The organism is Isoptericola sp. NPDC019482, assembly GCF_040632295.1.
In the GTDB taxonomy this organism is placed as follows: Bacteria; Actinomycetota; Actinomycetes; order Actinomycetales; family Cellulomonadaceae; genus Isoptericola.
This window is the reverse complement of sequence record NZ_JBEYBQ010000018.1, coordinates 1-57,671: the sequence shown is the minus strand read 5'-3', so window position 1 is coordinate 57,671 and position 57,671 is coordinate 1. Positions and strand designations below refer to the sequence as shown.

Annotated in this window: 49 protein-coding genes and 1 riboswitch; of the genes, 32 read left to right on the top strand and 17 right to left on the bottom strand. The window is 71.2% G+C overall.

Translation table 11 applies throughout. The features are described 5' to 3' along the window. Positions 1-187 precede the first annotated feature (187 nt). The 13 genes from atpB to ABZ493_RS13205 all read left to right on the top strand — a co-directional run bounded on the left by atpB (position 188) and on the right by ABZ493_RS13205 (position 13,039). A complete protein-coding gene (gene atpB / locus ABZ493_RS13265; protein WP_430582615.1) occupies positions 188-871 on the top strand; it encodes a F0F1 ATP synthase subunit A in 684 nt (227 codons plus the stop codon). 104 nt (positions 872-975) lie between these two features. After that, on the top strand, positions 976-1,206 hold the full coding sequence (locus ABZ493_RS13260; RefSeq protein ID WP_430582614.1) for an ATP synthase F0 subunit C: 231 nt from the start codon (positions 976-978) through the stop codon (positions 1,204-1,206). Beyond that, positions 1,206-1,811, top strand: coding sequence for a F0F1 ATP synthase subunit B (locus ABZ493_RS13255; RefSeq protein WP_430582613.1), 606 nt, complete (start codon positions 1,206-1,208; stop codon positions 1,809-1,811). The genes ABZ493_RS13260 and ABZ493_RS13255 overlap by 1 nt, the downstream gene beginning before the upstream one ends. After that, on the top strand, positions 1,811-2,626 hold the full coding sequence (locus tag ABZ493_RS13250) for a F0F1 ATP synthase subunit delta (protein WP_430582612.1): 816 nt from the start codon (positions 1,811-1,813) through the stop codon (positions 2,624-2,626). Before ABZ493_RS13255 ends, ABZ493_RS13250 begins: the two co-directional genes overlap by 1 nt. A gap of 80 nt (positions 2,627-2,706) precedes the next feature. Continuing rightward, positions 2,707-4,335, top strand: a complete 1,629-nt coding sequence (atpA, locus tag ABZ493_RS13245) for a F0F1 ATP synthase subunit alpha (RefSeq protein ID WP_430582611.1) — start codon at positions 2,707-2,709, stop codon at positions 4,333-4,335. 2 nt (positions 4,336-4,337) lie between these two features. Beyond that, a complete protein-coding gene (locus tag ABZ493_RS13240) occupies positions 4,338-5,237 on the top strand; it encodes a F0F1 ATP synthase subunit gamma (RefSeq protein ID WP_430582610.1) in 900 nt (299 codons plus the stop codon). 103 nt (positions 5,238-5,340) lie between these two features. Then, a complete protein-coding gene (gene atpD, locus ABZ493_RS13235) occupies positions 5,341-6,822 on the top strand; it encodes a F0F1 ATP synthase subunit beta (RefSeq protein WP_430582609.1) in 1,482 nt (493 codons plus the stop codon). A 101-nt stretch (positions 6,823-6,923) separates the two neighbouring features. Continuing rightward, positions 6,924-7,208, top strand: coding sequence for a F0F1 ATP synthase subunit epsilon (locus ABZ493_RS13230; RefSeq protein ID WP_429735122.1), 285 nt, complete (start codon positions 6,924-6,926; stop codon positions 7,206-7,208). Between the two features lie 11 nt (positions 7,209-7,219). Further along, positions 7,220-7,639 (top strand): DUF2550 domain-containing protein, encoded by a 420-nt coding sequence (locus ABZ493_RS13225; protein WP_430582608.1) that lies wholly within the window; start codon positions 7,220-7,222, stop codon positions 7,637-7,639. 62 nt (positions 7,640-7,701) lie between these two features. Then, positions 7,702-8,397, top strand: a complete 696-nt coding sequence (gene nucS, locus ABZ493_RS13220) for an endonuclease NucS (protein WP_430582607.1) — start codon at positions 7,702-7,704, stop codon at positions 8,395-8,397. A gap of 61 nt (positions 8,398-8,458) precedes the next feature. After that, positions 8,459-9,742 (top strand): amidohydrolase family protein, encoded by a 1,284-nt coding sequence (locus ABZ493_RS13215; RefSeq protein WP_430582606.1) that lies wholly within the window; start codon positions 8,459-8,461, stop codon positions 9,740-9,742. A gap of 139 nt (positions 9,743-9,881) precedes the next feature. Then, positions 9,882-12,395: a glycoside hydrolase family 3 C-terminal domain-containing protein gene (locus ABZ493_RS13210; RefSeq protein ID WP_430582605.1), complete on the top strand. Its 2,514-nt coding sequence runs from the start codon at positions 9,882-9,884 to the stop codon at positions 12,393-12,395. Beyond that, on the top strand, positions 12,392-13,039 hold the full coding sequence (locus tag ABZ493_RS13205) for a YesL family protein (RefSeq protein ID WP_430582604.1): 648 nt from the start codon (positions 12,392-12,394) through the stop codon (positions 13,037-13,039). The genes ABZ493_RS13210 and ABZ493_RS13205 overlap by 4 nt, the downstream gene beginning before the upstream one ends. 97 nt (positions 13,040-13,136) lie before the next feature. On the opposite strand, the gene ABZ493_RS13200 is transcribed toward ABZ493_RS13205, so the two are convergent. The 5 genes from ABZ493_RS13200 to ABZ493_RS13180 form a co-directional block, all read right to left on the bottom strand. Continuing rightward, a complete protein-coding gene (locus tag ABZ493_RS13200) occupies positions 13,137-14,894 on the bottom strand; it encodes an ABC transporter substrate-binding protein (protein WP_430582603.1) in 1,758 nt (585 codons plus the stop codon). Positions 14,895-14,925: 31 nt separating this feature from the next. Continuing rightward, positions 14,926-15,843 carry a carbohydrate ABC transporter permease gene (locus ABZ493_RS13195; RefSeq protein ID WP_430582602.1) on the bottom strand — a complete coding sequence of 306 codons (918 nt, stop codon included), beginning with the start codon at positions 15,841-15,843 and terminating at the stop codon, positions 14,926-14,928. Between the two features lie 14 nt (positions 15,844-15,857). Further along, positions 15,858-16,880, bottom strand: a complete 1,023-nt coding sequence (locus ABZ493_RS13190) for an ABC transporter permease subunit (RefSeq protein WP_430582601.1) — start codon at positions 16,878-16,880, stop codon at positions 15,858-15,860. Positions 16,881-17,044: 164 nt separating this feature from the next. Beyond that, positions 17,045-18,043 carry a LacI family DNA-binding transcriptional regulator gene (locus ABZ493_RS13185; RefSeq protein WP_430582600.1) on the bottom strand — a complete coding sequence of 333 codons (999 nt, stop codon included), beginning with the start codon at positions 18,041-18,043 and terminating at the stop codon, positions 17,045-17,047. 2 nt (positions 18,044-18,045) lie between these two features. Further along, entirely contained in the window at positions 18,046-20,562 is a 2,517-nt protein-coding gene (locus ABZ493_RS13180; protein ID WP_430582599.1) for a glycoside hydrolase N-terminal domain-containing protein, read from the bottom strand. Between the two features lie 205 nt (positions 20,563-20,767). Between ABZ493_RS13180 and ABZ493_RS13175 the strand changes: the two genes are divergently transcribed. The 12 genes from ABZ493_RS13175 (at position 20,768) to ABZ493_RS13120 (ending at position 36,030) form a co-directional block, all read left to right on the top strand. After that, complete coding sequence (locus ABZ493_RS13175; protein ID WP_430582598.1) at positions 20,768-22,093, top strand: extracellular solute-binding protein; 1,326 nt, start codon at positions 20,768-20,770, stop codon at positions 22,091-22,093. Positions 22,094-22,175: 82 nt separating this feature from the next. Next, positions 22,176-23,063, top strand: coding sequence for a sugar ABC transporter permease (locus ABZ493_RS13170; RefSeq protein ID WP_430582646.1), 888 nt, complete (start codon positions 22,176-22,178; stop codon positions 23,061-23,063). Next, positions 23,063-23,932 carry a carbohydrate ABC transporter permease gene (locus tag ABZ493_RS13165; RefSeq protein ID WP_430582597.1) on the top strand — a complete coding sequence of 290 codons (870 nt, stop codon included), beginning with the start codon at positions 23,063-23,065 and terminating at the stop codon, positions 23,930-23,932. The genes ABZ493_RS13170 and ABZ493_RS13165 overlap by 1 nt, the downstream gene beginning before the upstream one ends. A gap of 79 nt (positions 23,933-24,011) precedes the next feature. Further along, complete coding sequence (gene yicI, locus ABZ493_RS13160; protein WP_430582596.1) at positions 24,012-26,318, top strand: alpha-xylosidase; 2,307 nt, start codon at positions 24,012-24,014, stop codon at positions 26,316-26,318. Between the two features lie 188 nt (positions 26,319-26,506). Beyond that, positions 26,507-27,985, top strand: coding sequence for a GH1 family beta-glucosidase (locus ABZ493_RS13155; RefSeq protein ID WP_430582595.1), 1,479 nt, complete (start codon positions 26,507-26,509; stop codon positions 27,983-27,985). A 40-nt stretch (positions 27,986-28,025) separates the two neighbouring features. Further along, positions 28,026-29,423: a serine hydrolase domain-containing protein gene (locus ABZ493_RS13150; protein WP_430582594.1), complete on the top strand. Its 1,398-nt coding sequence runs from the start codon at positions 28,026-28,028 to the stop codon at positions 29,421-29,423. A gap of 584 nt (positions 29,424-30,007) precedes the next feature. Continuing rightward, positions 30,008-30,250, top strand: a complete 243-nt coding sequence (nrdH, locus tag ABZ493_RS13145; protein ID WP_380243423.1) for a glutaredoxin-like protein NrdH — start codon at positions 30,008-30,010, stop codon at positions 30,248-30,250. 163 nt (positions 30,251-30,413) lie between these two features. Next, positions 30,414-30,845, top strand: coding sequence for a class Ib ribonucleoside-diphosphate reductase assembly flavoprotein NrdI (nrdI, locus tag ABZ493_RS13140; RefSeq protein WP_430582593.1), 432 nt, complete (start codon positions 30,414-30,416; stop codon positions 30,843-30,845). Positions 30,846-30,883: 38 nt separating this feature from the next. Next, positions 30,884-33,010 carry a class 1b ribonucleoside-diphosphate reductase subunit alpha gene (nrdE, locus tag ABZ493_RS13135; protein ID WP_430582645.1) on the top strand — a complete coding sequence of 709 codons (2,127 nt, stop codon included), beginning with the start codon at positions 30,884-30,886 and terminating at the stop codon, positions 33,008-33,010. Between the two features lie 41 nt (positions 33,011-33,051). Then, positions 33,052-34,032 carry a class 1b ribonucleoside-diphosphate reductase subunit beta gene (gene nrdF, locus ABZ493_RS13130; protein ID WP_430582592.1) on the top strand — a complete coding sequence of 327 codons (981 nt, stop codon included), beginning with the start codon at positions 33,052-33,054 and terminating at the stop codon, positions 34,030-34,032. Between the two features lie 365 nt (positions 34,033-34,397). Further along, positions 34,398-35,651: a tyrosine-type recombinase/integrase gene (locus tag ABZ493_RS13125; RefSeq protein WP_344244759.1), complete on the top strand. Its 1,254-nt coding sequence runs from the start codon at positions 34,398-34,400 to the stop codon at positions 35,649-35,651. Between the two features lie 163 nt (positions 35,652-35,814). Next, the gene (locus tag ABZ493_RS13120; RefSeq protein ID WP_344244757.1) at positions 35,815-36,030 is read left to right on the top strand and encodes a helix-turn-helix domain-containing protein; all 216 of its coding nucleotides are present in this window, start codon (positions 35,815-35,817) and stop codon (positions 36,028-36,030) included. A gap of 439 nt (positions 36,031-36,469) precedes the next feature. On the opposite strand, the gene ABZ493_RS13115 is transcribed toward ABZ493_RS13120, so the two are convergent. Next, complete coding sequence (locus tag ABZ493_RS13115) at positions 36,470-36,850, bottom strand: ArsR/SmtB family transcription factor (RefSeq protein WP_344244755.1); 381 nt, start codon at positions 36,848-36,850, stop codon at positions 36,470-36,472. Between the two features lie 83 nt (positions 36,851-36,933). On the opposite strand from ABZ493_RS13115, the gene ABZ493_RS13110 reads away from it, so the two are divergent. The 4 genes from ABZ493_RS13110 (at position 36,934) to ABZ493_RS13095 (ending at position 40,013) form a co-directional block, all read left to right on the top strand. Further along, complete coding sequence (locus ABZ493_RS13110) at positions 36,934-38,352, top strand: FAD-dependent oxidoreductase (protein WP_344244753.1); 1,419 nt, start codon at positions 36,934-36,936, stop codon at positions 38,350-38,352. After that, complete coding sequence (locus ABZ493_RS13105; protein WP_344244751.1) at positions 38,349-38,849, top strand: GNAT family N-acetyltransferase; 501 nt, start codon at positions 38,349-38,351, stop codon at positions 38,847-38,849. The genes ABZ493_RS13110 and ABZ493_RS13105 overlap by 4 nt, the downstream gene beginning before the upstream one ends. Positions 38,850-39,003: 154 nt before the next feature. Next, positions 39,004-39,360, top strand: a complete 357-nt coding sequence (locus tag ABZ493_RS13100) for a Cd(II)/Pb(II)-sensing metalloregulatory transcriptional regulator CmtR (protein ID WP_111251531.1) — start codon at positions 39,004-39,006, stop codon at positions 39,358-39,360. Continuing rightward, positions 39,357-40,013 (top strand): cation transporter, encoded by a 657-nt coding sequence (locus tag ABZ493_RS13095; protein WP_344244747.1) that lies wholly within the window; start codon positions 39,357-39,359, stop codon positions 40,011-40,013. The genes ABZ493_RS13100 and ABZ493_RS13095 overlap by 4 nt, the downstream gene beginning before the upstream one ends. Positions 40,014-40,120: 107 nt before the next feature. Here the strand turns inward: ABZ493_RS13095 and ABZ493_RS13090 are convergent, their stop codons facing one another. From ABZ493_RS13090 to trxB, 4 genes are read right to left on the bottom strand one after another with little or no spacing between them, the layout of a single operon-like run. Further along, complete coding sequence (locus ABZ493_RS13090; protein ID WP_430582591.1) at positions 40,121-40,561, bottom strand: arsenate reductase ArsC; 441 nt, start codon at positions 40,559-40,561, stop codon at positions 40,121-40,123. Positions 40,562-40,584: 23 nt separating this feature from the next. After that, positions 40,585-41,634 carry a metalloregulator ArsR/SmtB family transcription factor gene (locus ABZ493_RS13085; protein WP_430582590.1) on the bottom strand — a complete coding sequence of 350 codons (1,050 nt, stop codon included), beginning with the start codon at positions 41,632-41,634 and terminating at the stop codon, positions 40,585-40,587. Further along, a complete protein-coding gene (gene arsB / locus ABZ493_RS13080; protein WP_344244741.1) occupies positions 41,631-42,749 on the bottom strand; it encodes an ACR3 family arsenite efflux transporter in 1,119 nt (372 codons plus the stop codon). The genes ABZ493_RS13085 and arsB overlap by 4 nt, the downstream gene beginning before the upstream one ends. After that, entirely contained in the window at positions 42,746-43,774 is a 1,029-nt protein-coding gene (gene trxB / locus ABZ493_RS13075) for a thioredoxin-disulfide reductase (protein WP_344244739.1), read from the bottom strand. The genes arsB and trxB overlap by 4 nt, the downstream gene beginning before the upstream one ends. Positions 43,775-44,109: 335 nt before the next feature. Here trxB and ABZ493_RS13070 point away from each other — a divergent pair, with 335 nt between their 5' ends. Beyond that, positions 44,110-46,251, top strand: coding sequence for a heavy metal translocating P-type ATPase (locus tag ABZ493_RS13070; RefSeq protein ID WP_430582644.1), 2,142 nt, complete (start codon positions 44,110-44,112; stop codon positions 46,249-46,251). A 59-nt stretch (positions 46,252-46,310) separates the two neighbouring features. On the opposite strand, the gene ABZ493_RS13065 is transcribed toward ABZ493_RS13070, so the two are convergent. From ABZ493_RS13065 to ABZ493_RS13040, 6 genes are all read right to left on the bottom strand, one after another. Then, complete coding sequence (locus ABZ493_RS13065) at positions 46,311-47,204, bottom strand: M15 family metallopeptidase (RefSeq protein WP_344244737.1); 894 nt, start codon at positions 47,202-47,204, stop codon at positions 46,311-46,313. Between the two features lie 111 nt (positions 47,205-47,315). After that, positions 47,316-48,137 (bottom strand): C40 family peptidase, encoded by an 822-nt coding sequence (locus tag ABZ493_RS13060; protein ID WP_430582589.1) that lies wholly within the window; start codon positions 48,135-48,137, stop codon positions 47,316-47,318. After that, positions 48,137-48,290: riboswitch (cyclic di-AMP (ydaO/yuaA leader) on the bottom strand. (Overlaps the previous gene by 1 nt.) A gap of 148 nt (positions 48,291-48,438) precedes the next feature. Then, positions 48,439-49,395 (bottom strand): F510_1955 family glycosylhydrolase, encoded by a 957-nt coding sequence (locus tag ABZ493_RS13055; protein ID WP_344244733.1) that lies wholly within the window; start codon positions 49,393-49,395, stop codon positions 48,439-48,441. 88 nt (positions 49,396-49,483) lie between these two features. Then, positions 49,484-50,101: a DUF305 domain-containing protein gene (locus ABZ493_RS13050; RefSeq protein ID WP_344244731.1), complete on the bottom strand. Its 618-nt coding sequence runs from the start codon at positions 50,099-50,101 to the stop codon at positions 49,484-49,486. Between the two features lie 101 nt (positions 50,102-50,202). Beyond that, positions 50,203-50,652 carry a DUF6153 family protein gene (locus tag ABZ493_RS13045; RefSeq protein ID WP_344244729.1) on the bottom strand — a complete coding sequence of 150 codons (450 nt, stop codon included), beginning with the start codon at positions 50,650-50,652 and terminating at the stop codon, positions 50,203-50,205. Positions 50,653-50,915: 263 nt separating this feature from the next. Then, entirely contained in the window at positions 50,916-52,382 is a 1,467-nt protein-coding gene (locus tag ABZ493_RS13040; RefSeq protein ID WP_344244727.1) for an MFS transporter, read from the bottom strand. Between the two features lie 121 nt (positions 52,383-52,503). Here ABZ493_RS13040 and ABZ493_RS13035 point away from each other — a divergent pair, with 121 nt between their 5' ends. After that, entirely contained in the window at positions 52,504-52,815 is a 312-nt protein-coding gene (locus ABZ493_RS13035; RefSeq protein ID WP_344244725.1) for a hypothetical protein, read from the top strand. Between the two features lie 34 nt (positions 52,816-52,849). On the opposite strand, the gene ABZ493_RS13030 is transcribed toward ABZ493_RS13035, so the two are convergent. Beyond that, positions 52,850-53,359 carry a hypothetical protein gene (locus tag ABZ493_RS13030; protein ID WP_344244723.1) on the bottom strand — a complete coding sequence of 170 codons (510 nt, stop codon included), beginning with the start codon at positions 53,357-53,359 and terminating at the stop codon, positions 52,850-52,852. Between the two features lie 280 nt (positions 53,360-53,639). On the opposite strand from ABZ493_RS13030, the gene mobF reads away from it, so the two are divergent. Next, positions 53,640-57,182 (top strand): MobF family relaxase, encoded by a 3,543-nt coding sequence (gene mobF / locus ABZ493_RS13025; RefSeq protein WP_430582588.1) that lies wholly within the window; start codon positions 53,640-53,642, stop codon positions 57,180-57,182. Positions 57,183-57,671: the final 489 nt, after the last annotated feature.

Genomic DNA, 57,671 nt, shown 5'->3' with positions numbered 1-57,671 from the left:
CCGATGGCGTGCCCTCTCCAGGAGTGGAGCGCCCGGACCGTACGACCTCCGGGAGAATCCCCTGTCTACGCCAGCGATCCCCCTGCTGCTCGCCGCCGAAGGCGGCGGCTTCGAAGCGCCGACGATCGCGGACTTCTTCCCGCCGGCCATCTTCTTCGAAGGCACGCCCTTCGAGTTCAACCGGATCATGCTGGTCCGCGTCATCATGGCCACCGTCCTGCTGCTGGTGTTCTGCCTCGCGGCGCGGCGAGCCCGCCTGGTGCCCGGCCGGTTCCAGAACGGCGTCGAGATGGTCCTCGACTTCGTGCGGAACTCGATCGCGATCGAGGTGCTGGGCCAGGAGAACGGCCGCAAGTACTTCAAGCTGCTCGCGACGATCTTCTGCACGGTCCTGGTGATGAACATCGCGGCCGTCATCCCGTTCCTCAACATCGCCGGCACCTCGGTGATCGGCCTGCCGATCGTGCTCGCGCTGTGGACCTACGTGATGTACCTCGGCGCGGGCGTCAAGGCGCACGGCGTCGGCGGGTTCCTCAAGAACTCGCTGCTCCCGTCCGGCGTGCCGAAGCCGCTGTACCTGCTGCTCGCGCCGATCGAGTTCCTCCAGGTCTTCATCCTGCGCCCGGCGACGCTCGCCATCCGACTCATGGCCAACATGGTCGCGGGGCACCTCATGCTCGCGATCTGCTTCGCGGCGACGTCGTTCTTCCTCTTCGACGCGGCGGGCGGCATGAAGCTGTTCGGCGCGGGCACGTTCGTCGCAGGCGCGGCGTTCTTCTTCTTCGAGGTCTTCGTGGCGGCCCTGCAGGCCTACGTCTTCGCGATCCTCACCGCGGTCTACCTCAACCTGTCCGTCGAGGCGGAGCACTGACCGTCTCGCGGTATCCGGCCTGAGCCGGACACCCGTTCCACCACCTGCAACCACAAAGAGACGACGGGCCACCCGAGGCCCGTCGCCCAACGGAAGGAAACCCAGTGGACGTCACCACCCTCGCCGAGGTCTCCGGAAACATCGGCACGATCGGTTACGGCCTCGCGGCGGTCGGCCCCGGCATCGGCCTCGGCATCCTCATCGGCAAGACGATCGAGGGCATGGCCCGCCAGCCCGAGGTGTCCGGCCAGCTCCGTACCACGATGTTCATCGGTGTCGCCTTCGTCGAGGTGCTCGCGCTCCTCGGCCTGGTGGCCGGCTTCATCGTTCCGTGATGAGCGCCCCCTTGAGCACCCCCGCCGCGGACGTCGTGGCCGCGGAGGAGGGGACCCAGAACATCCTGCTGCCGCACACGCCGGACATCGTGTGGTCGCTGGTCATCGTGATCATCGTCGGGATCGTGTTCTACAAGTACGTCCTGCCGAAGTTCCAGGCCGTGCTGGACGAGCGCACCGCGAAGATCGAGGGCGGCATCGCCAAGGCCGAGAAGGCCCAGGAGGAGGCTGCGGAGGCGCTGAAGGAGTACCACCAGCAGCTCGCCGAGGCCCGTGCCGACGCCGCGAAGACCCGCGAGGAGGCGCGTGCCGAGGGCACCGCGATCGTCGCGGAGCTCCGCACCAAGGCGCACGAGGAGGCCTCGCGCATCGTCGAGACCGCCCACCGCCAGATCGAGGCGGAGCGCCAGACGGCGGCCGTCTCGCTGCGCGCCGAGGTCGGCGAGCTGGCCACCGAGCTGGCGTCGAAGATCGTCGGCGAGTCGCTGCAGGACTCGGCGCGCCAGTCGCGTGTCGTCGACCGCTTCCTCGACGAGCTCGAGGCCGCGGGCGACGAGTCCCGCACGGCGGCGCCGGTCGGCAACTCGGTCGGCAAGGAGGGCTGATGCGGGGCACCAGCGGAGCATCCCTCGCGGCGGCGCAGGAGCGGTTCGAGCCGGTCCTGCGCTCGGCCGGGGCCGACGCGAAGGCGCTCGGCGAGCAGCTGTTCGCCGTCGTCGCCGCCCTGGACTCCTCCGGGCCGCTGCGCCGGTCGCTCGCCGACCCGTCGCGGGACGCGGAGGACCGGGCGGCCCTGGCGGGTCGTGTGCTGGCCGGTGGCTTCGACGAGCGCGTCGTGGACCTCGTCACGGGCCTGGCGCGGTCGCGCTGGTCCGGCGACCGGGACCTCGCGGACGCCGTCGAGCGTCTCGGGCTCGACGCCGTGCTGGCGTCCGCCGAGGCGCGCGGCACCCTCGAGACCGTCGAGGACGAGCTGTTCCGGCTGACGCGGGCGCTCGTCGGGCAGCGCGAGGCGCGCCAGGTGCTCTCGGACGGGACGACCGACCCCGAGCGCCGGGCGCAGCTCGTCGACTCGCTGCTCACGGGCAAGGTGGACGACGTGACGCTCGTGCTCGCGCGCCGGGCCACGACCGCCCTGCGAGGTCGCCGCTTCGTGGCGACGCTGCTGTGGTACGGGGAGATCGCCGCCGAGCGCCGTCGCCGCCTCGTGGCCACGGTCACGAGCGGCAGCGTGCTCAGCCAGTCCCAGCAGGACCGCCTCGCGGGGCTGCTCGAGCGTGCCTACGGGCGCGCCGTGCAGCTCAACGTCACGGTCGACGCCGCCGTCATCGGCGGCCTGCGCATCCAGGTCGGCGCCGACGTCGTCGACTCCACCGTGCTGTCCCGCCTGGCCGACGCCCGTCGCCGGCTGGCCGGCTGAACCCCTAGGCCCAGCGCCGGCCCCGGTCGGCTACGCAGAACGTGAGGCCGCGCGATACGCGGCCACGACAGGAGAGAGCAATGGCTGAGCTGACGATCCGGCCGGAGGAGATCCGCGCCGCTCTGGACAGCTTCGTGAAGTCGTACGAGCCCGAGGGCGCGGTCAGCGAGGAGGTCGGCCGCGTCACCGTCGCCGCCGACGGCATCGCCTACGTCGAGGGTCTCCCCGGCGCGATGGCGAACGAGCTGCTGCGGTTCGAGGACGGCACGCTCGGCCTCGCCCTGAACCTGGACGTCCGGGAGATCGGCGTCGTCGTCCTCGGCGAGTTCACGGGCATCGAGGAGGGGCAGGAGGTCCGCCGCACCGGCGAGGTCCTGTCCGTCCCCGTGGGCGAGGGCTACCTCGGCCGTGTGGTCGACCCGCTGGGCAACCCGATCGACGGTCTGGGCGACATCGAGAGCGAGGGCCGCCGCGCCCTCGAGCTCCAGGCGCCCGGCGTCATGCAGCGCAAGTCGGTGCACGAGCCGCTGCAGACCGGCATGAAGGCGATCGACTCGATGATCCCGATCGGCCGCGGTCAGCGCCAGCTGATCATCGGCGACCGGCAGACCGGCAAGACGGCGATCGCGATCGACACGATCATCAACCAGAAGGCCAACTGGGAGTCGGGCGACCCGAGCAAGCAGGTCCGCTGCATCTACGTCGCCGTCGGCCAGAAGGGCTCGACGATCGCCTCCGTGCGCGGCGCCCTCGAGGAGGCCGGCGCGCTCGAGTACACGACGATCGTCGCCGCCCCGGCGTCCGACCCGGCGGGCTTCAAGTACATCGCCCCGTACACCGGCTCGGCCATCGGCCAGCACTGGATGTACCAGGGCAAGCACGTGCTGGTCATCTTCGACGACCTGTCGAAGCAGGCCGAGGCCTACCGTGCCGTGTCGCTGCTGCTGCGCCGCCCGCCGGGCCGCGAGGCGTACCCCGGCGACGTCTTCTACCTGCACTCCCGCCTGCTCGAGCGCTGTGCCAAGCTCTCGGACGACCTGGGCGCGGGCTCGATGACCGGTCTGCCGATCATCGAGACCAAGGCGAACGACGTGTCGGCGTACATCCCGACCAACGTCATCTCCATCACCGACGGCCAGATCTTCCTGCAGTCGGACCTCTTCAACGCCGACCAGCGCCCGGCGGTCGACGTCGGTATCTCCGTCTCCCGAGTCGGTGGCGACGCGCAGATCAAGGCGATGAAGAAGGTGTCCGGCACGCTGAAGCTGGAGCTGGCGCAGTACCGCTCGCTCGAGGCCTTCGCGATGTTCGCGTCCGACCTCGACGCGGCGTCGCGCGGCCAGCTGGCCCGCGGTGCGGTGCTGATGGAGCTGCTCAAGCAGCCGCAGTACACGCCGTACCCGGTCGAGGACCAGGTCGCGTCCGTGTGGGCCGGCACCAAGGGCAAGCTCGACGACGTCCCCGTCGAGGACGTCAAGCGGTTCGAGTCCGAGATGCTCGACCACCTGCGTCGCCACACCTCGGTGCTCTCCACGATCGCCGAGACCGGCAAGCTCGAGCAGGACACCGAGGACGCGCTGGCCGCGGCCGTCGAGGACGTCCGCAACGGCTTCCTCAAGGCCGACGGCACCCCGCTCGTCGGCGGTGACGACGAGGGCGACTCCGCGGACGTCGAGCAGGAGCAGCTCGTCGTGCAGAAGAAGGCCTGAGCATGGCCGGTGGAGCCCAGCGCATCTACAAGCAGCGGATCAAGTCGACGCAGTCGCTGAAGAAGATGTTCCGCGCGCAGGAGCTGATCGCGGCCTCCCGCATCGGCAAGGCGCGGGCGCGCACCGCGGCGGCGGCACCGTACGAGCGGGCGATCACCCGCGCGGTGTCCGCCGTGGCGACGCACACGTCGACCAAGCACCCGCTGACGAGCGAGCGGCACGACACCGACCGCGTCGCGGTCCTGGTGATCGCGTCCGACCGCGGCATGGCCGGCGCCTACTCGGCGTCGATCATCCGGGAGGCTGAGCGCCTGATCGCCCAGCTGCAGGGCGAGGGCAAGCAGGTCGAGCTCTACGCGACCGGCCGGCGCGCCGTCTCGTACTACGGCTACCGCGGGCGCCAGCTCGCGGGGCAGTGGTCGTACGGCTCGGACAGCCCGGACTCGGACGTCGCCGGCGAGATCGCCGACACGATGCTCGGGGCGTTCCTCGCCCCGGCGGACGAGGGCGGCGTCTCGGAGCTGCATGTCGTGTACACGCAGTTCGTCAACATGGTCACGCAGCGCCCGCGCGTCGTGCGGATGCTGCCCCTCGAGGTCGTCGAGGGCGTGGCCGTGCCCGGCGAGCACGACGCGTTCCCGCTGTACGACTTCGAGCCGTCGCCGGAGAGCGTCCTCGACGCCCTCCTGCCGCGGTACGTGCGCAGCCGCATCTTCAGCTTCATGCTCGACGCCGCGGCGTCCGAGCTGGCCGCGCGCCAGCGGGCGATGCACACGGCGACGGACAACGCCGAGGACCTGATCCGCACCTACACGCGCCTGGCGAACCAGGCCCGCCAGGCGGACATCACCCAGGAGATCAGCGAGATCGTCTCGGGTGCCGACGCCCTCGCGGCGTCATGACGCCGGCCATGCCAGCCGACATGCCAGCCGACATGGCAGCAGCCCAGCCGGCTCTGACGACCGTACTGACATCCGCAACGTTCCTTTCGAAGCGAGGCAAGCAATGACCGCCACCACCGTGGAAGCCCCGGTCGAGCACCAGAGCGGACCCGGCGTGGGCCGTGTCGCGCGCGTGATCGGCCCCGTCGTCGACATCGAGTTCCCCGAGGACGCGATCCCCGACATCTACAACGCCCTGACGGTCGACATCGACCTGTCGTCGCAGGGCGAGGGGGAGAAGTCCTTCGCCCTCATGCTCGAGGTCGCCCAGCACCTCGGCGACGGCCTGGTCCGCGCCATCGCGCTGAAGCCGACCGACGGCCTCGTGCGCGGCTCCGTCGTCACCGACACGGGCGCGCCCATCAGCGTGCCGGTCGGCGACATCACCAAGGGCAAGGTCTTCAACGTGACCGGCGACGTCCTCAACCTCGCCGAGGGCGAGAAGTTCGAGGTCACCGAGCGCTGGCCCATCCACCGCAAGCCCCCGGCCTTCGACCAGCTCGAGTCGAAGACCGAGATGTTCGAGACCGGCATCAAGTCGATCGACCTCCTCACCCCGTACGTGCAGGGTGGCAAGATCGGCCTCTTCGGTGGTGCGGGCGTCGGCAAGACCGTCCTCATCCAGGAGATGATCCAGCGCGTCGCGCAGGACCACGGCGGCGTGTCCGTGTTCGCCGGCGTCGGCGAGCGCACCCGTGAGGGCAACGACCTCATCGCCGAGATGGAGGAGGCCGGCGTCTTCGACAAGACGGCCCTGGTCTTCGGCCAGATGGACGAGCCGCCGGGCACGCGTCTGCGCGTCGCCCTGTCCGCGCTGACGATGGCGGAGTACTTCCGCGACGTGCGCAAGCAGGACGTGCTGCTCTTCATCGACAACATCTTCCGGTTCACGCAGGCCGGCTCCGAGGTGTCGACCCTGCTCGGCCGCATGCCGTCCGCCGTGGGCTACCAGCCCAACCTGGCCGACGAGATGGGTCTCCTGCAGGAGCGCATCACCTCGACGCGCGGTCACTCGATCACCTCGCTGCAGGCGATCTACGTGCCGGCGGACGACTACACCGACCCGGCGCCGGCGACGACGTTCGCCCACCTGGACGCGACGACCGAGCTCTCCCGTGAGATCGCGTCGAAGGGTCTGTACCCGGCGATCGACCCGCTGACCTCGACGTCCCGCATCCTCGACCCGCGCTACGTGGGCCAGGAGCACTACGACGTCGCCACCCAGGTGAAGTCGATCCTGCAGCGCAACAAGGAGCTGCAGGACATCATCGCGATCCTCGGTGTGGACGAGCTCTCGGAGGAGGACAAGACGGTCGTCGCGCGTGCGCGCCGCATCCAGCAGTTCCTCTCGCAGAACACCTACATGGCGAAGAAGTTCACCGGCGTGGAGGGTTCCACCGTGCCGCTGAGCGAGACCATCGAGGCGTTCAAGAAGATCGCCGAGGGCGAGTTCGACCACATCGCCGAGCAGGCGTTCTACAACATCGGCGGCCTCGAGATGCTCGAGGAGAACTGGGCCCGGATCCAGAAGGAGTACGGGGCCTGACGGTCTCGTCCCGCCGCGTCGCCCCGCCGGGAGGCACCGCCTCCCGGCGGGGCGACGCGACCGCCTGACGAACCCCGCACGATCGGAAAGAGGACATGGAGATGGCAGAGCTGAACGTGGACCTCGTCGCGGCCGACCGCAAGGTCTGGTCCGGCGCGGCGCGCGAGGTCAGCGCCCCGTCCGTCGACGGCCAGGTCGGCATCCTCGCCGGCCACGCGCCGCTCCTCGCGGTGCTGCGCCCGGGCACGGTCAAGGTGTCGACGGCCCACGGGACCGCGGTCGAGGCGCACGTCACCGGCGGCTTCGTCTCCGTCGACGGCAACCTCGTGACGATCGTCGTCGACGAGGTCTCGGAGCTGTCCGGCCGCGAGCCGGCGCTGCGCTGAGGCAGGTGCCGGTGGCGTACGCAGTCTGGACCGCGGTGGCTCTCGTCGTCGCGCTCGGGCTGGTGCTCGCCGCCGGCGCCTCCCGCCTGCGGACCCTCTCCCGGAGGGTCGGCTCCTTCCCCTGCCACGCCCGGCCCGCGGACGACCCGCAGGCGGCGTGGATGGTGGGGATCGCCCACTACGCCGTGGGCCGCATCGACTGGTGGCGCGGCTGGTCGCTCGCGCCCCGCCCGGCGCGCGTCTGGCGACGCGACGGGCTCTCGATCACCGGCCGTGCCCCGCTCGACCAGGCCGGCCAGCCCGACCAGGTGCTGGTGCGCTGCCGTTACGACGGCACCGACTTCGAGCTGCTGATGTCGTCGGGCGCCTACGCCGGGCTGGCGTCCTGGCTCGAGTCCGCGCCTCCCGGGCGTCGCGACCTGGTCGTGTAGGGTCCTGAGGCGCTCCCGGGGCGCCCGTACCGCAGCACCCGCCACGAACGAAGAGGGGGACCGTGCGTCTCGTCGTCGCCCGCTGCTCGGCCCGGTACACCGGCCGGCTCACCGCCCACCTGCCGCTCGCCACGCGGCTCCTCGTCGTCAAGGCGGACGGCAGCGTGCTGCTGCACTCCGACGGCGGCTCGTACAAGCCGCTGAACTGGATGAGCCCGCCGTGCGTCATGGCGGTCGGCGACCCCGACGACGAGGCGCGGGACCGCGGCGTGACGCAGGTCTGGACGGTGCAGCACCAGAAGTCCGACGACCGCCTCGAGATCGAGCTGCACGAGGTGGAGCACGACTCCGCCCACGACCTCGGCGTCGACCCCGGCCTGGTGAAGGACGGGGTGGAGGCGCACCTGCAGGAGCTGCTCGCCGCGCAGATCCACCGCCTCGGCGCGGGCCACACGCTGGTGCGCCGCGAGTACATGACGGCGATCGGCCCGGTCGACATCCTCGCGCGCGACGCGTCCGGGTCGACCGTCGCGGTCGAGCTGAAGCGTCGCGGCGACATCGACGGCGTCGAGCAGCTGACCCGCTACCTCGAGCTCCTCAACCGCGACCCGCTGCTGGCGCCGGTGCGCGGCGTCTTCGCCGCCCAGGAGATCAAGCCGCAGGCCCGCGTGCTCGCGACCGACCGGGGGATCGAGTGCCTGGTGCTCGACTACGACGCGATGCGCGGCGTCGACGACGTGGACTCGCGCCTCTTCTGACCCTTCCCGAGGTTTGTCAGGAAGGTTTCGCAATTCGCGTGCCCTGCGGCAGGATGGGGCCATGAGCGCTGCCACCCCCCTGGCCCCCACGTCCGAGCCCGGCGCCCTGGTCGCGCTGCGCGGCCGGGTCGTGACCCCGCAGGACGACGTCGAGGACGGCGCGGTCGTGGTCGCGGACGGTCTGGTGCGGTGGGTGGGTCCCGTGGCGGCGGCGGAGCACGCCGATCCCGAGGTCGCCGCCGCGGTGGCCGCGGCCGCCGACCCCGAGCCCGGCACGGTGCTGCTCCCCGGCCTCGTGGACCTGCACAACCACGGCGGGGGAGGCGTCGGCTTCCCCGACGCGGCGACCACCGACGAGGCGCTCGTCGCGGTGCGCGAGCACCGCCGGCACGGCACCACGACGATGCTCGCGTCCCTGGTCACGGCCGACCGGGAGACGCTGCTGGCCCGGGCGGCCCTGCTGGCCGACCTCGCCGACGCGGGCGAGATCGCCGGGATCCACGCGGAGGGTCCGTTCCTCTCCCACGAGCGGCGCGGAGCGCAGAGCCCCGACGACCTCCTCCCCGGTGAGACCCGGCTCGTGCGCGACCTCGTCGAGGCGTCGCGCGGGCACCTGCGCACCATGACCGTGGCCCCCGAGGTCGACGGCGTGGTCGGGCCCGACGGGGCGGCCCAGGCCCTGGTCGCCGCGGGCGTGGTGCCGTCGCTCGGGCACACCGACGCCACCACGGAGCAGGCGGAGGAGCTCGTGGCGCAGGTGTCCGCGGCCCTGGTGGCCGCGGCCGAGGCCGGCGAGGCGCCCGCTCGCGAGATGACCGCCACCCACCTGTTCAACGGGATGCGGCCCCTGCACCACCGTGCGCCCGGGCCGATCGCGGCCTGCCTGGCCGCCGCGGCCCGCGGCGACCTCGTCGTGGAGCTGATCGCCGACGGCGTCCACCTGGCGCCGGGGACCGTGCGCACGGTCGTGGAGACGGTGGGGGCCGACCACGTCGTGCTCGTCACGGACGCGATGGCCGCCGCCGGCATGGCGGACGGGTCCTACGAGCTGGGCCCCATGGCGGTGACGGTGCGCGACGGCGTCGCCCGCCTCACGGACCCGGGCGACCCCGACGGCGGCGCGATCGCGGGCGGCACGGCCCACCTCGTCGACGTCGTGCGCCACGCCGTCGCCGCGGGCGTCCCGCTCGTGGACGCGGTGCGGTCCGCGTCCTGGGTGCCCGCGCGAGTGCTGGGCCTGACCGACGTCGGCGGCCTCGTCGTCGGGCGGCGCGCGGACGTCGTCGTCACCGACGACGACCTGCGCGTGCGCCGCGTGCTGCGCTCCGGCGCCGAGGTCCGCTGAGCGAGGGCCCGCCAAGGGCTTTGCCCTCGGGGGCGGGGTGTCGGTAGCGTTGTTGAAGCGCTTCGACAATCCGCCGCGACGACCGTCGCCGGTAGCGTGACCGCCGTGCCGCACCGCAGCGGCATCCTGAGGAGGACCCGTGGACGTGCCTGCCTTCCGTGACCCCCGCCTGCCGGTGCCCGATCGCGCCCGTGACCTGCTGGCCCGGCTGTCCCACGACGAGCGGGTGGCGATGCTCCACCAGCACGCGCCCGCCGTCGAGCGGCTCGGGCTCGCCCCGTTCCACACGGGCTGCGAGGCGCTGCACGGGGTGGCGTGGCTGGGCGAGGCGACCGTCTTCCCGCAGCCGGTGGGGCTCGCGGCCACGTGGGACGTCGACCTGCTGCGCCGGGTGGGCGACGCCACCGCCTCCGAGGTGCGGGCCAAGCACCGGGCCGACCCGTCCGTGAGCCTCAACGTGTGGGCCCCGGTGGTCAACACGCTGCGGCACCCGGGGTGGGGCCGCAACGAGGAGGGGTACTCGGAGGACCCGCACCTCACCGCGCACCTCGCGACCGCGTACAGCCGCGGCCTGCGGGGCGAGCACGAGCGGGTGTGGAAGACGGTGCCGACGCTCAAGCACTTCCTGGCGTACAACAACGAGACGGACCGGTCGTCGACGAGCTCGAACCTCGACCCCCGCACCCTGCACGAGGAGGAGCTGCCCGCGTTCCGGGAGCCGGTCGAGACGGGCGTCGCCGGTGCCGTGATGCCGTCGTACAACCAGGTGAACGGCGTGCCGGCGCACCTGCAGGGCGAGCTGTTCGACGAGCTGCGGTCGTGGGCGCCGGGCTCCGTCGCGCTCGTCTCGGACGCCGCGGCGCCCGCGTTCCTCGTGACGCTGCAGGGCGCGGCGTCCGACCGGGCCGCCGGCAACGCCGCGATGGTGCGGGCGGGCGTCGACTCGTTCACCGACGACGACGCCGACCGCGCCCCCACGGTGCGGCGGGTCGAGGAGGCCCTCGAGCGTGGCCTGCTCACCATGGACGAGGTCGACCGGGCCGTGCTGCGCCTCCTCGAGCTGCGGATCCGGACCGGGGAGCTGGACGGCGACCAGGACCCGTACGCGCAGCACGGCACGATCGACGCGCCCGAGCACCGCGACCTCGCCTGCGAGGCCGCGGCCCGGTCCGTCGTCGTGCTGCGCAACGACACCGGGACGCTGCCGCTCGCCGCGGGGTCGGTGGCCGTCGTCGGGCCGCTCGCGGACGTCGTCCTCACGGACTGGTACTCGGGCACCCCGCCGTACGCCGTCACGCCGGCCGACGGGCTGCGTGCCGCGCTCGGCGCCGACCGCGTGGAGGTCGCGACCGGGGCCGACGTCGTCGCGCTGCGGGTGGCGGGCTCCGGGCGGTACGTGGCCGTCTCGGCGGACGGGGCGAGCGTCGTCGCCGACGCCGCCGAGGCCGGCAAGTCGACCCATCTGCACGTGACCGACTGGGGCGACGGCGTGCTGACGCTGCGCGCGGCGTCGTCCGGGCGCCTGCTGACCGGGGCGGCCTGGCCGCTGCGTGCCGACGCCGAGCGGGTGGGCGGCTGGGAGGTGCAGGAGAGCTTCCGCCGCCACGTCCACCCCGACGGCTCGTGGTCGCTGCTGCACCTGGGCTCCGGCCGCTGGGTGCGGGTGCAGCGGGGGACGGGCGTGCTGTGCGCGGAGGGCCGCACGCTCGACGACGCCGCGCGGTTCGTGCCCCGGGTGCTGGAGTCCGGGGCGGCACGCGTGGCCGAGGCGGCCGCACGCTGCGACGCCGTCGTCGTGGTGGTCGGCAACGACCCCCACCTGAACGGGCGCGAGACGCAGGACCGCCCCCACCTGACGCTCCCCGACGCGGCCGTCGAGGTGTGGCGGGCGGCCGCCGACGCCAACCCGCGCGCCGTCCTCACGATCGTCTCGAGCTACCCCTACGTGCTCGGGCCCGGGGCCGACGACGCGGCCACGGTCGTGTGGAGCAGCCACGGCGGGCAGGAGCTCGGGCACGGGCTCGCCGACGTGCTCACGGGACAGGTCGAGCCCGCGGGACGGCTGGCCCAGACCTGGCCGGCCCGGCCCGAGCAGGCGGGCGACCTGTTCGACTACGACACCCGCCGTCAGCAGGTCACCTACCGGCACCTTCCGGCCGACGACCGCGGCGTCCCGGCGTTCGCCTTCGGTCACGGCCTGACGTACGGCGACGTGGCCTACGGCGGCCTCGAGCTCTCGCGGGCCGCGGTGGACGCCCCGGCGCCGACCCGCGACCACCCGCCGCTGCACCCCGTGGACCCGGCGGCCCCCGGCGTCCTCACCGCGCGGGTGACGGTGCGCAACGCCGGCGAGCGGGCCGCCGAGGAGCTCGTGCAGGTCTACTCGCTGGGCGGCACGGCGGCCGGGGGCGCCACCCCGGTCCGCCTGCTGCTCGGCTACCGGCGGGTGCGGCTCGCGCCGGGCGAGGAGGCGGTCGTGGACGTCCCGGTCGACGTCGCCCGTCTCGCGGTCTGGGAGGGACGGCCCGGGGGCGGGGCGCTCGACGGCGCGCTCCGCGTCCACCCGGGGGAGTACCTCCTCGCGGCGGGGCCGTCCAGCGCCGACCTCCCCGTGCGGCAGGCCCTGCGGGTGCAGGACGGCGGCCGGCGGTGAGGATCGACCCGGAGGGGCGCACCGCACAGGGGATCACCACGTTCGTCCTGTTCGTGGTGCTCAACGTGCTGTACCTGGTGGCCTGCCTGCCGGTCGTCACGATCGGCGCCGCCACCAGCGCGCTCCTCGAGGTCACGCTGCGGTACGCCGACGACGAGCGCGGCCACCTCGTGCGCGGGTTCGTCGTCGCCCTCGGACGCAACGCCTGGCGGGGGACGGCCGCGCTGGCGGCGCTCGGGCTCCCGGCGGCGATGCTCGTGTACAGCGGGATCTTCTGGCTCTCGCTCACCAGCACGCTCAGCGCCGTGGCCGGGGCCCTGGCGCTGCTGGGCGCGTGCTACCTCCTCGCGGCACTGCTCTACGCGTTCGCGCTGGTCGGCTGGTTCGACGCGCCCCTGCGGCGGACGCTGCGCAACGCGCTGCTCCTGCCGCTGGTCGAGCCGGCGCGCACCCTGCTGCTGGTGCTGATCCCGGTGGGGTCCGCCTGTGTCGCGTTCGTCGCGCCGCAGACGCTCTTCCTCGGCGCGACGATCGGGTTCTCCTTCGGCGCCTACGTCTGCGCCTTCCTGCTGCACGGCGTCTTCCGCCGCCGCCAGGCCCACCCCTCGGAGCTCGAGCCGGTGAGCCCGCACTCCGGGCAGTGAGCACCCGGTCGCACCGACGGCACGACGAAGGGCTCGGGCGTGACGCCCGAGCCCTTCGTCGTGCGGCGACCGGTGGCCGGTCAGCGCGTCGTGGACGTCACCCGAACTCCTTGGCGACGGCCACGCGCGCCTCGTTCTGCGCCTTGGCGTTGCCCATGTCGAACTCGAGCACCTTGGCGTAGCCGAGGCCGTCGACCGTCGTCTGCATCTCCTTCAGGAGCGAGTCGAACTCGGCCTCGCTCTTGGAGAAGACCATCTTCCAGGAGTGCTCGATGATCGCGGCCTTGACCTGGCTGCGGATGGCCTCGATCTCCGAGTCGTCCGCAGGGGCGGTGTAGCTCGAGCCCGGCGCGACGACGAGCTGGTCGTTGGCCTGGAGGTACTCCATGGTGGAGGTGGCGTCACCCATCTTGGCGCTCCAGTCCTCGGTCAACGGGTTCGCGACCTGCTCCTGGTAACTCGGCCAGAACGTGTAGTTGTACGGGAACTTGGTCTCCGGGTTGACGTCCTTCGGCAGCACGGTCGACACGTTGAGGGTCGACACGCCGTCCGTGTAGGACCCGCCGCCCCACTCGGCCGGCACGTCGGCGCCGCCCTCGCGGAAGACCTTCGTCCCGAAGTCGGTGAGCGCCGGCTCGCCGTCCTCGCCCAGCTCCCAGGTGAGACCCTCCGGCCCCGCGGCCGCGCCGGTCTGCGAGCCGTTCATGGTGATGCCCTCGGGCGAGTACAGCCAGTCGATGAACGCCGCCATGCGGGCCGGGTCCTCGGCGCCCGAGCCGATGCCGAGGATCTGCTTGCCGCCGTACACCTCGGCGCCGTAGGAGAAGATCTGCTGGTCCTGCAGCGGCGCGAGCTCGAAGCCCTTGCCGGCGCCCATGTTCTTGTCGGTGTTGTAGGCCGACTGCCCGAGCCACGGCCACCAGGACAGCAGCACCTGCCCGTTCTGGTACTTGGTGAACATGGTGTCGTAGTTCTGGGTGGTTGACTCGGGGTCGACGAGCCCCATCTGGTTGGCGTCGAAGTAGAACTTCAGCGCCCGGACGTACTCCGAGTCGGAGTCGACGATGCTCTGGTAGTCCGAGCCGTCCGCCTTGGCGAGGACGAAGCCCATCTCGTCGTACCCGTAGAGGGTGGCCGGCTGCTTGGCCGTGACCATCATGTTGCCGTCCCAGTCCTTGAACAGGGAGATGGCGTAGGCCTTCTGCCCGTTGTCGGCCTTGGGTTGCGCGTCCTGCATGTCCTTCAGGACGGGCAGGAGGTCCTCCAGCGTGCCGATCTCCGGGTACCCGGCCTTGCCGTAGAGGTCCCAGCGCAAGTAGGGGCCGAACGTGGGCTCGAGGCCCTCGGAGGGTTCCGTGGGCTTGAGGCTCGACACGGACGTCGGGAAGCCGTAGACGCCCTCCTTGCCCTCGTTGAGGTGCTGGACCGCGGGGTCGTACTGAGGCACGTTCTTCATCGCCCCGTAGTAGTCGGCCGCGTCCAGGAGGAGGCCGCCCTCCACGAGCTCGTCCATCTGCTGGCCCTTGTCGACGACGACGAGGTCACCCAGCTCGCCGCCCGAGACGCGGGTGTTGTACAGGGTGTCACCCCCGCCCGCGACGTTGGGAGCGATGATGTTGAGCTCCATGTTGAACTTGTCCTTGACGATCTTCCCGAACCAGCCGCTCTGGATCCCCATGTAGTTGGCGAGGCCGTCGTAGACGTCGACGGTGATCGGGTCGGCCTTGGACCAGTCCTGGTCGAGGTTGACGTTCGTCGGCGTGTCGTCGTCCGACCCGCCCGGCGAGCAGGCCGCGAGCGACAGCACCCCGACCAGCGGGGCCACCACCATGGCGACCGATTTCCTGAGTTTCATGACACCCCTTCGTGCGTGCGACGAGACACGGTCAGCCCTTGACCGCGCCGAGCATGATTCCCTTGACGAAATAGCGTTGGAAGAGCGGGTAGATGAAGAGGATCGGGAGCACCACGAGCACCGCGACCGTCATGCGGATCGACGTCGGTGTCTGGGTGGTGGCCGCCGTGGCCAGGGCCCCCAGGTTCCCCTGAGCGTTCTGCGCCGCCTGCGCGAGGCTGCTCGCCTGGTTGGTGTACGTGTAGAGCAGGTACTGCAGGGAGTAGAGCTTCTGGTCGGTGATGTACAGGAGCGTGTCCTGGAACGAGTTCCACTGGGCCACCGCCGTGAAGATCGCCACCGTGGCCAGGATCGGCGTCATGTTCGGCAGGATGATCCGGAAGAAGATCCGCAGCGTCCCCGCGCCGTCGATCTCGGCCGCCTCCTGCAGCGAGGCGGGCATCGACTCCACGTACGTCTTGACGAGGATGATGTTGAAGGGCTGCACGATCGCCGGGAGGATGTAGACCCAGAACGAGTTCGTGAGCCCCAGCGTCTTCATCGTGATGTACATCGGGATGAGCCCCGCGCTGAAGTACATCGTGAAGATGACCAGGCGGTACCAGAGGGAGCGCTTCCACATCCGTTCCTGGGTGAACATGAAGCCGAGGAACGCGGACGCCAGCACCGTGCAGGCCGTCCCGATGACGGTGCGGGCCACGGACACGATGGCGGCGGCGGACAGCCCGTCGAGCTGCAGGATCTGCGAGTAGTTCGACAGGTGGAGCCCCTCGGGCCACAGGCGGACCTGGCCCAGGGCGCTCATGTCGTTGGCGCTGACCGAGTTGATGATCAGGAAGTAGAACGGGTAGGCGCACAGGAGCGCGAAGAGCAGGAAGCCGGCGTAGTTGACGAGCGCGAACGGGACGTCGCCGCGGGTGCGCTTGAGGGCAGGGCTGGTGATCGACACGGTCTCGTCCCCGTTCAGATGATCGACGTGCCGCGGGCGCGCTTGGCGATCGCGTTGGCGGTGACGAGCAGGACGACGGAGATGACGCTCTTCAGCATGCCCAGCGCCGTCGCCATCGACAGGCTGTTCCCGGTGATGCCGATGTTGTAGACGTACAGGTCCAGCACCTGGATGTGCTCCTTGTTGAAGGCGTTCTGGAACACGTAGTACTGCTCCATGCCGTTGTTGAGCATGTTCGCGATGGAGAGCACGAGCAGGACCACGTAGGTGGGCATCAGCTGCGGGAAGGTGATGTACCGCATGAGCTGGAAGCGGCCGGCGCCGTCGATGCGCGCGGACTCGTAGAGCGCCGGGTCGATCGAGGTGATGGCGGCGAGGTACATGATCGCGCCCCACCCGAGGCCCTTCCACAGGCTCCAGAGGAGCATCGTGAGCCACACGTGCTCACCGGTGTCGAGGAACTTGATCGGCGTCGTGATGATGCCCCAGTCGTTCAGCACCGAGTTCACGAGGCCCGAGGTGGAGAAGAGCGAGAAGGCGATCATGTACACGAGCACCCACGAGATGAAGTTCGGGAGCGTCGTGAGGGTCTGCACCGCGTTCTTGAACCACGGTGCCCGGATCTCGTTGAGGAGCATCGCGAAGAAGACCGGCAGCAGCGACGTCGCGATCCCCAGGAAGCTCATGGCGAGCGTGTTCGCCATGACCTGCCCGATCTGCTGGAGCTGGGTCGGCGAGGACACGAGCATCCGGAACCACTGGAACCCGACGAACTCGCTGCCCGACAGCCCGAGGGCGGGCTTGTAGTCGTAGAAGGCGGTCGCCCAGCCGACGAGCGGCAGGTAGGAGAACGCGAGCACGAGGACCAGGAACGGGAGGATGACGAGGAACATCGTCGGCGACGGCCTCTTGCCCTGGCGCCTGGTCCCGCGTCGGCGCCGGCCCTGCGGGGCGTCGGCGCCCCGGCGTCCGTGCTGCTGGTCCGGCACGGCCGCGGTGCCGCGGTCGAGCAGCGGTGCTCCCTGGGTGAGGCTCACCTGTCACTCCCTCGTGATGGGTCTCGCGCGCTCGACGGCCCACGGTGGCCGTCGTGTCGAAGCGCTTCGAATTGATATCACCCCCGTGACGGGTTCCGCAATGGTGTGCGGCGAACCATGTCCGGGTCGTGACCTCGCCCGCGACGTCGCGGGGGCGGGCGGTGCTACCGCCGCGCGGTGCTCCCGCGGGTGGTCAGCACGGGCGTCAGCAGCCGGGTCTCGGCGTGCTGACCTCCCTCGAGCCGCGCCATGACGATGTCCACGGCGAGGCTGCCGATCGTCGACGCCGGCAGGTCGATCGCGGTCATCGGCACCTGCTGGGCCAGCGCGACGTCCTCGGGGCACAGGGCGACGACGGACACGTCCTCGGGCACCGCCCGACCCGCGTCGCGCAGCCGGGACAGCACGTGCGGCAGCGCCCGCTCGTTGTGCACGAACAGGCCGCTGGTGCCGGGGGTCTCGGCGAGGAGCTCGTCGACGACTCGGGACACCTCCGCGGGAGCCCCCGGGCAGGCGACGACCTGCGCGTCGAGGCCGTGCACCGGCGCGGCCTGCGCGAACCCGCGCATCACGCGGTCCACGTACGACGTGTGCCGGTCCACGACCTCCTGCGGCGCGCCGATCATCGCCACCTGCCGGTGCCCGAGCTCGGACAGGTGCTGCGCGGCGAGGCGGCCCGCGGCCTCGAAGTCCAGGTCGACGCACGACAGCCCCGACGCGTCCCGCGGCAGTCCCACCAGGACGGACGGCTGCCGGGAACGGGCGAGGATCGGGATGCGGGCGTCGTCCGCCTCGACGTCCATGACGACGAGGGCGTCCACCATCGAGCCGTTCGTCGCGCGCTCCAGGCCCTCGAGGTCGTCCTGGGTGAGCAGCAGCACGTCGTGCGCGTGCTCCCGCGCCCGGGTCACGACGCCGCCCGCGAACTGCATGATCACGGGGACGTCGATACCGGAGCGCAGCGGGATCATCAGCCCGATGACCTCCGTGCGCGCCGACGCGAGGGCGCGCGCGCCGGCGTGTGGCCGGTAGCCCAGCGTCGCGATCGCCTGCTCGACGCGCCGGCGGGTGGGCGCGGAGATGGACCGCTTGCCGGAGAGCACGTAGGAGACGGTCGACGCCGAGACTCCCGCCGCCTTCGCGACGTCCTCGATGGTGGCCACGGCTATCTCCTGGGTGCGTGAGGGACGGCGGTGCCCGCGACCGGGAGGTCGGCGGGCACGTCGAGGATCACGGTAGCGCCCGCGGCGACCGGGACGCGGGTTCCCGCGGCGGCCACGCCGCCGTGCCGCACCACGACGTCCAGCGCTCGGTCGGCCGGCGCGCGCAGGCGCGCCCGCGTGAGCGCGCCGTCGCGCCACGCGAGGTCCACCTCGGCCCCGCCGCGGGCCCGCAGGCCGGTGACCTCGCCGTCGGGCCAGGCCGGCGGCAGGGCGGGCAGCAGGTCGAGGCGGACGACGCCGTCGTCCCGCCGGTGCGACTGCAGGAGCATCTCCGCGACGCCCGCCGTGAGCCCGAGGTTGCCGTCGATCTGGAACGGCGGGTGCGCGCTGAAGAGGTTCGGGTACAGGCCGCCGCGCTGGGCGCCCTGCGTCCGCCCGTCGGGGTCGTCGGCCGGACGCAGCGAGAGCAGCACCTGGTCGTGGGCGTGCCCGCCCTCGCCGAGCCGCGCCCACAGCGAGATCCGCCAGGCGAGCGACCAGCCCGTGGACTCGCGGCCGCGCAGCTCGAGGCTGCGGGCGGCGGCGCGCGCCAGGTCCGGGGTCGTCGTCGGGTCCAGGTCGCCGAGGGGGTAGAGCCCCACGAGGTGCGACAGGTGCCGGTGCTCCGGCTCCGCCTCGGCCACCTCCACGCCCCACTCCAGCAGCTCGCCGCGCGACCCGGTCGAGAGGTCGGGCAGCGCGGCGACGACGGCCTCGAGGCGAGCGAGCCACGGCTCGTCGGCGTCGTCGACCCCGAGCGCACCCGCGGCCTCGCGGCAGGCGGTGGCGAGGGCGCGCAGCAGCGCCACGTCCATCGCGGCGCTCGTCGTGACGGCGGCGGGCGCGCCGTCGGGCGCCACGAACTCGTTCTCCGGCGACGTCGACGGGCTGGTCCAGGCGCGCTCCGGGGCGTCGTCGCCCGTGCCGCCCGACGTCTGCACCCAGGAGAGCGCGAACTCGCCCGCGCCCCGCAGCGCCGGCCAGCCGGCGCGCAGCTCGGCGTCGTCGCCCGTGAAGCGGTGGTGCTCCAGGAGGTGCTGGGTCAGCCACGCGCCGCCGAGCGCCCACGCGGACCACTTGGCCGCGCCGCGGCCGTTGCCGACCGGCGCCGCGTGGCCCCACGGGTCCGAGTTGTGGTGCGCCGCCCAGCCCGCGGCGCCGTAGAGGTCGCGCGCGACGGCGGCCCCCGGACCCGCGGCGAGCCGCTCGACGTAGCGCAGCAGCGGCTCCTGGCTCGCGGCGAGCCCGGTCGTGCCGGCCGCCCAGTACGCCATCTGCAGGTTGATGTTCAGCGTGTAGCCGCTGCTCCACGGCCCCGGCAGCCACGGGTTCCACAGGCCCTGCAGGGTGAGGGGCAGGCCGCCCGGCCGCGAGGACGAGAGCAGCAGGTAGCGGCCGAGGTGGAATGCGAGCGCCGTCAGGCCGGGGTCCGGCCGCTCGGCCGCGGCCAGCACGCGGCGGTCGGTGGGCAGGTCGTCCGCCCCCGCGGGCGACGGCAGCGCGAGGTCCACGCGCCCGTAGAGGCGGGCGTGCTCCGCGACGTGCGCGGCGCGCAGGCGCTCGCGGAGCGCGGCCGCGTCGGCCTCGGGGTCGTCGCGCTCCGCGTCGCCGGGCGCACCGCCGCTCGCGAGCTGTGCCGCGATCCGGTCGGCCGGCGGGGCGGCGTCGGGCCGGCCGGGCGGCTCGGTCGTGGCGGTGGCGACCACCAGCACGTGGGTGCGCGCGACGCCGGTGCGCAGCGTGCCGTCCTCGACGACGGCGTCGTGGTCGGCGGGCGCGGCCACGGCGACGGTGCCGGTGCGGCCGCGCTCGGCGTCGTACCGCAGCTCGCCCTCCGGGTGGTGCGTCGGCGGGACGTCCACGGGCAGGTCGAGGGTCCGCACGAGGGTGCCCCGTGGGCCGACCGGCTGCCGGGCCGACGCGCGCAGCAGGCTCTCCACGCGCACGGTCAGGTGGACCGGTCGCTCGGCGCGCACGGTGTGGACCACCGCGCCGCCCCGCGCGTCGGCCCAGGTCTCCTGCACGACGCGGCCCGCCACGGGGTGCTCCCACGCGTGCGTGGCGACGCCGGTGCGCAGGTCCAGCTCGCGCCGCTCGATGCCGTGGGGGCGTGCCGCGGGGTCCGCGGGCGCGTCGGCGGGGCCGACGGCGACGTCGAGCTCGGCGAGCGGGAGGTACGCCTGCGCCCACGGGGTCTGCATCTCGGCGAGCAGCGACTCGGCGCCGCGGACGTCCCCCGCCTCGACGGCGGCGCGGACCCGGCCGAGGTGCTCGGGGCCCGGGGCGCGCGCCCCGGCCAGCGGGTCGGCGTCCGGGGTGCCGGACCAGGCCGTGAGGTCGTTGAGCCACAGGTGCTCCACCCCGGCGCGGCCCGTGCACATCACCCCCCGGTGGCCGTTGCCGACGGGGTAGGCCTCGACCCACCGTGCGGCGCTGCGGTCGGTGTGCAGGACGTGCGTCGTCGCGCGGAGGTCTGCCATGGTCGGAGAGCGTAGTGCGCACGCGCGAATCGGTTCGACCGCCGGGTGGTCGCCGGTCGGCGTGCGGCCCCAGGTCGAGGGGCACCTGCTTGACGACGGTCCGTCCGGGGTCGATACTCACCGTCGAAGCGCTTCGACATTGATCGAAGCGTCTGGCCGCGGCCCTGCACTGCTGCCGCGGCGCTGGACTCGACGAGGAGGACCCATGCTTCACCGCGCACGCACCCTGTCCGCGGCCGCCCTGATCGCCGCGTCGGCCCTGACGCTGACCGCCTGCGTGGGCGGCGGGGGAGGCGGCGGCACGACCACCGGGGGTGGCGACACCGACGACAAGACCCTGACGATCTGGCACTACGAGAACGAGGACTCGGCGATGGGCCAGGCGTGGGCCAAGGCGATCGAGATCTTCGAGGAGGAGCACCCGGACGTCACGGTCGAGGTCGAGAAGCAGACGTTCGAGCAGATCCAGAAGAACGCGAAGATCGTGCTGACCGGCGACGACGTGCCCGACGTCATGGAGTACAACAAGGGCAACGCGACCGCGGGGCAGCTCGCCGCGCAGGGCCTGATCGCCCCGCTGACGGACGCCGCGGAGGAGAACGGCTGGGCCGACAAGCTGTCCGGCTCGCTGCAGACCACCGCGCGCTACGACGAGAACGGCCTCATGGGCTCCGGCGACTGGTACGGCGTGCCCAACTACGGCGAGTTCGTCGGCGTCTACTACAACAAGAAGATGTTCGCCGACGCCGGCCTCGAGGTGCCGACGACGCTCGAGGAGCTCGAGCAGGTGATGAAGGCGTTCAAGGACGACGGCGTCACCCCGCTGGCCGAGGCCGGCGCCGAGTACCCGATGGGGCAGCTCTGGTACGAGCTCGTGCTGGCGAACGCCGACCGGGAGCTCGTCGACCAGTACCAGCTCTTCGACGGCGACGTCGACTTCCACGGGCCGGAGATGACGGCGGCCACCGAAAAGCTCGACTCGTGGATCGAGGACGGCTACGTCGCCTCCGACTCCGCGGGCCTCACGGCCGAGGACATGGGCGTCGCCTTCATGAAGGGCGACTACCCGATGATGGTCTCCGGCTCCTGGTGGTTCGGCCGCGTGACGGCGGAGATGAAGGACGACTGGGGTCAGTTCAACTTCCCGGGGAACACGCTGCACACCGGCTCGTCGGGCAACCTCTGGGTCGTCCCGACCAACGCGGACTCGCCGTCGCTGGCCACGGAGTTCATCGACACCACGCTGCGCCCCGAGGTGCAGGACGTGCTGGCGCAGACGGGCGGCCTGCCGGTCGCGGGCGACGCGTCCACGATCACCGACGACAAGACGCGCGAGCTCACCGAGAACTTCCAGGCGATCCTCGACGACGACGGCCTCGCGTTCTACCCCGACTGGCCCGTGCCGGGCTACTACGACACGATCGTCAGCCAGCTGCAGTCCCTGATCAACCGGTCGAAGACGCCGGACCAGGTGCTCGACGGGCTGGAGTCGGCCTACACGGACGGCAAGGCCGACCTGCTCGGCGAGTGACGACGTGACCGCCACCCTCAGCCCGCCCGCGGCGGCATCCCGGGCCGACGCCCGGACGCGCCGCCGCCGGCGGGGCACGACCCTGCCCTACCTGGCGTACCTGCTCCCCGGCGCGGTGCTCTTCGTGCTCGTCATCGGGTACCCGCTGGTGACCAACGTCTACATCAGCCTGTTCTCCTGGCGCGGCGGCCTGGCGCCGCTCACCTGGGTGGGCTTCGACAACTACACGGAGCTCTGGCACGACGCCGCGTTCTGGACGTCGTTCCAGAACTCCGTCGCGATGATCGTCGCGATGGTGCTCGTGCCCACCGTGATCGGCCTGCTGCTGGCGGCCGTGCTGTTCGACTACCTGGGCCGGCGGTTCGGCGCCCGGGTGGCGTCGGTCCTGCGGGCCACGTACTACCTGCCGCAGATCCTCCCGGTCGCCGTCGCGGGCGTGCTGTGGAACTGGATCCTCAACGCCCAGACGGGCGCGCTCAACGAGATCCTGCGCGCCGTCGGGGTCGCGGACCCGCCGAACTGGCTGGGCGACCCGAGCACGGCGCTGCCGAGCGTCATGCTCGTGCTGATCTGGGTGCAGATCGGGTACCCCGTCGTGATCTTCATGGCGGCGCTGCAGCGGGTGGACCCCGAGCTCTACGAGGCCGCGGAGCTGGACGGCGCCGGTTGGTGGCGGCGGTTCCAGGCCATCACGATCCCGCAGATCCGCCCGGAGACGTTCGTCGTGACGCTGACCTGCACGGTCGCGGCGCTCAAGGTGTTCGGGCCGATCTACGTGCTGACCCGCGGCGGCCCGGAGAGCTCCACGCTCGTGCCGAGCTACTACTCGTACCTCAACTTCTTCGACAAGTCGCGGGTGGGCTACGGCGCCGCCGTGGCGACCGTGCTCACAGTGGTGATCCTCGTGGTCGCCGTCGTCATCCTCGCGCTGCAGACGCGCGCCGAGCGGGCCGAGGAGGTGGGGCGCTGATGGCCGCGACCCTGGCGACGGTCCGGTCGCGCAGCGGGGACCGGCATCACCGGGGCGCCGGGCACTGGTTCGTGCTCGCGGGCGCCGTCGTCGTCGCGCTGCTCGTGGTCGCGCCGCTGCTGGTGATGCTGCTCAACGCGTTCAAGTCGCCCGACGACTACACGCAGCACGGGCCGCTCAGCCTGCCGACGAGCCTGTACCTCGACGGGCTCGTGAACTTCTGGCAGCGCACCGAGTTCCCGGTGAAGCTGTGGAACTCGACCTTTATCTCCGCCGTCGTGGCGGTGGCGGCGTGCGCCCTCTCGCTCCTCAACGCCTACGCGATCGGGATCGGCCGGATCAAGGGCCGGATGTGGGTGGTGCTGCTCTTCCTGCTCGCGAACATGCTCCCGCAGGAGGCGCTGATCTACCCCCTGTTCGACATGGCCCGGCAGGTGGGGCTGTCGAACTCGCAGTGGTCCGTGATCATCATCTTCACGGTCATCCAGTCGGCGTTCGGCACCTACCTGCTGGCGTCCGTGCTCGGCACGTTCCCGCCGGCGCTCCTCGAGGCGGCGGCGCTCGACGGCGCAGGCCGCTGGCGGATCCTGTGGCGGGTCGTCTTCCCGATCGTGCGGCCCACGCTCATGGTCCTGATGATCTTCTTCTTCATCTGGACCTGGAACGAGTTCTTCATCCCGCTGGTCATGCTCACGACCAACGACACGCAGACGATCCCGATCGCGCTCGCGTCGCTGCAGGGCGACCGGATGATGGACGCCCCGACGACCAATGCCGGGGCGCTCGTCTCCCTCGTCCCGGCCCTGGTGTTCTTCCTGATCTTCCAGCGCACCCTCACCCGAGGCGTCACCGCCGGCGCGGTGAAGTAGCGCACCACCCCACCCTCGCGCGGCGTGCTCCCGGGTACTCCGCCATCATCGACACGACAGCACGGAGTAGGTGCACCTGATGAAGTTCACCGACGGTTACTGGCAGACCCGCCGCGGGATCGCACCGCTGTACGCGGTGGAGGTCGACGACGTCCGCGTCGACGAGGCGGCGGGCACGATGACCGTCTACGCCCCCACCGCGCCGATCCGGCACCGCGGCGACACGCTCAACCGGCCGATGCTCACGGTCACGTACTCGTCACCGTCCCCGGGCGTCGTGCGGGTCCGCATCGAGCACTTCGCGGGCGCCGCGCGCCGCGGGCCGGAGTTCGCCGTGGCGCCCGAGCCGGGCTTCCTCCCGGTCGTGAAGGTCGACGAGACGGAGGGCGTGCTCGAGACGGGTGGCCTCACCGTGCGGGTGCACCGGGGCGGCGGCTGGCACGTGGACGTCGAGCACGACGGCCGCGTGCTCACGTCGAGCCTGCCGAAGTCCGTGGGCGCGATGACCGCGACGTCCGGCCCGCTGGAGGGCGGCGCCTGGGTGCACGAGCAGCTGACGCTCGAGCCGGGCGAGCACGTCTACGGCCTCGGCGAGCGGTTCGGGCCGTTCGTCAAGAACGGGCAGTCCGTCGACGTCTGGAACGAGGACGGCGGCACCTCCAGCGAGCAGGCGTACAAGAACGTGCCGCTCTACCTGACCAGCAAGGGCTACGGCGTCTTCGTGGCGCACCCCGAGCGGGTGTCGCTCGAGGTCGCCTCCGAGGTGAACACCCGCGTCCAGTTCTCGGTCGAGGGCCAGTCGCTCGAGTACTACGTCATCGCCGGCCCGACGCCGAAGGACGTGCTGCGGCGCTACACCGCGCTCACCGGGCGGCCGGCGCGCGTGCCCGCCTGGTCGTACGGCACGTGGCTGTCGACGTCGTTCACCACGGACTACGACGAGGCCACGGTCACGAGCTTCGTGGACGGGATGGCCGAGCGCGGCCTGCCGCTGAGCGTCTTCCACTTCGACTGCTTCTGGATGCGCGAGTACCAGTGGTGCGACTTCGAGTGGGACCCGCGCGTCTTCCCCGACCCGGAGGGCATGCTCGCCCGCCTGCACGACCGGGGCCTGAAGGTGAGCGTCTGGATCAACCCCTACATCGGGCAGCGCTCGCCGCTGTTCGAGGAGGGGCGCGCCAAGGGCTACCTGCTGCGCACCACCGACGGCGGGGTGTGGCAGTGGGACCTGTGGCAGGCCGGCATGGCCCTGGTCGACTTCACCAACCCGGAGGCCGCGGACTGGTACCTCGGCCATCTGGAGCGCCTGCTCGACCAGGGTGTCGACGCCTTCAAGACGGACTTCGGCGAGCGGGTGCCCACCGAGGACGTCGTCTGGCACGACGGCTCGGACCCCCGCAAGATGCACAACTACTACGCCGAGCTGTACAACGAGCTGGTCTTCCGCCTGCTCGAGCGCCGCCGCGGGCGCGGCGACGCGGTCGTCTTCGCGCGGTCGGCCACGGCGGGCGGTCAGCAGTTCCCGGTGCACTGGGGCGGGGACTGCGACTCGACCTACGCGTCGATGGGGGAGTCCCTGCGGGGCGGCCTGTCGCTCGCGCTGTCGGGCTTCGGCTACTGGAGCCACGACATCGGCGGCTTCGAGGGCACGCCCGACGCGGGGGTGTTCAAGCGCTGGCTCGCGTTCGGGCTGCTGTCGAGCCACTCGCGCTTCCACGGCTCGTCGTCGTACCGCGTGCCGTGGGCCTTCGACGAGGAGGCCGTCGACGTCGCGCGCCGCTTCACGCACCTCAAGATGTCGCTCATGCCCTACCTCGCCGCCGCGGGCGAGGAGGCGCACGCCGCGGGCACGCCGATCATGCGCCCGATGGTGCTGGAGTTCCCCGCCGACCGCGCCACCTTCGGCGTCGACATGCAGTACATGCTGGGCGGATCGCTGCTCGTCGCCCCGGTCTTCCAGGCCGACGGCGCGGTCGAGTACTACGTGCCCGAGGGCACGTGGACCCGCCTGCTCGACGGCGACGACGGCGGGCACGCCGAGACGGTCACGGGCCCACGCTGGGTCACCGAGACCCACGGCTTCGACTCCCTGCCGGTGCTGGTGCGCCCCGGCACCGTGCTGCCGGTGGGCGCCCGGACCGACCGGCCCGACTACGCGTGGGCCGACGGCGTCGAGCTGCGCTGCGTCGAGCTGCCCGACGGGTACGACGCCGTCACGACCGTGCCGACGGGCGGGCCCGACGGAGAGGCCGCGCGCTTCCGGGTCCGCCGCGCCGGCACCGAGGTCGTCGTCACGACCGACGACGCCCCGGGCGCCTGGACCGTCCGGTCGGGGGAGCGGACGGCAGCCGGCGACGGCCCAGGGACCGTGACCCTGTCGCTGTGACCTGCCTTCGAACAAGCGATCCGTCGCGCCATCCGGCCGCATGGCGCGACGGATCGCTTGTTCGAAGGCTCCGCAATCCAGGTCCGGCCTGTTCCCGTGACCTACACTGACAAGGTGTGGAAGCGCTCCCACACCTGCGACCACCCCGCATGACCTCCGCACGACCCCAGGATCGAGGACCGAGAACCATGACCAGCACGTCCACGGCCACCGCGACCGAGCCGATCGACCAGGCGGCCTCCGCCCGCACGTTCCCCGCCGACTTCCTGTGGGGCACCGCGACCGCGGCGTACCAGATCGAGGGGGCGGCGGCCGAGGGTGGCCGGGGCCCGTCGATCTGGGACACGTACTCGCACACGCCGGGCCGCACGCAGGGCGGCGACACGGGCGACGTCGCCTGCGACCACTACCACCGCTGGTCCGAGGACGTGGACCACCTCGACCGCCTCGGCGTCGGCGCCTACCGCCTGTCGATCTCGTGGTCGCGGGTGCAGCCGGGCGGGAGCGGTCCGCTCAACCCCGACGGCGTCGCGTTCTACCGCGGCCTGCTCGACGCCCTGCGCGAGCGCGGCATCCGGCCGTTCGTCACCCTGTACCACTGGGACCTGCCGCAGGAGCTCGAGGACGCCGGCGGCTGGGCGAACCGGGCGACGTCGTACGCCTTCGCCGAGTACGCCCGGCACATGGCCGTCGAGCTCGGCGACCGCGTCGAGGCCTGGACGACCCTCAACGAGCCCTGGTGCTCCGCCTACCTCGGGTACGGCTCCGGCGTGCACGCCCCCGGCCGCACCGAGCCCGCCGCGGCGCTCGCCGCCGTCCACCACCTGAACCTGGCGCACGGCCTGGCCGCGCAGGCGATCCGCGACGTGGTCCCGGGCGCCCAGGTGTCGATCACGCTGAACCTGCACGCGATCCGCCCGGCGGACGCCGCGTCCGAGGGCGACGCCGACGCCGTCCGGAAGATCGACGCGCTGGCGAACCGGGCCTTCCTCGGTCCGATCCTCGGCGGTGCCTACCCCGACGACCTGCTCGACGACACCGCGCACGTGTCGGACTGGTCGTTCGTGCACGAGGGCGACCTCGAGCAGATCCGCCAGCCGCTCGACGTCCTCGGTGTGAACTACTACTCCACGGTCACCGTGCGGCACTACGACGGCGAGGGGGAGCGGTCGGAGAACGACGGTCACGGGGCGTCGAGCCACAGCCCCTGGATCGGCGTCACCGACGTCGAGTTCGCCGAGCAGCCCGGCCCGTACACGGCGATGGGCTGGAACATCGAGCCGTCGGGCCTGACCGACCTCCTGCTCCGCCTGCACCGGGAGCACCCGGGCCTGCCGCTCGCCGTGACGGAGAACGGCGCGGCCTTCGACGACGAGCTGGTGGTGGACGACGGCGAGCGCCGCGTGCACGACGACCGCCGCGTGGCCTATCTGCACGACCACGTCGAGGCCGTCGGCGCCGCGCGCGACGCGGGCGCGGACGTGCGCGGGTACTTCGCCTGGTCGCTGATGGACAACTTCGAGTGGGGCTACGGCTACTCCAAGCGGTTCGGCATCCTGCACGTCGACTACCCGACGGGCGAGCGCACGTGGAAGGACTCGGCGCACTGGTACCGCCGGCTGGCCACCTCCGGCCAGGTGCCGCCCGTCACCGCCGCCACCCCTTGACGGACACCCGGCCCTGCCTGTTCGGCACTACCGTGCGGGCATGACCGCCGCGCGTCCCGACCCGTCGCCCACCACCATGCCGGACGAGGCCGCCCGGTTCGACGGCGCCCTGCGCGCCCGGTGCCGGGAGCGCCGGGTGCCGGCCCTCTCCGCCGCGGTGGGGCGCGCCGGCGAGGTGGTGTGGACCGGCAGCGCCGGCTGGGCGCCGGCCCACTCGGGCACGGCGTTCCGCATCGGGTCGATCACCAAGCCCATGACGGCGGTGGCGGTGCTGCGCCTGGCGGACGCGGGGCGGCTCGGCCTCAACGACCCGGTGGGGCGGCACCTGGCCGACGCCCCGGCCCCCGACGCCACCGTCGCCCAGCTGCTCACGCACACCGCCGGGCTGCCCGCCGAGCCGCCGGGGCCGTGGTGGGAGCGGCACGGCGCGGGGACGTGGGACGCCCTCGTCGCGTCCGGCGTCGTGCCGCTCTGGGAGCCGGGGGAGCGGCACCACTACTCCAACGTCGGCTACGCCGTGCTGGGGCGGCTGCTCGAGGAGGCGCACGGCCGGTCGTGGGACGCCGTCCTGCGCGACGAGGTCTGGACGCCCCTGGGCATGACGGGGACCGGGCGGACGCCGTCGGGGGACGCCGCCGTCGGGTACGCGGTGCACCCCCACGACGGCACGGTCCTCGTGGAGCCGGTGGCCGCCTACGGCGCGATGGGCCCGGCGGGCGAGGTGTGGTCGACCCCGTCGGACCTGGTGCGGTTCGGGTCGTGGCTGGTCGGCGCGGCTGGCGGCGCCGGGGACGACGTGCTCCCGCTCGCCTGGCGACGGCGGATGACGACGCCCCGGGCGGTGGTGGACGACGGCGTGCCGTTCACCGCCGCGTGGGGGCTGGGCGTCTCCGTGCACCACGGACCGGGCGAGGGCGGGCGCGCGGCTCGTCGGACCGTGGGCCACGGCGGGTCCGTGCCCGGGTTCACCGCGACGCTGCGCGCCGATGCGGCGACGGGCGACGTCGTCGCCGTCTGCGGCAGCTCGACCGCAGGGTTCGGCGACGCGTCGTTCCTGATCGACCTCCTGGGCGCACAGGGTCCCGCCCCCGCGGCGGCTGCTTCCGTCGATCCCGATGCCGCCGCGCTGGCCGGGACCTGGTACTGGGGGCCGATGCCGTACACGCTGTCCCCGCGCGCCGACGGTCGCGTGGACCTGAGCGCGCCGGACGGTCGGGGGACGGTGTTCGCCCGGTCGTCCGACGGCGGCTGGATCGGCGTGGAGGGCGGCTACTGGCGGGGGGAACGGCTGCGACTCCTCGAGGCCGGGGCTGCGCAGGCGCTCGACGTGGGCACCTTCCACTTCACCCGCACGCCGTACGACCCCGCGACGGCGGTGCCGGGCGGCGTCGACCCCGCGGGCTGGCGCGCGGTCCCCGCGCCTCGCGCCGCCGACTGAGCCGCCGGGGCCGAGGGCCGGTGTGCGACACACCACCGTGCGCGACACGCCGACGACCTCGACGACTTTTCGACCGCCTCGCCGTCGGGAATGTCCGTTCTGCCGGCCCGTCCGGGTGCCGGCCGACCGCCCGTCGAGCGGGCCGGGCGCGGGGACGCGGCGCCGCGTCGTCGCGCACATGCTGTGGACGCCGGTCGCCCACCGCCTGTGGACATCCGGGCGAGACCCGCACGGTGCTGCGGAAGGACGCCCGGAACGGTGTTGACGGACCTCTGCCGTCCCTGTGGACGAGGGGGTGTCAGACCCTCGTGGGAGGCTGTTCGTGAGCGTTCGGTGCGAGGGGTGTTCGACGAATGACAGCGGTGTCAACCACAAGATGTCGGCCCCGCGCGAGCCCCGACCACTAGGTGTAGTGTTTGGAGCACGCGGGGCGCACAGCCCTTCGAACAAAGCACACCGGCGTAGTTCCACGGGCGTCATCCCTGGTCCGGGCCCTTTCGGGGCCCGTCGAGGGGACCGGCTCGCAGGGTCGCGACACCGGTCGGACGAAGCCCCCGGTGGGGAGCGCAGAGAGGGAGAGACACATGAGCATCACGGTCTACAGCAAGCCGGCCTGCGTGCAGTGCGACGCGACCTACCGCGCCCTCGACCGCAAGGGCGTCGAGTACACCGTGGTCGACATCACGCAGGACGCCGAGGCGCTCGAGATGGTCCGCGGCCTCGGCTACCTGCAGGCGCCCGTCGTCGTCGCCGGCGACACGCACTGGTCGGGCTTCCGTCCCGACCAGATCGCCGCGGTCGCGGCGCAGCAGGCCGTCTCGGCCTGACGCGTACCTCGGCACAGACTCGACAGGACGCGGGGCGCGCAGGTCGCGACCCCGCACCCACGAACGGCCGGCGCCCCGGGCTTCGACACCCGACCCGGGGCGCCGTGCGTGTTCCTCGACGCAACGCGTCGGCCTGGTAGCAGCATCCGGGGGGAGGCTGAGCATGAGTTCTCTCGTCTACTTCTCCAGCGTGTCGGAGAACACCCACCGGTTCGTCCGACGCCTCGGGCTCGAGGAGCTCGGCATGTCCGTGCACCGGATCCCGGTGCGCAAGCAGGACGGCTTCCTCACGGTGACCGAGCCCTACGTGCTCATGGTCCCGACCTACGGCGGGGGCAACGAGGGCGGCGCCGTGCCACGGCGCGTGCGCGAGTTCCTCAACGACCCGCACAACCGGTCGCTCGCCCGCGGCGTCATCGCCGCGGGGAACACCAACTTCGGCGCTGCGTACTGCATCGCCGGCGACATCATCTCCGCGAAGTGCCAGGTGCCCTACCTGTACGCCTTCGAACTCCTGGGGACGGCTGAGGACGCCACGCGCGTCCGTGACGGATTGGGACGATTTTGGCAACGACAGTCACTGATCTCGGCGTGAGCTCGACGACGACCCCCGAGGTCGCGGGGGCCACCCCGGTGCCGCTGCAGGGCGTGCAGCTGGACTACCACGCGCTCAACGCGATGCTGAACCTGTACGGCGCGGACGGCCAGATCCAGTTCGAGAAGGACCGCGAGGCCACCACGGCCTACTTCGAGCAGCACGTGGTGCCGAACACGATCCAGTTCGAGACCCTCGACGCGAAGCTCGACTACCTCCTCGAGAACAAGTACTACGACCCGGCGGTCCTCGAGAAGTACTCGCGCACCTTCGTCAAGGAACTGTTCCGGCTCGCGTACTCGAAGGACTTCCAGTTCGAGTCGTTCCTCGGCGCGTTCAAGTACTACACGTCGTACACGCTGAAGACGTTCGACGGGAAGAAGTACCTCGAGCGCTTCGAGGACCGCGTCTCGATGGTGGCCCTCGGCCTGGCCGACGGCGACGAGCAGGTCGCGCGCGACGTCGTCGAGGAGGTCGTCTCCGGACGGTTCCAGCCCGCGACGCCGACGTTCCTCAACGTGGGCAAGGCGCAGCGCGGTGAGCCCGTGTCCTGCTTCCTGCTGCGCATCGAGGACAACATGGAGTCGATCGCGCGCGGCATCAACTCCGCCCTGCAGCTGTCCAAGCGCGGCGGCGGCGTGGCCCTGCTGCTGAGCAACATCCGCGAGCACGGCGCCCCGATCAAGCACATCCAGAACCAGTCGTCCGGCGTCATCCCCGTGATGAAGCTGCTCGAGGACTCGTTCTCGTACGCGAACCAGCTCGGGGCGCGCCAGGGCGCGGGCGCGGTGTACCTGCACGCGCACCACCCGGACATCATGCGGTTCCTCGACACCAAGCGGGAGAACGCGGACGAGAAGATCCGCATCAAGACGCTCTCGCTCGGCGTCGTCATCCCGGACGTGACGTTCGAGCTGGCGAAGACGAACGCGGACATGCACCTGTTCAGCCCGTACGACGTCGAGCGCGTCTACGGCAAGCCGTTCGCCGACATCTCCATCTCGGAGAAGTACGACGAGCTCGTCGCCGACGACCGCATCACGAAGACGACGATCAAGGCCCGCGACTTCTTCCAGACGATCGCGGAGCTGCAGTTCGAGTCCGGCTACCCGTACGTGATGTTCGAGGACACCGTGAACGCGGCGAACCCGATCAAGGGCCGCATCACGCACTCGAACCTCTGCTCGGAGATCCTGCAGGTCTCGACGCCGTCGACGTTCCACGAGGACCTGTCCTACGACCACGTCGGCCGGGACATCTCCTGCAACCTCGGCTCGCTGAACATCGCGAAGACGATGGACTCGCCGGACTTCGCGAAGACGATCGACACCGCGATCCGTGCGCTCACGGCCGTCTCGGACCAGACGAGCATCGAGTCGGTCCCGTCGATCCGCCGCGCGAACGAGCTCGGGCACGCCATCGGCCTCGGCCAGATGAACCTGCACGGGTACCTCGCGCGCGAGCGGATCTACTACGGCTCCGAGGAGGGCGTGGACTTCACGAACCTCTACTTCTACACGGTCGCGTACCACGCGATCGCGGCGTCGAACCGCCTCGCGATCGAGCGCGGCAAGGCGTTCGGCGGGTTCGAGGACTCCAAGTACGCCACGGGCGAGTACTTCGACAAGTACACCGACGGCGAGTGGAAGCCCGCCACGGAGCGCGTCGCGCAGCTCTTCGCCGACGCCGGCGTGGCGATCCCGACGCAGGACGACTGGCGTGCGCTCAAGGCCTCGGTCATGGAGCACGGCATCTACAACCAGAACCTCCAGGCCGTGCCGCCCACCGGGTCGATCAGCTACATCAACAACTCGACGTCGTCGATCCACCCGGTGCCCGCCAAGATCGAGATCCGCAAGGAGGGCAAGCTCGGTCGCGTGTACTACCCGGCGCCGTACATGACGAACGACAACCTGGACTACTACCAGGACGCGTACGAGATCGGCTACGAGAAGATCATCGACACCTACGCCGCCGCGACGCAGCACGTGGACCAGGGCCTGTCGCTGACGCTGTTCTTCCCCGACACGGTGACGACGCGCGACGTCAACCGCGCCCAGATCTACGCCTGGCGCAAGGGGATCAAGACGCTGTACTACATCCGTCTCCGGCAGATGGCCCTCGAGGGCACGGAGATCGAGGGCTGCGTCAGCTGCATGCTGTGACCGCGTCGAGCAACTATCAGGAATTCGGGGAAGAGACAGAGATGGCGCCCACGGGGAAGCTCAAGCTCATCGATCGCGTGAGCGCGATCAACTGGAACCGGCTGCAGGACGAGAAGGACCTCGAGGTCTGGGACCGCCTGGTCGGCAACTTCTGGCTGCCGGAGAAGGTGCCGGTGTCGAACGACATCCAGTCGTGGCACACGCTCACCGACGCCGAGCGGCTCATGACCACCCGCGTGTTCACCGGCCTCACGCTGCTGGACACCATCCAGGGCACGGTCGGCGCGGTGTCCCTCATCCCCGACGCGCTGACGCCGCACGAGGAGGCGGTGTACACCAACATCGCGTTCATGGAGTCGGTGCACGCCAAGAGCTACTCGTCGATCTTCTCTACACTGATCTCGACGCGGGAGATCGACGAGGCGTTCGCCTGGTCGGAGCAGAACCCCCACCTGCAGCGCAAGGCCGAGATCGTGCTCGACTACTACCGCGGCGACGACCCGCTGAAGCGCAAGGTCGCCTCGACGATGCTCGAGTCGTTCCTGTTCTACTCCGGCTTCTACGCGCCGATGTACTGGTCCAGCCGCGCCAAGCTCACGAACACGGCCGACCTCATCCGCCTCATCATCCGCGACGAGGCCGTGCACGGGTACTACATCGGCTACAAGTACCAGAAGGGCCTGGCGCAGGTCAGCCAGACCGAGCAGGACGAGCTCAAGGCCTACACCTTCGAGCTGCTCTTCGAGCTGTACGAGAACGAGGTGGAGTACACCGACGCCCTGTACGGCGACCTCGGCCTCACCGAGGACGTCAAGGCGTTCCTGCGGTACAACGCCAACAAGGCCCTGATGAACCTGGGCTACGAGGCGCTGTTCCCCAAGGAGGACACCGCCGTGAACCCGGCCATCCTCGCCGCGCTGTCGCCGAACGCCGACGAGAACCACGACTTCTTCTCCGGGTCGGGCTCGTCGTACGTCATCGGCAAGGCCGTGGCCACCGAGGACGACGACTGGGACTTCTGAGACCCGTCTCAGGCCCAGGTCGCCGAACCGGCTGATCAGAGGCCCGGACCCGCGGACTTCCGCAGGTCCGGGCCTCTTTGCGTGCCCACTCGCCGTGGACACCGGAGGTCGACGATGGACCCGAGAACCCAGTCGGAGTGGCACGCAGGTGGCACGCGCACACCTGTCAGACGAGAGCGAGGCGGCCCGACGAGCCGAACTGCGGTTCGCGGAGCTGCCGGGCTCGTGCCACAGCGTGCCAGAGGGCAGGCGTTCGACGGCCTGCGATCCGCGACATTCCGCGGGTTCCGACGGCCGACGCCGACTCGCCTCGTGCCGTGGCACGGCGTGGCACGAGGCCACAGCCTGGCCTGCGGGAGGGCGCGATGAGCACGACGACGAAGCGAGAGGCGTGGGGAAGCCTCCGCAAGCTGCCCTCCGGCCGGTGGCAGGTCCGCTACCCGGCGCCGGACGGTCGGACGTACACAGCAAGAACCGCTGACGACACGGGGCTGACGTTCCAGACGAAGACGGACGCGAGGGCCTGGCTCGCCGCGACCCAGACCCGCATCGCCCGCGGCGAGTGGGAGGCGCCGGCGGCGGCCGCGGCGCGTCGGAGGCTGGCGGAGGAGGCCGCGCGGGCACAAGCCATCGGCTTCCGTGAGTACGCCGAGAAATGGCTCACGATGATCCGGCAGACCCCCAACCGCAGCGGCAGGATGCGGGCCCCAGCGACGATCCGCGACTACAAGGGCAAGCTCGACCGATACCTCGTCCCCGAGTTCGGCGACACCCCGGTGCGATCGATCGATGCCGCACGGGTCATGCTGCTCAAGCAACGGTTGGACAAGATTCCGTCGGAGCTCAACACGAACTCGGGACGCAACGGCGTGACGCGACCAGTGCTCGTGGTGCTGATGATGATCCTGCGCCAGGCGGCACGGGAGGGGATCACCGCGGCGGCCCCGCTGGTCAGCATCCCCAGGCAGATGCCCGTCCGGCACGACGCCGGTCACGATCCGGGCGAAGACGTTGCGACCCCCGCGCAGGTCGAGGCGCTGTACCAGGCGACGCCGCAGCCGTGGCGGATCATGGTGATGCTCGCCGCATGGTGCCAGCTGCGGCGGGGCGAAGCGCTCGGACTCCAGCGCAGGGACATCCAGTGGCACGACGACGGAACCGCGACGCTGTCTGTCCGCCGCCAGCTCAACGCGAACACCGGAGACTACTCGGACCCGAAGAGCGAGGCAGGGAAGCGGTCGATGAGCGTCCCGAGAATCATGCGCGAACGCTTGGCCGAGCATCTTCGGGCCCATGTCGCAGCAGAAGCGAGGTCGCCGCTCGTTCCGGGCAGCCCCCGCAGCGCAATGCCACTCTCCAACACCAAATGGGGTTACGTCTGGGCAGAGGCGCGCGACGCGGTGTCCAGCCTGCCGGAGCGGTTTCGGTTCCATGACCTGCGGCACACCGGCCTGACGATCTTCGCCCAGGAGGGCGCGACGCTCGCCGAGCTGATGCGCCGTGGCGGCCACTCTGACATCCAAGTAGTCCTGCGATACCAGCACGCCACGATGGAACGGGACCGCGAGCTCGCCGATCGGATGAGTGATAGTGCCCTGACGAGGATCGCGAAGAGGTGACGCTGGTGCTTCCAGATTCGTCGGATCCGGTCCCAGGCGGTCGTCGATAGGCATACCGGACCGTGGCCGGAGTACCGGCAGGGAACACGGGGTGCCTTCTGGGCACGGCGGAACACCTGTGTCGTGACAACGCCGCAGTGGCGTCGCTGGAAGGAGAACGATCATGCGAACCACGAACACGGAGAACCGGTCGGGGCCGCGCGGGCATCTCGTGGCCCTCGCCGACGCGGCGGAGGAGTTCAGCGTGTCGGTGAAGACCATCCGCCGGCGCATCGCCGACGGAACCGTCACCGGGTACCGGGTGGGCAGACTCATCCGCGTCGACCTCGACGAGCTGCGCGACAGGCTGGCAATCACGATCCCGTCGGCGCGGCCGTAAGGCCGCCGACCTCATGAGCGATGACCGCGGGCGTCGCTCAGTGCGGCGCAGACGCACTTGCGCAGGTCGCACGGTGCCGGTGAGTCCGCGGCACCGTTGACTTCCCCGAAGAGGCCTCGCCCGGCGATCGTCAGACGCCGTCCCGTCGACGTCACGCCCCACGGCCTGGAGGACGCCGACCGCTCAGCGGTGCCGATTCGGCACCGCCGGGCCGTCTCCCGGAGGCGCGGGCGGGGCGAGGTGTCCATGGCTCGATGGTGGACACGGTGCGTTACCGCAAACGTACGGGGTAGCTACCCCGTACGGACCCCGTACGCACCGGTAGTGACGGCGTCGGCGCAGGCCAGGGTGCGTACGGGGATCGGCTCGGCGAAAACGTGCGCGGGCCCGGGCGAGGGTGTGTGCGCGGGGATCGGGGGGCCGCCGCGCGCACCGCCGGCTATGCCTGCGGCGCGACGATCCGGCCGAGCGTGGCCTGGAGCCCTCCGAGCGCGCCCGGCACCAGCGAGTAGTACGCCCAGCGCCCGCGCTGCTCGCGCTCGAGCAACCCCGCCTCGACAAGGATCTTGAGGTGGTGGCTGACCGTGGGCTGCGCGAGGCCGAGCGGGTCGGTCAGGTCGCAGACGCACACCTCGTGCCCCTCGTGCGCGGCGGCGATCGAGAGCAGCTGCACGCGGGCCGGGTCGGCGAGCGCCTTGAAGCGGCGGGCGACGTCGACGGCGGTCTCGTGGTCGACGGCGGAGTCGTCGGCGGGTCCGCAGCATGCGGCCGCCGGGGAGGACGACGACACGGGTTCGAGGGCCAGGTCCGTCACGGTCATGCCCCCATCTTGCCACGCATCGAAGAATGTGGATATGTTGTGGTCCGCAGTCATCGAAGTTCATCAATACGGGGGAGTGCGTGATGGTCGAGACGGTGCGAGCAGAGCTGCCGGTGGTCGTCATCGGCGCGGGCCCGGTGGGCCTGGCCGCGGCGGCGCACCTGCTGGAGCGAGGGCTGGAGCCGCTGGTGCTGGAGGCCGGCGAGCGGGCCGGCGCAGCGATGTCCTCGTGGGGGCACGTGCGCCTGTTCTCTCCGTGGCGGTACGACGTCGACGCCGCGGCGCGCCGTCTGCTGGAGCCCGCCGGCTGGACGTCGCCCGATCCCGACGCCCTGCCGACCGGGCGTGAGCTCGTCGAGGGCTACCTCGCTCCGCTGGCGGCGACGCCGGCGATCGCCTCGCGGCTGCGCACGGGCACGCGGGTGCTCGCGGTCGCGCGGGACGGGGCGGACAAGACGCGCTCGCTGGGCCGCGACCGCCGCGGCTACCGCGTGCGGACCGTCGGCGCGGACGGCCGCGTGACCGACGTCCTGGCGCGGGCGGTGATCGACGCGTCCGGCACGTTCTCGACGTCGAACCCGCTCGGCGTGAGCGGGCTGCCCGCGGCCGGGGAGCCCGACGCCGCGGCGTTCGTCACCGGCCCGCTGCCCGACGTGCTCGGCGCCGACCGCGACCGCTTCGCCGGGCGGCACACCCTCGTGGTCGGCATGGGTCACTCCGCGGCGAACACGCTGCTCAGCCTGGTGGAGCTGGCCGAGGCGACGCCGGGCACCACGATCACGTGGGCGATCCGCGGTGGCTCGGCCCGCCGGCTGTTCGGCGGTGGCACCGACGACGAGCTCCCCGCCCGCGGGCTGCTGGGCACGCGGCTCAAGGACGCCGTCGACGCCGGGCGGCTGCGGCTGCTCACCCGGGCCTCGATCGAGCAGCTCGTCCCCGGCGCGGGGTCGGTGCAGGTGCTCGGCACCGCCAAGGACGCGCCGCTCGCCCTGGAGGTGCACGCGATCGTCAACGCCACCGGCTTCCGCCCCGACCTGGGCATGCTGCGCGAGGTGCGGCTCGACCTCGACCCTGTCGTGGAGGCGCCGAGCGCGCTGGCGCCGCTCATCGACCCGAACCAGCACTCGTGCGGCACCGTGCCGCCGCACGGCGAGCAGGTGCTGTCCCACCCGGACGACGGCTTCTACCTCGTGGGCATGAAGTCCTACGGCCGCGCGCCGACGTTCCTCCTGGCCACCGGCTACGAGCAGGTACGCTCCGTCGCCGCCGCACTGGCCGGCGACCGGGCTGCGGCCGACGCCGTCGAGCTGAACCTTCCCGCCACCGGGGTGTGCTCCACGGACCTGGCGATGGAGGCGGACGGCGAGTCCGCCGCAGGGTCGTGCTGCGGGAGCGCTCCGGCCGAGCCGCAGCTCGTCACGCTCGGCGTCGGCGCCCCCGCGGGCGTCGGGTTCGCGTCGGGCATCGTGCACGGCCGCTCGGGCGACGGCGAGGACGTGTGAGCCTTACGGCGCGCGCCGCGACTCCCGCCGACACGGCGGGGGTCGCGGCCATCTATGACCACTACGTCCTGACCTCGACGGCGACGTTCGAGCTGGACCCGCCGGGACGCCCGTTGTGGGATGCGAAGCTCGACGCCGTCCGGGACGGCGGGTGGCCGTTCCTGGTCGCGGACTCGGGCGGCAACGTCGCGGGGTTCGCGTACGTCGGCCCGTGGCGACCGCGGCCCGCCTATGAGCACACGGTGGAGGACTCCATCTACCTCGACCCCGCGCACACGGGCCGCGGCGTCGGCACGCAGCTCATGGCGCGCCTCGTCGAGGAGGCGGGGCGGGCCGGCGCGCGCGAGGTGATCGCCGTCGTCGCGGACATGGACTCGCCCGCCTCCCTGTCGCTGCACCGGCGGGCCGGGTTCACCGACGCCGGCCGTCTCGAACGAGTCGGGCGCAAGTTCGACCGGTGGCTGGGCACCACGCTGCTGCAGAGGTCGCTCGTCTGAGCCTGCCGGTGCTCTTGTCGACGGCGCTGAGCTGCTCTCGGTTGTCGGGGAAGATCCGAAGCCGCGTGCCGCGTGCGTTACGAGGGTCGGGCGTTGTGCCCCCGACGACGGACACCTCGAGATATTAGGTCAGCGAGTGCTGTATGGTCAGCCCATGCTGACCATTGCCTCGCGTCTCGACGTGATGAACCGTCTCGGGCGTGCCATGGCCGACCCGACGCGCTCACGCATCCTGATGTCCCTGCTGCACGGACCGAGCTACCCGGCAGTGCTCGCGCGCGAGCTGGAGCTCACCCGCTCCAACGTCTCGAATCACCTGACGTGCCTGCGGGACTGCGGCATCGTGGTCGCCGAGCCGGAGGGCCGCCAGACGCGCTACGAGATCGCCGAGCCGCGCCTGGCGCGCGCGCTGGTGATGCTGATCGACGTGACCCTCGCCGTGGACGAGGACGCCCCGTGCATCGACGGCGGCTGCCCGACGCCCGAGTGCGCAGGAGCGTGCGTGCGATGAACACCACCCTCACCGAAGAGCGGAGGAAGCGCCTGCACCGGCGGGTGCGATTCATCGTCGCCTTCACGATCACCTACAACGTGATCGAGGCCGTCATCGCGATCACGGCCGGCGCGCAGGCGTCCTCAGCCGCGCTGATCGGGTTCGGCCTGGACTCGGTCATCGAGGTCGCCTCGGCCGCTGCGGTCGCCTGGCAGTTCACCCGCAAGGACCCCGAACGATGGGAGAAGGCCACCGTCCGCGCCATCGCGATCGCATTCTTCGCCCTGGCCGCCTACGTCACTGTCGACGCCATCCTGAGCCTAACCGGCCAGGCGGACGTCGACCACAGCCCGCTCGGGATCGGCATCGCCGTCGCGAGCCTGATCATCATGCCGGTCCTGGCCTGGTTCGAGTTCCGCACCGGCCGCGAGCTCGGGTCGCGCAGCGTCCAGGCCGACGCGAAGCAGCTCCTGCTGTGCATCTACCTGTCCGGCACGGTGCTGATCGGACTGCTCGCGAACTCGCTGTTCGGGTGGATGTGGGCCGACTCCGTCGCCGCGCTGGTCGTCGCCGTCCTGGCGATCCGCGAGGGTGTCGAAGCCTGGCGAGGCGACGTCGAGTCGCCATTCGAAGTCCTCGAGGAACTGGCCGAAGAGGACGACGCTCACTGAGCGGACCCGCGGGTCGGACACATCGACGACGGACCTGCCTGGCTCAACACAGATGCCGGCCACACCCTCAGGGTGTGGCCGGCATCCTCGTCCTACGAGCTAGCAGCTCACGCCGTGGGCAGGGCGACGGGCTCGACGTCGAGCGAGGCGAGCAGGCCGCGCACGCGGCGCTCGATCTCGTCGCGGATGGGCCGCACGGCCTCGATGCCCTGGCCGGCGGGGTCGTCGAGCTGCCAGTCTTCGTAGCGCTTGCCGGGGAAGATCGGGCAGGCGTCGCCGCAGCCCATGGTGATCACGACGTCGGACGCCTGGACGGCGTCGGTGGTGAGCACCTTGGGCTGCTCGGCGGTGATGTCGACGCCGACCTCGGCCATGGCCTCGACGGCGACGGGGTTGATGCGGTCGGCGGGCATGGAACCGGCGGAGCGGACCTCGACGGCGCCGCCGGACAGGGCGCGTAGGAGCCCGGCGGCCATCTGGGAGCGGCCGGCGTTGTGCACGCAGACGAACAGGGCGGACGGCTTCGTGGTGGTGGTGGTGTCGGTCACGGTGGTCTCCGAGGTTCGGTCGTTCACGGGGTGGGAAGGTCGAGTTCGGGCAGCAGGTCGGCGAGCAGGGCGCGCACGCGGGTGTCGAGCTCGTCGCGGATGGCCGCGACTCCGGCCGGGGAGGCCAGGGCAGGGTCGCCGACGAGCCAGTCCTCGTACCGCTTGCCGGGCAGGACCGGGCACACGTCGCCGCAGCCCATGGTGATCACGACGTCGGCGGCGCGGACGGCGTCGTCGGTCAGCGGCTTGGGGAACGGCTCGTCGGTGCCCAGGGCGGCGAGCTCCGGGCGCACGGCGGGGTGGACGTCCGCCGCAGGCGTCGATCCGGCGGAGCGGACGACGACGCGGTCGCCGGCGTAGTGCCGTACGAGCGCGGCGGCGAGCTGGGAGCGGCCGGCGTTCGCGACGCACACGAACAGCACCTGCGGAGAGGTCGCAGCGCCGGCGTCGGCATTCCGGGATGCCTCGCGGGTCAGGTCGGCCAGGCGCTGGCGGACGAACCGGTCGGTGAGGGTGAGCAGGTGCGCCGAGACCTTCGCCGAGCGGGCCAGCGCCGTGTACGACTCGCGCACCGTGCGCAGCACAATGTCGCGGGCCAGGTCGGGATGCGTGGCCGCGAGGTCGGCGGCGAGCCGGTCCAGGGCGGCGTCGGCATCCTCGAGCCCGGTCAGGTGCGGGCGGGGGCCCAGGGCGTCCAGCGCTGCGGGCGCGAACGACTCGAGCAGGGTGCTGATCGCGGACTTGTAGCCGGGGGTGATGCGGTACCAGACCCAGGTGCCGCGCCGCTCGGAGGCGAGCACCCCGACGTCGCGCAGCACCTTGAGGTGGTGGCTCACCGTGGGCTGGGACACGTCGGTCAACTCGGCCAGGTCGCACACGCACGCCTCGCCGGCGGGCGCGGTGGCGATGAAGGACAGCATCCGCAGCCGCAGCGGCTCGGCCAGCGCCTTGAGCGTGGCGGCGACTGCGCCTGCGGCCTCGGTGCCGATCGCGTGGGCCTCGATGCGGGGCCCGCAGTCCGAGTCGCGCACCGTCAGCGGCACGCGCTCCTCGGTGGTGTCGGTGGTGGTCATGACCTCACCTCGTCCAGCTCTCGTGCGGGCGGCTCGATGGCGTAGGGGTCGACGGCGAACCAGCGCCGGGCGACCCACAGGGACACGTAGACCAGGCCCACCAGGACCGGGACCTCGATGAGCGGCCCGACGACGCCGGCCAGGGCCTCGCCGGAGGTGGCGCCGAAGGTGCCGATCGCCACGGCGATCGCGAGCTCGAAGTTGTTGCCCGCCGCGGTAAACGCCAGCGTGGTCGTGCGGGCATAGCCGAGACCGAGGAACTTGCCGAGCACCATGCCCAGGCCCCACATGACGGCGAAGTACACCAGCAGCGGCAGCGCGATGCGCACGACGTCGAGCGGGTTCGAGGTCACGGCCTCGCCCTGCAGGGCGAACAGCAGCACGATGGTGAACAGCAGCCCGTACAGGGCCCACGGGCCGATCTTCGGGACGAACCGCTCTTCGTACCAGTCGCGGCCCTTGGTCCGCTCGCCGATCCAGCGCGAGGCGAAGCCAGCCACCAGCGGGATGCCGAGGAAGACCAGCACGTTGAGCGCGATCTGCCCGATCGAGACGTCCAGTCCCTGGGTGTCGAGGCCGAGCCAGCCGGGCAGCACGGTCAGGTAGAAGTAGCCCAGCAGCGAGAACGCCACCACCTGGAAGACGGAGTTGATCGCCACCAGGACGGCGGCGGCCTCCCGGTCCCCGCACGCGAGGTCGTTCCAGATCACGACCATGGCGATGCAGCGGGCCAGGCCGACGATGATCAGGCCGGTGCGGTACTCGGGCAGGTCGGGCAGGAACGTCCAGGCCAGGGCGAACATCAGCGCCGGGCCGACGATCCAGTTCAGCAGCAGGGAGCTGACCAGCAGCTTCTTGTCGCCGGTGACCGAGGCGACCTTGTCGTAGCGGACCTTGGCCAGCACCGGGTACATCATCACCAGCAGCCCGAGTGCGATGGGGACGGAGATGCCACCGACCTCCATCGAGGCCAGCACGTCCGACAGGCCCGGGACGAAGCGGCCCACCAGCAGGCCACCGACCATGGCCAGGCCGATCCAGGCCGGCAGCCAGCGGTCCAGGGTGGACAAGCGGCGGGTCGCGTCCGCACGGGCGGTCGTCGTGTCGGCGCTCACCGAGCCGCCTCCCGCGCGTCGGCGTCAGCGAGGGCGGCCGGAAGACCGCTGGGGTTTGGGGCCGCAGGGGTGCCAGCGCCCTCGGCGTCGGCCAGCCCGGTGAGGAAGGCCTGGGCGTCGAGCGCGGCGGAGCAGCCGGAACCGGCGGCGGTGATGGCCTGGCGGTAGGTGTGGTCGACCGCGTCACCGCAGGCGAAGACGCCGGGCAGGTTGGTGCGGGTCGAGCGGCCCTCGACGAGGATGTAGCCCTCGTTGTCCAGGTCGATCTGGCCCTTGACGAGGTCGGTGCGCGGGTCGTGACCGATCGCGACGAACAGGCCGGTGGTGTCGAGCTCGCGCTGCTCGCCGGTCACGGTGTCGCGCAGGGTGATCCCGCTGACCTTGGAGTCGCCCGCGATGCCGACGACCTCGCTGTTCCAGGCGAACTCGATCTTCGGGTCGGCCTGGGCGCGGTCGGCCATGATCTTGGAGGCCCGCAGCGAGTCGCGCCGGTGCACGATCGTCACCTTCGAGGCGAAGCGCGTGAGGAAGGTGGCCTCCTCCATCGCGGAGTCCCCGCCGCCGACGACGGCGATGTGCTGGTCGCGGAAGAAGAACCCGTCGCAGGTGGCGCACCACGACACGCCCCTGCCGGACAGCTGCTTCTCCTCGGGCAGGCCGAGCTCGCGGTACGCGGAGCCGGTCGCGAGGATGACGGCGCGGGCCTTGAAGGTCTCGCCGCCGCCCGTGACGACCGTCTTGACGTCGCCGGTCAGCTCGACGCTCTCCGCGTCGTCCCACAGCACGCGGGCGCCGAACTTCTCGGCCTGCTCGCGCATGGCCTCCATGAGGTCGGGACCCTGGATGCCGGTGGGGAAGCCGGGGAAGTTCTCCACCTCGGTGGTGTTCATGAGGGCTCCGCCCGCGGTGACGGAGCCCGCGATCACGACGGGTGCCAGACCGGCACGCGCGGCGTAGACGGCCGCGGTGTAGCCGGCCGGGCCGGACCCGACGATGACAACCTCGTGGACCTGCTGTATCGACATGCCTCTATATTGACATGGACCGATGCAGCCTGTCACACCCCTGTCAGAGCCGACCGGTTCTGAGGCGCTGGCAAGCCGTCACCAGACGTTGCGGGCCCACTCATACCGGGGAAGGGTATGCAGAGGCATGAGGAAGGAATCAGATGGCTACCCGCCGTTCGCACCACGAACCTGAACGCCCACCTGCTGGCGATGCCGATGGCAGCCAGGGGGAACCTGTCCGTCACGTCCAGGCCTCGCGTGGGACTCACTCAGATCATGGTGCGCCTCGTGAGGGTCGCGGTCCTTCTGGTCACGATGACGGAGAGCTCGATCATCAGGGGCACGCTGTCCATCTGGGTAACGAGCGCCACGAAGGCGATCACGCCGGCCACACCGGCCACACCGGCCACACCGGCCACACCGGCCACACCGGCCACACCGGCCACGCGGGACATGGCGCGGACCATGTGGCGATGTTCCGGCGGTTGTTCTGGATCATGCTCCTGATGGCCGTGCCGACCGTGCTGCTCAGCGATATGTTCGCGGGCCTGCTGAGGTACGACCTGCCGGACGTCGCGGGCCTGGCGGTCGTGTCGCCCCTGCTGGGCACGGTGATCTACCTGTGGGGTGGTTGGCCGTTCCTGACCGGCGCGGTCTCGGAGGTTCGAGCGCGCAAGCCCGGAATGATGCTCTTGATCGGGATGGCGATCACTGTCGCGTTCGTGGCCTCGTGGGGCGCGACCCTGGGGGTTCTCTCGCACGAGCTGGACTTCTGGTGGGAGCTGGCGCTGCTGGTGGTGATCATGCTGCTGGGCCACTGGCTGGAGATGCGATCCCTCGCACAGACGTCCTCGGCGCTGGATTCCTTGGCAGCACTCTTGCCGGACGAGGCGGAGAAGGTCAGCGGCGACCAGGTGGTCAAGATCGCGCCGGCACAGCTGGAGCTCGACGACGTCGTGATCGTCAGGCCCGGCGGTCGGGTGCCCGCCGACGGCGACGTCGTCGAGGGTAGTGCCAGCGTGGACGAGTCGATGATCACTGGAGAATCACGGCCGGTGTTGCGTGAGGTCGGGGACCCGGTCGTCGCGGGTACGGTCGCCACGGACAACGCGGTGCGTGTGCGCGTCACGGCGGTCGGCGAGGACACCGCCCTCGCGGGTATCCAGCGGCTGGTCTCCGAGGCGCAGTCCTCGACAACGCGCGCTCAGCTGTTGGCGGACAAGGCGGCGGGCTGGCTGTTCTGGTTCGCGCTGATCGCCGCGATCGTCACAGTCGTCGTGTGGAGCGTGGTCGGTAGCCCGGATCTGGCGGTGGTTCGGGCGATCACCGTGCTGGTGATCGCGTGCCCGCACGCCCTCGGGCTCGCGATCCCTCTGGTCGTGTCGATCTCGACCGAGCGCGCGGCGCGCGGCGGCGTGCTGGTCAAGGACCGCGGCGCCCTGGAGCGCATGCGAACGGTCGACGCCGTGCTGTTCGACAAGACCGGCACGCTGACCAAGGGTGAACCGGTGTTGCGCGGCATCGTGACTGTCGACGGCACGGAGGACGAGCTCGTCGCCCGAGCGGCCGCGGCCGAGTCCGACAGTCAGCATCCGCTGGCCCGGGCGATCCTGGACGCCGCCGAGAGGCGCGGTCTGGAGGTGCCGCAGGCGTCCGACTTCAGCGCTTCGACAGCTGTCGGTGTGTCCGCCACAGTCGGGGGTCGGACGGTTGCCGTCGGGGGGCCGAACCTGCTTGCCGAGCACGGAGCCGTCTCCCTCGCCCAGGCCGGCGAGTGGTCCGAGCAGGGATCCACGGTGCTGCACGTCTTGATCGACGGGCAGGTCGTGGGTGCCCTGGCGTTGGCGGACGAGGTGCGTCAGGAGTCTCGCGAGGCCGTGGACGCGCTGCATGCCCTCGGCGTCCACGTCGTCATGATCACCGGCGACGCTGAACCCGTGGCACGCAGCGTCGCCGCCGAGCTGGGCATCGACCAGGTCTTCGCCGGCGTGCGCCCCGAGAACAAGAGCGAGAAGGTCCTCGAGCTTCAACAGCAGGGCCGCACCGTGGCCATGGTCGGAGACGGTGTGAACGACGCCCCCGCTCTCGCTCAGGCGGATGTCGGGATCGCCATCGGCGCAGGCACCGACGTCGCCATCGCCTCGGCCGGAGTGATCCTGGCCTCGGACGATCCACGGTCGGTGCTGTCCGTCATCGAGCTGTCGCGCGCGGGGTATCGCAAGATGAAGCAGAACCTGTGGTGGGCCGCCGGGTACAACATCGCGGCCGTGCCTCTGGCAGCCGGTGTGCTGGCTCCCGTGGGCTTCGTCCTGCCCATGGAGGTGGGCGCCATCCTGATGTCGCTCTCGACGATCGTCGTCGCGGCAAATGCCCAGCTGCTGCGACGTCTCGACCTCACTCCTTCGGCGTCTGTCGCTGCCGCCTATCGGTCTGCGCCCCAGCGCACTCAGCCGTCCACACCGGGCGTCGACACCCGGCAGGTGCCCGCGTCGTGAGAGCGGGCGGGCGACCAGCCGCCATCTGGCCGGTCAGGTCGCCCGCCCGGGTGCATGCCTCAGGACTCGACCTGGGCGACTTCCTCAGTGAGCTCCCAGTGCCACGGCTCGTACTTCGAACCGCCCGGGCGCGCCCACGGGGGGTTGTCCCACCCGAAGGAAGGCGCGTTCTCGGCGAGCCACGACCAGCGTTCACCGGCATAGGTCTCCGGGCACAGATCGACCGCGAGTCCCCATCCGTGATTCGAGGTTCCGGGGGTGGCCGCGAGATAGCCCTTCGCAGCTTTCACGGCGACCTGCTGATCGTAGGAGCGGTAGCCGTCAGTGATGCACATCGGCTCGCCGAATCGCTCGGTGTAGGCCTCGTTCACCTCGGCCAGCGCTACGGCTGCGTCGGAGCGCACGTGCGTCTGTCCGTCCCAGAGGTCGCACAGCTCGCTCGAGGGCACCTGGCCGTTCGACCCGGTCCCGGTGGCCTCGCCGCTGCAACCGGCGAGGGCCGGTTCGGGTTCCGGCTCCGGTGCGGGCTCGGGTTCCGCCTTCGGCTCCGGAGCGGGTGCCGGAGTGATCTTCACGCGATCGACGCGTTCCTCGGCGCGCGAGATCTTCGCCGACCGGTCGACCACGATCGGCGGCGCGGCGGGGACTTCAGTGCGGGCCGCCGGGTCGGAGGTGGTCTCTTGTGTCGTCGTGCGTTCGATGGCGGAGGCCCGGCGGCTGCTGTCGTTGTCGGCGGTGGCCACGGTGAACGAGGTCGTGGCCGTCACGGCGATCGCGAGTCCGATGCCGGGGCCGAGGGGCAGGCGGCGGGCCGGGCGCAGGGTTCGCCGGCGGGCTGCGCGTGTGGCGGACGGCAGGAGGCTGGCGTGTCGTCCCTTGGAGTGGCGTTCGCTGCGGCTGGATGGCCTGCCGGAGGAATCGGCAGACGGGTTCTGGGTGTGGGCGTGCTTCATCTGAGTCCTTTTTGCGGCAGAGTGGTCGCGTGGCTCATGCGGGCAGACGTCGGTCTGCCCCACGTGCGCTCGACCCTGCGCGGCGCGAGCTCGTGCAGGGTCGAGCGATCGTCAACTCATCCGCAAGAAGGTCGGGTTGTCCTGCCAGATCGACCGGTACCGGACCGTCTTTCCGGGGACCGGAGCCTCGACCTGCATGTCACCGCCGGCGTAGATGGCGATGTGGCCGGGGCTCCAGATCAGGTCACCCGGCTGTGCTTCCTCGCGCGAGACGACCGTGCCAGCGTCGCGCTGGCCCGAGGAGGTCCGCGGGATGGAGATGCCCGCCTCGGCGTACACGTACGACGTGAACCCGGAGCAGTCGAAGCCGGATGGGGTCGACCCGCCCCACTGGTAGGGGACCCCGAGGTACTGCATCGCGATCTCCACGATCGCTGAACCGTTGGCCGCGTCCGGGATGTCGGGGGCCGCTTCCTGCGTGGGCCCTGCCTCGGCCGGTCCGGGGGCCGCGGCGGCGCGCTCAGCGGGCTGGCCGTCAGCGTCGGCTTCCGGGCCCGGAGCAACCTCCGGCTCCGGCGCGGGCTCGGGTTCCGGTTCGGGTGCGGGCGTGATCGTGCCCACCGCTGTCTTCTCCACGGTCAGGACGGCGTCAGCAGGCACCGCGACGGCAGGCGCCGCCGTCAGTGCCTGGCGGGCCTGGGCAGTGATGGCATCGAGCCCGGCCGCGCTCAGCGCCTTGCCGTGGTCGGTGGCAGTCTCGGCTCCAGCGGGAGCGCCGAGTGTCGAGACGAGCACTCCCGAGCCGGCCAGGGCCAGCGCCCCGCGGCGTGCGACGGTGCTCACGCTCGTTCCGGCAGCCCGCGTCAGCGTGGTCAGTGGGGTGATCGGGGCGCGAGCGGCGCGATGGCGCCCGCGAGGAATCGGTGAAGCCATGGTCATCTCCTGACGCCTGCGAGGTTAGCTGTCGGGTTCGGGTCGGAGACTGACCCGGCCGGCGGGAAGATCCCGTCCGGCTTCACCCCGAGGACGCCGCAGCGCCCGTGAGTGGGTCCCCCGTCCCTGTCATGACGTGTGCGTGTTGCCCAAAGCGGTGACAGGGCTCGGCGTCCGCTCGGGCGCCTCGCAGGGCTGCGAGGTGGGGAGAACATACCCCGCGTCGCCCCCAATGTCACGGATTGATAACAGTGCCGGAGGCAAGCGTCGGGGGCCGGCGTCGGCGCGCTCGTCCGCGGCCTCATGAGATCTCCACCAGCGACACCCATGTGGCACCAAGATCCGGGCTGGACATGATGCGCTTCTCGGTGGCGACTACCAGATTCGTTGTGGCATCGGGGCTTGGGGCGGTCGTCATGGCCTCGATCGCTCCGCCTGCGGCGGTGCCGTGCGACCGCCAGCCGGTGGCGGACGGTGTAGCCGTCCAAACGAGGCCGTTGGTGTCGATCCCGACGATGTCCCCGCTCGCTTGGGTGTCCACGAAGACCAGTAGCGGAGCATCCGCGAGCTTGGAGAAGGACCGGGCCCCGTCCTGGCTGATCTGCACACCATCGGGTGTCGTCGCGAGAATCTGGTCCGGATCGTCGGCGAGGAACGCCAGGTCGTGGGCCGGGATCGTCGCGCCGCGATCCCAGGTCTGGCCGGCGTCGTTGCTCAGGAACATGGTGGAGCTGGCCGAATCCAGGCCGGCGATGCGTTCCGCCCCTGAGTCACTGGTTGCGGTGAGGGCATGGAAGTCGACCTCGCCACCCAGGGACACCGACTCCCAGGTCTGGGCGCCGTCGGTGCTGCGGATGAGCCCGAGGTTCGGCGTGGCGAGGTCGGGTGCCTCGCCGGGGCCGGGATGGCCGGATGCCAGGAGGTCGCCGTCAGGGGCGAGCGTCATGCCCATCGTGTCCTGCATGCCGGAGCCGATGCGTTGCGGGGCGGCCTCGTCCCTCGCGGGCGGAGTGGTCGGGTCCGGCAATGCCCAGACCCCTGTGTGGGTGGCCGCGTACAGGGAACGGTCCTGCTCGTCGAAGACGAGGGCATGTAGGTGGGAGAAGTCGGCCCGGCTCAACGAGGTGCCGGAAGCCGTCGCCGCACCGCCCGACTGGGCCGGGGACGAGTCGCCCGGCGGCGTGGAGCAAGCGGTCAGGGTGAGCAGCAACACGACGGTCGCTGGGATGCGGGCGGGTATGCGGGCAGGGGAGATCATCACACGTCCTAGCGCGCTCGAGGATGGGAGGAGCGAACCGAGATGGTGCGCCGGCGTCGATGACGGCCGGCGCACCACCTCCTTCTGGTTACTTCTCGGACAGGAGCTCGTCCATCGTGGAGATCTCTGCCTGCTGGGTCTCGACGATGCGCTCTGCCATGGCGACCGCGTCCGAGTTCTCGCCCGCGTCCACCTCGGTCTGTGCCATCGCGACGGCGCCCTGGTGGTGGGAGATCATCTGCGACAGGAAGAGCCGGCCAGCCTCGGAGCCGCTGGCGTTCTCAAGGGCTTCCATGTCGTCGGCGCTCATCATCCCGTTCGTGGACCCGTGGTCCATCGAACCCATGGAGTCCATCGAGCCGGACTCGGGGACCGGTGCGCCCCACTGCTCGAGCCACTCGGTGAGCTGCTCGATCTCCGGGGCCTGGGCGTCCTTGATCTGGGCGGCGAGGTCCAAGATTCGCGGGTCGATCCCCGACTTGTCGGCGATCAGGTCCGACATCTCTACCGCCTGCTGGTGGTGCGGGATCATCATCTGCGCGAACTCGACGTCCGCATCGTTGAACGGCGCCGACTCGGCGGGCGACTGCTCCGCTGTCGGGCTCGACATGGTGGACATGTCGTGCGCGGGCTGCTGCGTGTTCGAGCACGCGCCGAGCACGGCCACGGCGGCGACCACGAGAGCAGGCGCAAGGGTGCGCTTCATCAAGGTAGGGCCTTTCTTGGGTAGATCCACTGCCGGACCATGGGTGGTCCGACATCGGCGAGTTCCGACGTGTCGAGGCTCGACACATCGGCTCAGGGGACCTACGTCCGAGAAATGCCCAGGGCATGCAGCGACGGGGCGCTGGAGAAGACCACGCGCGAAGGCGATGCGGTGCGAGGGCCAGCACGCGTCCAACCGACCACGAAAAACAGCCTGCGCACCGGAACCGTCAGCGTCAGCAGCACGACGAGCACCATCAGACACATCGCGGTCATCAACTCGTGTCCGCCACAGCTGTGGTCGCACGGCTGTGACGCGTCGCCTGAGTGATCGATCGCGCTCACCTCTTGCCCGTGCCCGGGGTCCGCCGGGTCGGCGTTCGCACCGGCGTCGACGTGCTTCGTCGCTACCGGCGCGCCGTGGGCGGTCGACGAGCCGCTCATCGCGTGCATCGTCACCACGCCGAGGACGAGCATGACGATCATGAGCGCAGCACCCAAGCGCCGCCGAGGATCGGCGAGCAGCGACTGGAGGGTGCGAAGCGCGTGCATGACGAGGTCCAGGCTAGCGAATCTCGAACAGCCCATCCGACACTCCGACGTTGCCCGGGACTTTGGTATCAGAGCCGTAGACCGCGATCGTGGCCCTGGGGTGATGCGTCGACGGTATTGCGCGGTGGGGGCCGAGACCCGGTGTCGACGTAGCCGGAACGACCAGGCGCGGAGCTGTTCGAGGCTTCAAGTGAAACTGACCGAGTCTGTGGTGCCTCGGAATCGGGTTCTGACGGTCTTGAAGCCTCCCGGGAGAGGCGCCCCTACTGTTGCTCCGCTGCGGTTGCCTGCTGACCTCGGAGAAGGGCGAGGGCGAGGACGGCGGCGGCGAGGAGCACACCGGAGGCGACCGTGAGGGCGGTGCTGTATCCGGCCACGAGTGCCTGGTCGGTAGCCAGCGCGGCGTTGGCTGGGCGTGCGGTGACGGTCGCTGCGATGCCGGCGAGGAGCGCGAGACCGATCGCGACGCCGATCTGCTGGGCGGAGTTGAGCAGGGCGGAGGCGATGCCGGCCTTGTCAGGGTCGACGCGGTAGACCGCGGCCTGGGTCAGGGTCAGGACGCCGAGGCCGAAGCCGAGTGCGAGGACGAACATCGCCGGGGCGAGGTGCAGCCAGTAGCCGGAGTCGACGGTGATCGTCGAGAACCAGAGCGCGGCCGCGGCGCCGAGCAGGGCACCGGTCGCGGCGACGTACCGCGGCGCGATGCGCAGCAGCAGCTTCGGCGCGATCCCGGCGCCGACGACGATGCCGAGCGCGAAGGGGAGCCAGGCCAGCCCGGTCTGCAGCGGGCTGTAGTGCTGGACCTGCTGCAGGTGCAGCGTGAGGACGTAGAAGGTGCCCATCGGACCGATCGCGAGCAGCAGCATGGTCACGTACGCGCCGGTGCGGTTGCGGTCGTGGAACAGGCTGAGCGGCAGCAGTGGGTTCCTGCTGCGGGCCTGGGTGAGGACGAACGCCGTCAGGAGCACGGCGGCGGCGGCCACGAGGGCGATGGCGACGGGGTCGCCGAGGCCGTCCTCACCGAACCGTGTGATCGCGTAGACGAGGGCGATCATGCCGGCGGTGCCGAGGACGGCGCCGAGGACGCCGAGGCGGCCGCGGTGGCGGTCGGCGGCCACGAGGGTGCGGCTGCCGAGCAGCACCAGGAGCCCGATCGGGACGTTGATGAAGAACACCCAGCGCCAGCCGAGCGTGTCGGTGAGGACGCCGCCGAGCAGCAGGCCCAGGATGATGCCGAGCCCGGACATCGCGCCGTAGAGCGAGAGTGCCTTGTCGCGCGTGGCGCGGTCGGAGAAGGTCGTGGCGATCAGGGCGAGGGCGTTCGGGGCGGCCATCGCGGCGCCGATGCCCTGCACCGCACGCGCGATGACGAGCATCGCCGTCGTCTGTCCGAAGCCGCCGGCCAGGGACGCGAGGACGAACAGCGCTATGCCGGCCTGCAGGGTGCGGCGCCGGCCCCACAGGTCCCCGACCCGGCCGCCGAGCAGCAGCAGTGCGCCGAACGCGAGGATGTAGGCGTTGACGACCCACGGCAGGTCGACGGCCTCGACGCCGAGCTCGGTCTGGATGCTCGGCAGTGCGATGTTCACGATCGAGTCGTCGAGCACCAGCATCAGTTGTGCGGTCGCGATCACCAGCAGGGCCACCAAGGCCCCCCGCTGGGACGTTGTCGTCTGGTTCTTGGCCACGCCGTCCTCCCGTTCGCGGCCCTCGGGCCGCGTCGTCGTCATGTGCCGGCTGCCCGTCCGGTCGGCCGGGGCGGCCCGACGACTATACCCCTGTGGGGTATATGCTCAGGAAGCCTCGCCCGCATCTGACGGTCGGGCACGTAGAACGAGAGAGGATGGCCCCGTGAAGGTTGAGCTTCTGGTAGTCGACGCATGCCCCAACGAGGTGCCCGCACGGGACGCGCTGCGCAAGGCGCTGGACCGGGCCGGCATCGACGCACCGATCGCGACCGTCGTCGTCCGCGACGACGACCAGGCCCAGGCTCGCGGCTTCCTCGGGTCGCCGTCGTTCCACCTCGACGGGCGAGACCTGTTCCCCGCCCCCTCGGCCAGCCCTGGTGTGGCGTGCCGCGTCTACCCCACGATCGCGGGACTGCGCGGCGTGCCCGAGGACGACGCGCTGGCCCTCGCCGTCGAGGCGCGCATCCGAGGTTGACCGCACTCAACGGGCGCCGGTCGAAGGTGCCGGCTCAGAGCCCTGCGCCGGTGCTGGGCGGAGGGCGATGTCGCCGTATCGCCCAGACCGTGATCGGTGCACCGATCGCTGCGGGCAGGATCCAGAACGACCAACCGGGTAGCCGCTCCCACACCGGCAGGTGTGGCCCGTTGTCGACGTAGAACGCGGTCAGCATCGCGACATACGCCAGGCCCATCCAAGCGATATGCACGCCGTCGCTCTCGCCGCGGCGCCGGTTGTGCCACCCGAGCAACACGGCGGCCAACGCGATCCCGCCGAGGACGGCCAGGTGCACCGTTGCGGGCCAGCGGATCACCACCATCACGACCATCGACCCGAAGAGAGCGACGACCCCACCCAGGAAGACGCGCCCCGCCGTGATGTGCCAGCGACCGCCCTTGCGGGCGAGCATCGCGACCAACCCCGCGAGCACCCCCGTCAGCCCCGCGGCCACGTGCACGAGCAGCGCGAGGTCGAACACCGGACCTGCGTCCGGCTCCGGCAACCCCGGGATATCGATCACGGTCGCCTCCGACCTCGAGCCCCATCCCAGCGTCCCACCGTCGCCAACCCCCAGGGTTGTGGGACAGTGCAAGACCGACCGATTCTGACGCCGCCCTTCCTCGGGCCCGACGCGCCGGCGACACGCCGCTCAAAAACCTGCTCTAAAACTCCGCGGCGTCGAAACCAACGGCGAACGTTTTGCCCCGCTGGCGGAGCGGTGATCCGGGATACCTCTCCCCGTACGCATCGTGTTCACACCTCTGGCACCCGAGGCGGGTCGAGTTCCACACCTGTCAGGTGTGACGGTTTCGCTGCGGGTGATCTCGGCCGGGCAGGGGTATTCCTACCTGCTGCGGTCGGTCGTGACCGGTGACGGGAACGAGCCGCAGGCTTCGGCGTTCACCCGATACTTCACAGAGGCGGGTACGCCGCCCGGGGTGTGGATGGGCCGCGGGGTCGAGCACCTGGGCGACAGCGCGCTTCGGCCAGGTATGACGGTGACACCGACGCAGCTGCAGGCGCTGCTCGGGCATGGTGCGGACCCGGTCACCGGTGAGCCGCTGGGCCGCCCGTTCCGGGAGTACCCGACGACGGCGGAGCGTGCTGCTCGCCGGGTTCGGAGAGTGGATCGGTCGCTGCCGGCGGCAGAGTTCGATGCCGAGGTGGGACGGATCCAGGCCCAGGAAGCAGCGCGCGGTAGCCAGACGGCGACGGCGGGGTTCGACCTGACCTTCTCGGTGCCGAAGTCGGTGTCGGTGCTGTGGGGGCTGGCAGATGCGACGACGCAGGAGCTGATCGTCGCGGCCCAGCACGACGCGGTCACGCAGGTGCTGGACTTTCTGGAGCGGGAGGTCGCCGCAACACGCACGGGTCGCGGGGGAGTGGCGCAGGTCCCGGTGGTGGGGGTGGCGGCGACGGCGTACGACCACTGGGACTCCAGAGCGAACGACCCGCAGCTGCACACCCACCTGGTGATCGCGAACAAGGTCAAGGCCGCCCACGACGGGCAATGGCGCACCCTGGACTCCCGCGCCCTGCACCACGCCGTCGTCGCGCTATCCGAGCACTACAACGCCGTCCTCGCCGACCGGCTCACCAACACCTTCGGCATCGGATGGGGGCGGCGCGACCGCGGCCCCGACCGCTCACCGAAGTGGGAGATCGCCGGCATCCCCGAGGAACTGCTCACGGAGTTCTCCTCCCGCAGCCGCGACATCGACGTCGCGACCGACCGACTGATCGCCGACTACACGACGATGCGTGGCCGTCGGCCCTCGCCGCGCACGATCGTGAAGCTGCGCGCGCAGGCGACCCTGGCCACGCGGCCGGAGAAGACCGTCCACTCGCTGGCGGACCTGACCGTCGACTGGCGACGCCGCGCTGAGCAGTTGATGCACAAGGACCCGACAGACTGGGCACGCAACCTCACCACCGGACGGACCGCCCATGTGCTGACCGCCGACGCCGTCCCGCTCGACGTCGTCGAGCAAGTTGCGGCCGAGGTGGTCGCAGCGGTGTCGCAGAAGCGGTCGACGTGGCAGCACTGGAACCTGTGGGCCGAGGCCTCGCGACGGACGATGCACCTGCGGTTCGCCACCGGCGAGGATCGCGAGCAGGTCGTCGCGATGATCACCGACGCCGCCACTCGACGGTCGATTCAGCTGACGCCGGCAGAGCTGGCGAGCAGCCCGGCGACACTGCGGCGCGAGGACGGTTCCAGCATGCTGCGACCGCGGCACGCCGATATCTACACCAGCGACGAGCAGTTGGGGATGGAGGATCGGCTCCTCACTCTCGCTGCGGACCGCGGCGGACCGAGAGCCGTGTCGAGCCGGCTGAACCGGAGCGCGAGCACCGGGCCGGGGGAGCCGCGACTCGACGCGGAGCAGGTCGAGGCTGTCAGCCGGATCCTGAACTCGGGCCGGCGGCTCGACCTCCTGGTCGGCCCCGCAGGAACTGGCAAGACCACCAGCATGCGGGCACTCCGCAACGCATGGGTGGCAGAGCACGGGACTGGCGCGGTGGTCGGGATGGCGCCGTCGGCCGCCGCATCGCAGGTGCTGGCGGAGGACCTTGGCATCCGCTGCGACAACACCGCCAAGTGGATCTACGACCATCGCCATGGCCGCGCGGACTTCGCACCAGGGCAACTCGTCATCGTCGACGAGGCCACGCTCGCATCGACGCGTGCTCTGGACACCATCGCGACCCGCGCCGCGCAGGTTGGCGCGAAGGTCGTCCTCGTCGGCGACCCGGCGCAGCTGCAGTCCGTCGACGCCGGCGGAGCGTTCGCCATGCTGGTCGGCGCCCACGGTGACGACGTGCCGCGGCTGACCGAGGTGCGCCGGTTCGCGCACGACTGGGAGAAGACGGCCTCGCTGCGCTTGCGTGACGGCGACACGGCCGTCATCGACCAGTACGAGGAGCACGGCCGGATCCGGGAGGGCAGCACCGACGAGATGACCGACGCTGCCTACGCCGCTTGGAGGTATGACACGGAGAGCGGCAGGGGGAGCATCCTGGTCACCGAGTCGGCTGAGAACGTCCGACGCCTCAATGCCCGTGCCCGTGCCGAACGCATCGGCCAGGGTCTCGTGTCTGCCGGGCGGGACGTCGCCCTGCGCGACGACGCCCGCGCATCGGCCGGCGACGTGATCATCACGCGCCTTAACGACCGCCGGCTGCGCACCAGACCACATGGTTGGGTGCGCAACGGCGACCGCTGGATCGTCACCCACGTCCGGCGCGATGGCGGCCTCGAGGTCAGTCCCGACGGTCGACGGCAGGGGATCGTGGTGCTGCCATCGAGCTACGTGGCCGACCACGTCGACCTCGGCTACGCGGTCACGGCTCACCGTGCGCAGGGACTGACCGTCGACACCGCGCACGTCGTCGTCTCGCCGTCGAGCACCCGCGAGAACCTCTACGTGTCCATGACCCGCGGGCGGCGCGCCAACACTGCCTACGTCGCCCTGGATACGCCGGACCCGCTGCACGCCACCCCGGCAGCCCCGGAAGTCACCGCGCGCAGCGTCCTGTTCGGGGTAGTGAACCACACCGGCGCCGAGCTCTCGGCGCACCAGGTGACTGAGACCGAACAGCACCGGTGGTCCAACATCGGTCAGCTCGCCGCCGAGTACGAGACCATCGCCACCGCCGCTCAGCGCGACCGGTGGACGCGACTCGTGCGACACGCCTTGCGCGACGCAGGTGGACTCACAGCGGCAGAGACCGAACAAGCGATCCAGTCCGAAGCGTTCGGAGTGCTTGCCACCGAGCTACGCCGAGCCGAGGCGTACGGCCACGACGTCGACGCGCTGCTGCCATGCGTCGTTGCTGATCGCAGCATGCTCGACGCCGACGACGTCGCCGCCATACTGACCGCTCGCCTGACCCGCGCCACCGAACGCCCGGCACGTCGCACGACGCCAGACCTCATCGCAGGCCTCATGCCCGCAGCCCGTGGCCCGCTGGATGACGACGTCTCACAGGCTCTCGCCGAGCGCCGATGCCTCATCGAAGCACGCGCCCGGACTCTCGCAGAGGCCGCCGTCGCTGACCGCGCGCCATGGGTACAAGCCGTCGGCTCTGTGCCGATGGGCGCCCGCGAATTCGAACTCTGGCTTGCCGCTCTATCAGCCGTCGCCGCCTACCGCGATCGATACACCATCGCGGGGCCGCAGCCACTGGGCACGGAGGCCGATTCGCATGCACAGGAGCGCGACCGCGGTCGAGTGGCAGAGGTACTGCGCCGGCTGAGGCTGACTGGTCAACGGCAGAGGGTCAGGACTGGCCACCGATCGAGCCGCACCATCGACGTCGTTGTCCAAGGTCACCAGTAGTTGCGCTTGCACCCCTGGAGGTGCGCTCGTCCTCGTCGAGTCGGTGCGTTCGTCGGTAGGTGCCAGCCGACCGCGCGGCGGCAGCAGGTGTCGATGGCGCACAGTGCCCCACAGCCAGCAGGAGAAGTGCGGCAGTAGATCGGTGGGCCCCTTGTCGGGCGATGAACTGCGCTGACGAGTCGTGCCACGCCCGAACGGTGCCGAGTACATTGGGGAACGTGCCCGTCCGACGGCGGAGCGCTAATCAATTGTGAGTGGCACGCAGATGGCACGTGACTGCGAAGTCGCGGGAAGATCCGCGGGAACTCGCGCCTCATGGCTCCTTCGGGTAAGAACTGGGACTTCTGATCCCTGCCGAGGTAGTACGAATCCGCCGAGGTAGTTCGAAGGGCGGCCCGCAGGTTCTGCGGGCCGCCCCTCCGGAGTGCGCCGCGGCCTGGGTTGAACCGCGCGGGCTGGGGACAAACAAGGGGGGCCGGCGGGGCGGGG

Coding starts and splice junctions, on each gene's coding strand:
- atpB (WP_430582615.1), top strand. CDS start 188: ATGCTGGTCCGCGTCATCATGGCCACCGTCCTGCTGCTGGTGTTCTGC.
- ABZ493_RS13255 (WP_430582613.1), top strand. CDS start 1,206: ATGAGCGCCCCCTTGAGCACCCCCGCCGCGGACGTCGTGGCCGCGGAG.
- ABZ493_RS13250 (WP_430582612.1), top strand. CDS start 1,811: ATGCGGGGCACCAGCGGAGCATCCCTCGCGGCGGCGCAGGAGCGGTTC.
- atpA (WP_430582611.1), top strand. CDS start 2,707: ATGGCTGAGCTGACGATCCGGCCGGAGGAGATCCGCGCCGCTCTGGAC.
- ABZ493_RS13240 (WP_430582610.1), top strand. CDS start 4,338: ATGGCCGGTGGAGCCCAGCGCATCTACAAGCAGCGGATCAAGTCGACG.
- atpD (WP_430582609.1), top strand. CDS start 5,341: ATGACCGCCACCACCGTGGAAGCCCCGGTCGAGCACCAGAGCGGACCC.
- ABZ493_RS13230 (WP_429735122.1), top strand. CDS start 6,924: ATGGCAGAGCTGAACGTGGACCTCGTCGCGGCCGACCGCAAGGTCTGG.
- ABZ493_RS13215 (WP_430582606.1), top strand. CDS start 8,459: ATGAGCGCTGCCACCCCCCTGGCCCCCACGTCCGAGCCCGGCGCCCTG.
- ABZ493_RS13200 (WP_430582603.1), bottom strand. CDS start 14,894: ATGAAACTCAGGAAATCGGTCGCCATGGTGGTGGCCCCGCTGGTCGGG.
- ABZ493_RS13180 (WP_430582599.1), bottom strand. CDS start 20,562: ATGGCAGACCTCCGCGCGACGACGCACGTCCTGCACACCGACCGCAGC.
- ABZ493_RS13175 (WP_430582598.1), top strand. CDS start 20,768: ATGCTTCACCGCGCACGCACCCTGTCCGCGGCCGCCCTGATCGCCGCG.
- ABZ493_RS13165 (WP_430582597.1), top strand. CDS start 23,063: ATGGCCGCGACCCTGGCGACGGTCCGGTCGCGCAGCGGGGACCGGCAT.
- yicI (WP_430582596.1), top strand. CDS start 24,012: ATGAAGTTCACCGACGGTTACTGGCAGACCCGCCGCGGGATCGCACCG.
- ABZ493_RS13155 (WP_430582595.1), top strand. CDS start 26,507: ATGACCAGCACGTCCACGGCCACCGCGACCGAGCCGATCGACCAGGCG.
- ABZ493_RS13150 (WP_430582594.1), top strand. CDS start 28,026: ATGACCGCCGCGCGTCCCGACCCGTCGCCCACCACCATGCCGGACGAG.
- nrdH (WP_380243423.1), top strand. CDS start 30,008: ATGAGCATCACGGTCTACAGCAAGCCGGCCTGCGTGCAGTGCGACGCG.
- nrdI (WP_430582593.1), top strand. CDS start 30,414: ATGAGTTCTCTCGTCTACTTCTCCAGCGTGTCGGAGAACACCCACCGG.
- nrdF (WP_430582592.1), top strand. CDS start 33,052: ATGGCGCCCACGGGGAAGCTCAAGCTCATCGATCGCGTGAGCGCGATC.
- ABZ493_RS13125 (WP_344244759.1), top strand. CDS start 34,398: ATGAGCACGACGACGAAGCGAGAGGCGTGGGGAAGCCTCCGCAAGCTG.
- ABZ493_RS13120 (WP_344244757.1), top strand. CDS start 35,815: ATGCGAACCACGAACACGGAGAACCGGTCGGGGCCGCGCGGGCATCTC.
- ABZ493_RS13115 (WP_344244755.1), bottom strand. CDS start 36,850: ATGACCGTGACGGACCTGGCCCTCGAACCCGTGTCGTCGTCCTCCCCG.
- ABZ493_RS13110 (WP_344244753.1), top strand. CDS start 36,934: ATGGTCGAGACGGTGCGAGCAGAGCTGCCGGTGGTCGTCATCGGCGCG.
- ABZ493_RS13100 (WP_111251531.1), top strand. CDS start 39,004: ATGCTGACCATTGCCTCGCGTCTCGACGTGATGAACCGTCTCGGGCGT.
- ABZ493_RS13095 (WP_344244747.1), top strand. CDS start 39,357: ATGAACACCACCCTCACCGAAGAGCGGAGGAAGCGCCTGCACCGGCGG.
- ABZ493_RS13085 (WP_430582590.1), bottom strand. CDS start 41,634: ATGACCACCACCGACACCACCGAGGAGCGCGTGCCGCTGACGGTGCGC.
- trxB (WP_344244739.1), bottom strand. CDS start 43,774: ATGTCGATACAGCAGGTCCACGAGGTTGTCATCGTCGGGTCCGGCCCG.
- ABZ493_RS13065 (WP_344244737.1), bottom strand. CDS start 47,204: ATGAAGCACGCCCACACCCAGAACCCGTCTGCCGATTCCTCCGGCAGG.
- ABZ493_RS13060 (WP_430582589.1), bottom strand. CDS start 48,137: ATGGCTTCACCGATTCCTCGCGGGCGCCATCGCGCCGCTCGCGCCCCG.
- ABZ493_RS13055 (WP_344244733.1), bottom strand. CDS start 49,395: ATGATCTCCCCTGCCCGCATACCCGCCCGCATCCCAGCGACCGTCGTG.
- ABZ493_RS13050 (WP_344244731.1), bottom strand. CDS start 50,101: ATGAAGCGCACCCTTGCGCCTGCTCTCGTGGTCGCCGCCGTGGCCGTG.
- ABZ493_RS13045 (WP_344244729.1), bottom strand. CDS start 50,652: ATGCACGCGCTTCGCACCCTCCAGTCGCTGCTCGCCGATCCTCGGCGG.
- ABZ493_RS13040 (WP_344244727.1), bottom strand. CDS start 52,382: ATGACGACGACGCGGCCCGAGGGCCGCGAACGGGAGGACGGCGTGGCC.